This window comes from Rhizobium pisi (assembly GCF_003938655.1).
GTDB lineage: Bacteria > Pseudomonadota > Alphaproteobacteria > Rhizobiales > Rhizobiaceae > Rhizobium > Rhizobium pisi.
The window spans coordinates 1-55,039 of record NZ_RJJT01000015.1 but is presented as its reverse complement, the minus strand read 5'-3'; the positions used below and the strand labels follow the sequence as shown (position 1 = coordinate 55,039).

Genomic DNA, 55,039 nt, shown 5'->3' with positions numbered 1-55,039 from the left:
CGTTGGGGATATTTCAGCCTCGGGCCGCCGGAGCAGCCCGAGGGATCGCATGAGAACGGAGGCGCTCGGACGCCTCCCCAGGGGAGCGCTTAGGCGCTCTCCCTGAAGTCGTCGTCGCCGGCATCAGGGCCGCCCATCGACATGTCGAGAGCAAAGCCTTTGAGACGCTGCTGCTGAGCCGAAACCGTCTGGCCACGACCCTGTCCGGAGGCCGGCGGGGCGGATTTGCGGACAAGAGCCGGGGCCTTCACTTTGGACGAACCTTTCGGCTGCGTCTTCTGGGCGCCGGTCCGTGCGCTGCCTGCCGTATCCACCTTGAAGAAAGCGATCGACGTCTGCAGTTCTTCCGCCTGTGAGGCGAGCTCCTCGGAGGTGGCCGACATCTGCTCGGACGCGCCGGCATTCTGCTGCGTCACCTTGTCGAGCTGCTGGATCGCCTCGTTGATCTGCGAGGCGCCGATATCCTGCTCACGGCAGGCGGCGCTGATTTCAGAGACCAGTTCCGCCGTCTTGCGGATATCAGGTACCAGGCGCCCAAGCATCTCGCCGGCATCAGCGGCCGCCTTGACGGTATCGCTCGACATCGAGCTGATTTCGGCAGCTGCAGACTGGCTGCGCTCGGCAAGCTTGCGCACTTCCGATGCGACGACCGCAAAACCCTTGCCGTGCTCGCCGGCGCGTGCCGCTTCGACGGCAGCGTTAAGAGCCAGCAGATCGGTCTGGCGGGCGATTTCCTGGACGATGCTGATCTTCTGGGCGATCGTGCGCATGGCGTCGACGGCACGCGTCACCGCTTCGCCGCTGGCTTCCGCATCCTTGGCCGACTGGCGGGCGATCTTCTCCGTCTGGGCGGCATTGTCGGCGTTCTGCTTGATGTTCGCTGCCATCTCCTCCATCGAGGCGGAGGCCTCTTCGGCGGAAGCGGCCTGCTCCGTGGCGCCCTGCGACACCTGCTCGGAACTTGCCGAAAGCTGCTGGCTGCCGGAAGAGACGTTTTCGGCGGCCGACAGCGCGTCGGCGACGACGCCGCGCAGGCGCTCGATCATGATGTTGACGTTGCCCAGAAGTTCGCCGATTTCGTCATGGCCGGTGATCTCGGCCATCTTCGTCAGATCGCCTTCAGATACTTCGCGAACCACGGTGTTGGCCCGATTGAGACCCTTGCTGATCGTGCCGGCGATCCAGAAAGCCGTGAGGGCAGCGATCACCAGGGCGACGGCGGCGACGGCAACCATCATCGTGCGCGTCGTCTCATACTGTGTTTGGGCGCCATCATCGGCAGTCTTCATGCGCTGCTTTTCGAGCGCCAGGATTTCGGAGAGCGTCGCGTCGATATTATTGGCGGCCGCGCGCGCTGTCGTGATGGAGATATCGTTTGCGCCATCGGTATTGCCGGCCTTCACATAGGCGCGGATCTGATCGTCGGCGGCAACGAAGGTCTTGGAAAGTTCGGCGATACGCGCCCAGCGCGCCTTGCCCTCTTCGGTCGCAAGCGCCTGTACGTGATTGAAGGCGTCGTCGAATTCCTTGCGGGCCAGATTGCCCTTCTCGATCGCGCCGGCCATATCATCGGCGTTACGCGCCGTGAGCAGGTTCTTCTGCTGCCGGATCGCTTCCAGCTGGGCGATGTTGATCTGCTGAGCCAAATCGAGACGAGCTGCCGGGCCGGAAAGGAGCCTGTCGATCGTGTCGTTCAGCGATCCAAGGCTGAGGATGCCGTAAGCGGCGGTGCCCACGAGCATCAGAATAGTGAAGGTGAACGCGGTCACCAATTTCGTCTTGATTGTTAATCGCATCGGTCTAACCCCCTCGTGAATTCATCCGGCGTCAATTGGCGGCTCCCGCCGCATCATGTCGCGATGAAAAGATCGCCCGCAGATTCGGGAGAATGATGAACTCTCCGCCCCTCTTCACCAGGCAGTTGATGTAGTCGGCGCGCCAGCGCATGCCGACGCTGGGCGGCGCCTCGCTCGCGGTCTTTGCGAGCGTCGTCACCTCATTCACCTTGTCGGTGCGCAGACCGACGAGCGTCTGTTCGCCCTGCAGATCGATCTCGATGACGATGAAGCGGCTGTCGATCGTGGCCTCCGCCGCCTCCATCCCGAAGGCGAGGCGCAGGTCGGCGAGCGGAATGACCTTGCCGCGAAAATTGATGACGCTTGCGACGAAGGGCTGGCTGCCCGGCACCGCGGTCTCCGGAAGCAGGTCCAGGATTTCCTGGACGATGACCGCCTCCAGCGCGAAGGTTTCACCGTTGAGATCGAAGGTCAGCACTTCGACTTCCTCGGCATAGCTCCAGTGATTGTCGAACCGTTCGACGGCTGCTGCTCTTGCACTCATCCTGCTACCCGCAATTGCGCCTCCTGTTGCTGACCCGCGGCAACCAGGTGCCCGACGTCGAGAATGAGAGCGACGCTACCGTCGCCGAGAATGGTCGCACCCGAGAAGGTCGCCACATCGTTGTGGAGTTTCGACATCGACTTGATGACCGTCTGGTGGTCGCCGATGATCTGGTCGACGACGAGGCCGACCCGCTCCGTGCCGGTCGAGATCACCACGACCTTCTGGTGCACGTCGGGTTTCGTGCCGGTGCGGAAAAGATCGCGCAGGCGCAGGAACGGCACCAGGCTGTCGCGCAGCGAGATGAAGCTGCGGCCGCGCGAGCGGAGATCTTCCTCGAGCGATAGTTCGAGGCATTCCTCGACCGCCGAGAGCGGAATGACGTAGCGGCCGGAGCCGACGCGCACCAGCAGGCCGTCGATGATGGCAAGCGTCAGCGGGATGCGCAGCGATACTTCCGAACCCTGTCCGGGCGCGCTGACGATATCGATTGCGCCACGGAGCGCTTCGACCGTCTTCTTGACGACGTCCATGCCGACGCCGCGGCCGGACAGATTGGTGATCGCCGCGGCCGTCGAAAAGCCGGGAGCGAAGATCAGTTGCAAGAGCTCGGAGTCGGAAAGCGGCTGGCCGGGATGGATGAGACCGGAAGATTCCGCCTTGGCGCGAACCCTTTCACGATTGATGCCGCGGCCGTCGTCCTTGATCGAGATGATCACCTCGCCGCCGGCCTGGCGGGCCGAAAGCGTCACCGTGCCAGCTTCGGTCTTGCCGGCGGCAAGGCGGTCGGCAGGTGTTTCCAAGCCGTGGTCGATCGAGTTGCGCACCAGATGCACTAACGGATCGGCCAGGCGCTCGATGACTGTCTTGTCGACTTCGGTGCTCTCTCCCTCGGTCACCAGCTCGATCACCTTGCCGGTCTCGCGGGCGAGATCGTGGACAAGACGGCGGAAGCGGGAGAAGAGAGTTGCGACCGGCACCATGCGCAGTACCATCATCGTGTCGCGGAGTTCGCCGGAGAGGCGTTCGATTTCTTCCGAGACGGAGCGCAGCGCGATATCCGTGCTGGCGCTGGCGAGCTGGCTGAGGCGCGATTGCACAATGACGAGCTCACCGACGCGGTCCATCAGTTCGTCCAGGCGTTCGGCCGGAACGCGCACGCTCTCGGCAGCCTTCGCCTGGCTGACGGCGGCGGGTGCGTCGCGTTTTGCCGGAACCGCCTCGACAGGGCGGAACTCCGGCACAGCGGCCGGCGGAACGGGCAATGCCGCTGCAGCAGGGGCAGGTGCCGGCTTTGCCTCGACGAAAGCGGCGGTCGCCGCTGTCGCGGCATCGATCTCCTCGACGCTGAGTTCCATGTCGTCGAGCACGAAGATGAAAACGTCGTCGATCGCCGAGCGGTCCTGCTCGCTGGTCAACGTCACATCCCAGGAAATGTACAATTCCGTCGGAGCGAGCTCGTCGAGAGACGGAATGGCCGATGTGTTGGCGCGCACGGTGCATTCGCCGAGATCGCGCAACTCGTCCAGCAGGCCGAGTGGATTGGTGCCGTTCGCCATCGAATTGGCCGGCAGGCTGAAACGGATGCGCCAGCTGTTCTTCTTTTTCGCCGGAGCTTCGCGCGCGACGGCGGGTGCGGAAACAGCGACCGCCGCTGGGGCAGGCGACTTGCCGCCGACGGCAGCCTGCAACTGCGCCAGAAGCTTATGCCCGGTGTCGCCGTGATCGGCGTCCGGCTGGTCGACGAGGGCACGCATATGGTCCTGGGCCGCAAGGACGGCGGCCACGAGTTCGCTGGTCGCCGCGACCTCGCCCTTGCGAACGCGGTCGAAGGCGGTTTCGCAATGATGGGTGAAGGCAGCGAGCGCCTCGAAACCGAACATCGCGCCCGAGCCCTTGAGCGTGTGGAGCCCGCGGAACACGGCGTCGACGAGATCCTTGTTGTCGAGCTGGTGCGTCAGGTCGAGAAGACCGGCCTCGATCGCTTCGAGGCATTCGGCAGCTTCCATTCGGAATACGGCAACGGGATCGAGCGTGTTCATCTTCCTAAGACCTTCTTCACGATCTTCACGAGATTCTCAGGGTCGAACGGCTTGGTCAGCCATCCCGTCGCGCCGGCGGCCTTGGCGCGGGCCTTGAGATCGGCATCCGATTCCGTCGTCAGGAAGATGATCGGGACGCCTGCCTGCGCCGGCAGCTTGCGCAGTTCCTCGATCATCGTCAGCCCGTCCATGACAGGCATGTTGAGATCGGTCACGATCAGATCGAAGCTGCTGCCCTTGGCTGCCACGAGGCCCTCTGCCCCGTTGACCGCCTCGGTCACGCTGTAGCCGGCATTGGTCAGCGTGACCTTGGTGGTCAGGCGAATGCTGGCGGAATCGTCAACGGTCAGGATATTTGCAGTCATAACGTCACCTCTTTATGCAACCAGAACTTGGCGTCTTCTTGATCAAATAATTCAATGAAACCTGCGCGTTCAAGTACCTTCAGGACCGAGCCGTTGGCTGGCGAAGAAAGCTTGAACGTCTTTCCCTTGGCTTTTGCTTGACGGCGCGAGGATTCGATGAGTTGAACGAAACTCAGATCCGCTTCTGCGCCTTCGGGAATGCTGATGATGATTGTATCACGGCTCTGAAATTCATCAGTAAGCTTGGAATACAATTCGGATGCATCGCGAATACTCAGCGCATCAGGCAAATTTATAGATTCGCAATATTGTTTCGGAGTATCCAATGCAGCCTCCTGGGCCAGAGAAATACTTGATGACCCTTAAAGGACTCTCACGACAGCGTTAATGGCGGGTAAACAGCGGTTGTAGAAAGCTGCTGCACAGCCAATCCCGCGACTCCCAATTCTCATCCAGGAAAAGTTGTATTTTTCTCTCAGAATTCGGAGATAAATCGAGAGAAAACAATATGTTGTATAATAATCACCGGCTATGCAGCTTCTGCCGGCATCGCCTCCACATCTTTCATTAATCACAACGTAGACGAGTCTGGCGCGTTTACCGGTCGTTTCCATCCTGCCCGTAAAAATAGAGTCAAATTGCCTGCGTTTTAAGAAAAGGTATAAAATTGGCACACGCACAGGTATCACCACACGCTGCAGCCTACACGTCAGGGCGGGACATCAGCCAGACCCTGGAATCTGCCCGCAGCCAGGTCGAGGAACGTTTCCTCGAAGGCGGCACGGTGCTGCTCTCGGTGATGGATGTCCTCAACCGTCTGCTAAACTCGCTCGAAAGCGTGACCAAGGCGCTCGACAACAAGGAGTCGAGTGACACCAGCGCCGATCTCCACTCCACGGTCGAGAGCCTGACGGCGCTGCCGGTCACCGAGGAAAACCGTCAGCAGGCGCTGGTCTCGCTAGCGCATACCGGCAGGGAACTGCGCAAGCATGTCGCTGACATGCAGGAGACGATGCGCTACCTCAGAACCTTCGCCGTGACCGTGAAGATCACCGGCGCCGGGCTAGCCGAATTCGCCGGCTTCGCCCAGGAAATCCTGGAGCGCATCTATTCCGGCACGGATGAAGTCAACCGTTTCGCCGCCCATCTCGACAGCCTCGAAAAGGAGGTCAAACTTGCGGCTTCCCTCGGCGCCAGCGTCTCCAGGGGATATGCCGATACCGTTCCGGCCGTTGCGGCAGCGCTCCGCGATGATGCCGCAAAGATCGCCGGGCACCGCAAGGATCTGGGCGTCATCGCCCGCGAGGTCGGTGCGATTGCCCGCGGCGTCCAGGGCAAGGTCGCCTCGACATTGTCCGCCCTGCAGATCGGCGATATCACCCGCCAGCGCATCGAGCATGTGCAGGCCACCTTTTCGTTGCTCGAAGATTTCCTTGCGGGCGAGGATGGCGCCCGGCTCGACGCGGGCGCGCGCCAGCGCCTCCAGAACGTCATTCATCATCTGACCGCGGCGCAGATGAGCGAGATGTGCGCCGATTTCCAGCGGGATTCGGAGAGCGTCGTCAAGACGATCGCAAGTTTCGACCACGACACGAGAGAGATCCTCAAGCTGCGCGATCAGATGAGCGGCGAGAACGGCGAGGCCGGCGGCAACTTCATGCGCGCGCTGGAATCCAGCGTTTCGGCCGCCCACGAAATCGTCAAGCAAGTCGATACGGCAAGCCGACAGGCCGACCAGGTGAGCCAGTCGACGATCGGCACGGCCGCCAAGCTCTTCGAGGCGATCGGCAACATCCGCGCCGTCAAGACCGACATCCATTACATGGCCTTGAATACCAACCTGCGCTGCAGCCGTTTGGGCGAGGAAGGCAAGTCGATCAACGTCGTCACCGCCGAGTTGCGCATATTCGCCGGCAAGCTCGACGATTCCGCCGACGCGATCGTCAACGGCCTGCCTACGCTCGAAGCCGCAGCCGGCCGTGTCGCCCCGGCAACCGATGCCGGAGCTGGCGGCCTGGGAGAGAGCCTGACATCGGCCGTCGGCAACATTCGCTTAGCCGCCAACGTGATGGAAAACGAACTCAAGGTGCTTGCCGAAAATGGCCGCGAGGTCGCCACCAAGATCAACCTGTTGATCGGCAAGCTCGATTTCCAGCATGATCTCGGCGACGTGCTCGCCCGCTGCGCCGATGTGCTCGACGGCGTTGCCGGTGCCGAGATTGCCGATATCTCCGATCTCACGGAGACGATCGCACCGCTCGACCGCAAGATCTTCAAACTCTACACGATGGTCCAGGAGCGCAATACCCATCGCGAGATCATCCCCGCGAGCGAGGAAAGCGCCGCTGCTCCCGCCGAGACGCCGAAAGCTGAAAACGACGAGGACCTTTTCGCCGACGCACTTTTCTGATCCGCGTCGGCGCGAGCGTCCGGCACCCTCAGGCACGCAGACGAGCCGCGGCCTACCGCCGCCGGAACTTGTTGGCCGCGTCGATCGCAGCCTTCTGCTGATTGTCTTCGATGCCGAGATAGAAATCCTCGAGCGACGGATCGGCAAGTCCGGCACGGCGCGACAGCACGTACCATTTCGCCGCCTCGATCGGGTTCGGCGGCGTTCCGATGGCATTGATGTAGAGATGGGCGAGCTTGTTCTGCGCGACGACATTGCCGCCGTTGGCGGCAAGTTTCAGCCACTCGAAACCCTTGACGTAATCCTTCGGCCCGCCGACGCCGTTGACGAGCCAGATGCCGAGATCGAGCTGGGCGGTATCGAAGCCGGCGCGCGCGGCGCGCACCATCCACTCGCGGGCAAGCTGCTTCTTTTCCTCCGGCAGGTCCTTCAGCGACGCATAGATCTGCGCCACCGCATACTGCGAGTCGGCAACGCCCTGCTCGGCCGATTTCTCGTAGAAGGGCAGCGCAAGCTTCAGCCCCTTCTCACCGGGATTGTCGGCGACAAGAATCTGCGCCCAATTGAATTCTGCCGACGAATTGCCGGCTTCGGCCGCCTTGCGCATGTAGTCGTCGGCCTTGACCTTGTCACGCTGGACGCCCTCGCCCTCCATCAGCATCAGCGCATATTTGAACATTGCCGCCGCATCGCCACCATCGGCTGCCTTGCCGTACCAGAAGGCGGCGTTCTTCACGTCCTTCTTGACCCCCAGGCCCTGCGAGAGGATTTCGCCGATCAGCGTCTGCGCCGCCGGATCGCCGAGCTGGGCGCGCGGCAGCGCCTTGTCCATGGCGGTCAGATAATAGCCGCGCTGGTAGGCGCCATAAGCTTCGTCGATCGGCCCCTTGTAATCCTTCTCCGGCGGCAGATCCGGTAGCTTCGCTCCCATGCGGTCGAACACGCCGACACCGTCGGAGGGTTTAACACCCGGACCGGTCGGTCGGTCGGTCCGGAAGGTGGAAGCCGGCGCCGTACCCGGCTGGCTGATGACGCTGTCGGGCGCCTGTGCCAGGACGGTCTCCGGACCGGCCACAGTCAGGACCGCCATGCTGGCGAGGAAATATTTCAAAAGACGGGCGGGCGGGATCGGCATGAGCGCGATTTCAATCCTCAAACCGTGGCGCTTTTTCGTCAAGCATCGCGTTGATTTCGGCAACGACGGCGGGCGCCCGGCCGGGCTCGCCGAAGACTGCCAGCCGCAGCGCCACGAACTCCGCCCCGGTCTCCGCGACGGCAAGCGCCGACGACGGATCGGTGCCGCCCATGACGATGCAAGGGATCTCGATCATCGAGGCCCACCATTCGCCGAGCGCAAGGTTCTTTGGATGAGCCTCCGGCTTGATATCGCCGTCGAGCTTGCCGAAGAAAATATAGTCGGGCCGGGCTTCGCCGATCTCCAGCGCATGATGCCGATCAGCGGCGTTGCCGCCGCCGACGATCAGCTTCGGCGCGTGTTTCTCGATCGCTTCCGAAAGCGCCTCGGCATTGCCGGAGAGATGCAGGCCATCGGCCTTCGCCCGCCCCGCCACGCGGCTGTCGCCGGCAATCAGCGCCGCCGCTCCGGCATCCTGGATCAGCGGCACGAGCTTTTCGGCATGTTTCTGGAAGGCGCCGTCGTCGAGCCCGTATTGCGGCACGATCACCGAGGCGACGTCGCCGCCCTTCAGTGCGTCTGCGACGATCTTTGCGCGCTCATCGGCATCGGCGATATCGGGTACGATGAGCACAAGGCGGCAGCGGTTTTCCGGTTCGGTCATGGGGTCTTTCCGTTTCCTGCGAATTCCCCCGCGAAATGGCGGATCCGCACTCGTTTTGTGTGAGTAGTTCCGTTAGAGGAGGCTTGCAAGAGGAGGACGTCGAAAGCATGCCGCAGGACTTATCATTCTATTACGCTGCCGTGCCTGCCGTTCTGCTGGTGGGCCTTGCGAAAGGCGGCATGGGCGACGCTTTGTCGCTGATCGGCCTGCCCTTCCTCGCCCTTGTCGTCTCGCCGGTCGAGGCGGCGGCAATCCTGTTGCCGATCCTGGTTTTCATGGACATGATCTCGCTCGTCATCTGGCGCAAGCACGGCGACTGGGCGACGCTGAAGATCATGCTGCCGGGCGCGATCTTCGGCATCGGGCTCGGTTGGGCGACCTCGGCGCTCGTTCCGGGCAATATGCTGCGCATCGTCATCGGCGCGGTGACCATTCTCTTCTGCCTGCGCTATTTCTGGAATAATTTCGGCCCCGGCGCCGGAAAGGTAATCCCGCCGCGCGGCCAGCGGCCAGTGGCCGCCAGCCTCTGGGGGACATTTTCAGGCTACGGCAGCTTCGTCGCCCATGCCGGCGGCGCCCCGTTCCAGATCTATGCCCTGCCGCTTAAACTGCAGCCGCGTGAATATACCGGCACCAGCGCGCGCTTCTTCGCGATCCTCAACGCCATCAAGCTTATCCCTTATTTTGCGCTCGGCCAGCTCGACACGCAGAATCTTGCGACGTCGGCGACGCTCCTGCCCTTCGCCCCGCTCGCGACCATCGCCGGCGCCTGGTGCGTGCGCCGCATGAAGCCGGAAATATTCTATCCCTTCATGTATGCGATGGCCCTGATCGCCGCTTTCCTGATCGTGCGCGAAGGCCTTGGCTGGTAGAAGCCCTGCAGCGCCACGTCGTTTCAGGAGCGCAAAGGAGATTGCAGCAATACGCTGCAATGCACAATTTCCTTGCTGGAACGGCCGGTTTGACGTAGCGTTCCCGCCATGTCGACCACGGACCCCTTCTCTGCGATTTCCGACCCGAACCGGCGGTTTCTGCTGGAGGAATTGCGTCGCGCTCCAAGGACGGTCAACGAACTCGCCGAAGGCCTGCCGATTAGCCGTCCGGCTGTGTCGCAACACCTGAAGGCGCTGCTCGACAGCAACCTCGTCTCGGTGACCTCGGAAGGCACGAGGCGCATCTACACGGTCAACAACCGCGGCTTCGACAAGCTCAATCTATGGCTGGATCAATTCTGGGCCTGATGCATGTTCCCCAAGACCGTGGGAAGCGATGCGGATCATATGAATATTTTTGAAGAGTGATGCTGCAAAAACGCCAGCCGCGATGCCGCATGCATCGGACTGGCGCATATCTGGTGTAGATCACCGGTTCTTGCTAATTCTCGGCGGAATGGATGGATTTACCTCTTCTAACGCAAGATGATCGGCCGGCGACCCTTGGGAAGATCAGTGGACGGATGACTTGAGACGCTGGATCTCGTCCTTGATGCGCAACTTGCGGCGCTTGCATTCGGCAATTTCAGTATCGGAGATTGAGGGAGCTGTTCTGAGCGCGTGCAACTCCTCCTCGAGTGCTACATGCTTTTTCTGGAGTGATTCAAGATGAGCTTGAACTGTCATTTGACCCTTCCTTCCTCTTACCCTTCCCCGGCCATCGTCGTCGGGGAACAAGGTGTCAACCGGCGGACTGTGACACATTTTTGAAGGCTTGTCGAAGGCCAAAAGATGAAGACTAGATGGCAAATTCATGATCAAGACTAACTAGCCGTTACCTGTATTTGGTGATAGGAGCTTGCGGAAATCATCGGCAGATCGGACAAGATCCGAGGACGATAACGGGGAATGCATATGGCCGATCAGGAACAGGCGGATGTCAGGCTCATGGTGGCGCGTCTGCGCCAGGAGCACGAGGATTTCGACGCCGCGATCAATGCCATGATCCAGATGGGATGCGACGCTCTGCGGATCCAGCGCATGAAGAAGAAGAAGCTCGTCATCAAGGACAAGCTCTCCAAGCTGGAAGATCAGATCATCCCTGATATCATCGCCTGAGAGGGACCGCAGCAACGATGACAGACAGACCACCCGTCGCCATCATCATGGGCAGCCAGTCCGACTGGGAGACCATGAAAAACGCCGCCGACACGCTGGAGGCGCTGGAAATTCCCTATGACGCGCGCATCATTTCGGCGCACCGCACAGTCGACAGGCTGGTCAATTTCGCCAAGGGCGCACGCGCGGAGGGCTTCAAGGTCATCATCGCCGGCGCCGGCGGCGCTGCGCACCTGCCTGGAATGACCGCCGCGCTGACACCGCTGCCCGTGTTCGGCGTGCCGGTCCAGTCGAAAGCCCTGTCCGGCCAGGACAGCCTGCTTTCCATCGTGCAGATGCCGGCCGGCATTCCTGTGGGAACGCTCGCCATCGGCAAGGCGGGCGCGGTCAACGCCGCCCTTCTCGCCGCCGCCGTGCTTGCCCTCTCCGACGAGGAGATCGCCGACCGGCTCGACGAATGGCGCGAACGCCAGAGTGCGGCCGTCGCCGAATACCCCATGGACGACCTATGAGCGCAGGAACGATCGGCATTATCGGCGGCGGCCAGCTCGGCCGCATGCTGGCCATTGCCGCCGCCAGATTGAATTTCCGCACGATCATCCTCGAGCCGCAGGCCGACTGCCCCGCCGCCCAGCTCGCCAACCGGCAGATCGTCGCAGCCTATGACGATCCGGCAGCGCTGGCCGAACTCGCGGCCGCCTGCGATCTCGTCACCTACGAATTCGAGAATGTGCCCGTCGCAGCCGCCGAGACGCTCGCCGAGCGCGTTCCCGTCTACCCGCCTGCGAAGGCGCTGGAGGCTGCCCAGGACCGGCTCGTCGAAAAACGCTTCCTCAATGGCTGCGGCATATCAACAGCCCGTTTCCACGCCGTCGACAGCCAGGCCGATCTCGAAGCGGCACTTCAGGATTTCGGCGGCCAGGGCGTGCTGAAGACCCGCCGTCTCGGCTATGATGGCAAGGGACAGAAGGTTTTCCGATCGGCGGCCGACAGCCCTGACGGTGCCTATGCCGCACTCGGCGCCGTGCCGCTCATCCTCGAAAGCTTCGTCGCCTTCGAACGCGAGATCTCGATTATCGCCGCACGCGCCACCGACGGCGCGGTCGTCTGCTTCGATCCCGCCGAGAACGTCCATCGCGACGGCATCCTCCACACCTCAACGGTTCCAGCCGCGATCCCCGAAGCGACGGCAGACGCCGCGCGCCGATCGGCCGAAAAGATCCTCGCAGCGTTGAACTATGTCGGCGTCATCGGCATCGAATTCTTCGTGCTCGCTGACGGCAGCCTCATCGCCAACGAGATGGCTCCGCGCGTGCACAATTCCGGCCACTGGACGGAAGCTGCCTGCGTCGTCAGCCAGTTCGAACAACATATCCGGGCCGTCGCCGGCCTGCCGCTCGGCAATGCCGAGCGCCACTCCGACTGCGTCATGCAGAACCTGATCGGCGATGACATCCTTGCCGTTCCCGACTGGCTGCGACGCGCCGATACGCTGGTTCATCTCTACGGCAAGAGCGAATGGCGCCCCGGCCGCAAGATGGGCCATGTCACCACATTGACGTCGAAATCGCCGATTTCATCGTGAGAAAACGCGGCCAAGCCCCGGGAAAAACACCTTCATGCGGTTGACATGGTGGAGGTGACGGGGTATCTGCTCCCCCACCTAAAGAGCGCGCCCCGACGGCGCGCTTTTGATTGTTAAAGATACGGGCGAATGTGAATTCCCCCACAGAGATCGCGGATCAGAAAAATGAAGATCAAGAATTCGCTCAAGTCGCTCAAGGCTCGTCACCGTGACAACCGTCTGGTTCGCCGCAAGGGCCGCATCTACATCATCAACAAGCTGAACCCGCGCTACAAGGCTCGTCAGGGCTGATTTCGCGCGTCCGGATCGCCTTGCGGCGCAAGCTGCGCCTGCAACCATATCCGGTGGGTCGCTACGGTGATCACGTCAAATTCGTTTGATCTTCGGCATTGGCGGGCTAATATGTCCGCCATGCGCTTTTTTGCTTTGACGTCAGCGGCACTGCCGCTCTCTCTGATCCTGCTCACCTCCGCCTTTCCGGCTGCTGCCGCGGAAAAGGACGTCATCGTCGAGCAGACGAATGTCGACTCTTCGCCGAAACAGCGCCTCGACCAGCTCTTCAGCCAGCTGAAGCGCGAGCGCGATCCCGAAAAGGCCAGCGGCATCGCGAACGAAATCCGTCTGGAATGGAACGATTCCGGCAGCGCCACCATCAATCTGCTGATGCAGTGGGCCGACAAAGCGATCGAGGAAAAGCGCAATCCCGCCGCGCTCGACTTCCTCGACGAGGCGATCACGCTGAAGCCGGATTACGCCGAGAGCTGGAACCGCCGCGCCACGCTGAATTTCATCATGGGCAACTATCGCAAGTCGATGTCCGACATCGAACACGTGCTGGATCTCGAGCCGCGCCATTTCGGCGCGCTCTCCGGCATGGCGGCGATCCTCAGCAACGCCGGCAACGATCAGCTGGCCTTGAAGGCCTGGGAGCAGTTCCTCAGCATCTATCCGGCCGAACGTACGGCGCAGGAACAGGTCAACACACTGTCGGAAAAACTCGCGGGCAACCGCACCTGATTCCGGTTCGCCGATCTTGACGAGCGGCCTGTCCGCGCAATTTTAGAATGTTGGGGAAACGATGCAACGCTTCGTCTGCTCCGCAGGAACCGCCGCAATTATCGCCTGTTAAGATCATGTTTGCAGAAGTTTCCGCTCTTCTCGCCCCGCTCGCCGCCGCCATCGGCTATTCCGCCTATAAGGCACGGCAATTCGAACAGGCCTATCCGAATATCGGCGAACTGACGGATGTCGGCGGCTACCGCATGAACGCCGTCCACGTCCCCCGTCCCGAAAATGCCGATCTGCCGGCGCTCGTCTTCATTCACGGCGCCAGCGGCAATCTGCTCGATCAGCTCCTCGCTTTCCGGGCAGCACTCGAAGGCCGGGCCGAAATGCTGTTCGTCGATCGCCCCGGCCACGGTTATTCCGAACGCGGCGGCCCTGAAAATGCAGTTCCCTCCGGTCAGGCCGATGCGATCGCCCGATTGATGGAGAAGCGCGGTATCGAGAAGGCTGTTATCGTCGGCCATTCCTTCGGCGGCGCGATTGCCGCCGCCTTCGGTCTTCGCCATCCCGATAAGACCGCCGGCCTGCTCTTCCTCGCACCCGCCACCCATCCCTGGCCGGGCGGCATCGACTGGTATTATCATGTGGCGACGACGCCTGTTATCGGCTGGCTCTTCAACCATGCGGTCGTCGTGCCGCTCGGGCTGCACCGGCTGGAGCGCGGCACCCTGAACGTCTTCCGCCCCAATCCACGCCCGGCCGACTACATCGAAAAAACCGGTCCGTCATTGGTGCTGCGACCCAACGCTTTCCACAACAACGCAGCCGATTTCAAAAGGCTGCTCGCCTATGTGAAGGAACAGTCGCCGCTCTATTCGCAGATCGCAGCGCCCACCGTCATCATCACAGGCGACAGCGACGAGATCGTCTGGGAGCACCTGCATTCGCGCGGGCTTGCCCGCGATATAGCAGGCTCCGAACTCATCACCGTTCGCGGCGTCGGCCATAAGCCGGATTATCTCGCAACCGATGTCGCCATCGCCGCGATGGAGAAGATATCAGGCAAGCCACGCGACCTGCAGGCCATCGCCCGCAGGGCCGAGGAAAGGCTTGCCGCCGCTTCCCGCGCTCAGACGGTCGGAACCGTACCGCCATCGATCGTATATTCGGCGCCGTGAATGAAGGCCGCACGCGGCGACGCCAGAAAAGCGACGAGTTCGGCCACGTCGTCGGGACGTCCCGGCTGGCCGAGCGGAATGCCGCCGAGTGAAGCCATCAACATCTGCCGGCCGCCCTCCTCATCCGTGCCCGCCTCATCGGCGATGCGCCGGATCAACGCCGTGGCTGCCGTCGTTTCGATAAAGCCCGGCGCGATACTATTCACTCTGACGCCCTTCGGTCCGACCTCCTTCGACAGCCCCTTGCTGTAATTCGAGAGCCCGGCTTTCGCCGCTGCATAGGCAAGCGTCGCCTCATGGAGCGGCAGCCTCCTCTGGATCGAGGATATATGGATGATGACGCCATGGCCGCGCTCGATCATGCCGGGCAGGAAGGCCCGGTCGAGCCGCACCGGCGCCAGCAGATTGGCGGCGATATCCGCCTGCCAGTGTTCGTCAGCAAGGGCCGCAAAGCCGCCGCTCGGCGCCGACGATCCGCCGACATTGTTGATGAGGATATCAAGCCCTTCGAATGCCTCGAACACCTGTTGGACCACTGTCTCGACGCCGGCAGCGGTGCTGATGTCGGCCTGCACGAACAGGTCGGGCGCCTGGCCTTCCGGCAGCGGCGAGCGCGCCGTCGTCGCGACCCTGCCGCCGGCGGCCGAAAGGCGAGCGACGACCGCCTCGCCCATGCCCTTGGTGCCGCCAGTGACGAGAATGCGCTTGCCGGAAAATTCGTTCTGATCGAGGGGGAATGCAGAAGCGATCGTCATGCCCCGATCTCCAGACGGATGATGGACCGGTCGTCGAGCGTGAAGTGGTAATGGAGCGTCGCCGGGCTGCCCGGAAAATTACCGGAGACAAGGGCGGAGACGATCGGCTTGGCCTCCGTCCCGGCCAGACCGGTCACCTCGACCGTCACGCCGTATTTGCGTGTCGTCTTTTCCATCCAGTCGCGGATCGCCGCATGGCCGTGCAGATCTTCGCCTTCATCGCGCACTTGGGCATCCTCGCCAAAGGCCGAAAGCATGCCATCTATGTCCTTGCGGTTCTTCGCGGCAAAATAGGTCGCCAGCGGTTTTGGGAGCTCTATAGTCATGACAGATCCTCTTTTGTTGCCGTGGAACGAGGATGGCGACAGGCTCACGAAATGACAAGAACCTACGAAAAAGTATGGTACTTACCTAAAAGTAAGGTGGAGAGCTGATGACACCCTATTCCGCTGCGACCGGCGTCGAAAACGTGCTGAAAATTCTGGAAGGGCGCTGGAAGCTGATCATTCTCTTCCACCTCTTCGGCGGCAAGACCCTGCGTTTCTCCGATCTCGAACGCGCCATCCCGGCGATTTCGCAGAAGATGCTGATCCAGCAGCTCCGGCAGATGGAGGCGGACGGAATCGTCCGCCGCATCGTCCATCATCAGGTGCCGCCCAAGGTGGAATATTGTCTGACCGATTGGGGCCAGGCGCTCTGCCCGGCGCTCGATGCACTGCTGAAATGGGCGGCACTGAAGGACCGCGATCTCTCCGGCATGGAATTTCCCGCCGACGAAACCATCGGCGGGACCGTTTGAACCCTGCCTCAGGCACCGAGACGCACACCGCCATCGCAGGTGAGGACATGGCCACTCATGAAGCCGTTTCCGATCAAAAAAGCGATCGCCTCCGCGATATCCTCCGGCCTGCCGACGCGGCCGACCGGCGTGCGGCCGGCGAAATCCGCAAAGAAGCTGTCGCGCTGCTCCGGCGGCAGGAAGCTCCACCAGGGCGTATCGACGACACCGGGTGAAACGCCATTGACACGCAACGGTTTCAGCTCCGCCGCAAGCACCGGCACCATCGCCTCTATACCGGCATTGACGGCGGCAAGTCCCGCCGTGCCGGGCATTGCGGCCTGAGCGCTGACCGCCGAGACAAAGGTGATGCTGCCGCCCGGTTGAAGGAAAGGTAGTGCCGCCTGTGCCGCTGCCGCGTGCGGAATGAGCTTGGTCTGGAAGCCGGCAAGCAAATCGACCATGTCGAGCGTCGCGAAGGGTCCGGCGCCATGGCCGCTGCCCATCGCCAGCACGAGATGACCGAACGCGCCGATGCCGGCGAAAGCCTCCCCAAGACTGGAAAGCTGCGTCGCATCGAGCACGAGGCTGCGCGCATCACCGTCGAGCGAGGCCTTCGCCGCCGCAAGCTTTTCACCGTCGCGGCCCGTAATGGTGACCGTATATCCCTGTTTCAAAAGTAATTTCGCCGTGGCAAGGCCGATGCCGGAAGAACCACCGATGACGACCGCATGCTGCAAAGACATGATGCTGCTCCTTGAATTGAACGAGCCGCAGGCGATGGGACCACCTGCGACAGCTCCATCATGCGCGGCCTGAAAACGGCAAACAGTTCCAGTTTTATCCTGGTATCGATACTGATATGATCGGCTCCATGGACCAGAGAACCGACGCATTCGAAGCCCGACGCCGCGAATTCGCGGCCTTCCTGCGCTCCCGCCGCGAGCGGCTGGCGCCCTCCGAGGTCGGCCTGCCGGAGGGTTTTCGCCGGCGCACGCCGGGTCTGAGGCGCGAGGAGCTCGCCATGCTCGCCGGCGTCGGCACCACCTGGTACACCTGGCTCGAACAGGGCCGCGACGTCAGGCCTTCCGCACAGGTGCTCAACGCCCTTGCCGATGCGTTGCGCCTCGACGAGGCCGAACGCCAACATCTCTTCACCCTCAATAATCGTCAGGCGCCGCAGGCAGTCTCATCAGCACCCGAATGCGTCGACGAACCGCTGCAACGCATGCTCGCCAATCTGACCCACCAGCCGGCCTATGTGCTCGGCCGCCGATGGGATGTGCTCGCCTGGAACCGCGCTGCTGACGTGCTTTTCGGCGGTTACGACACGCTCGACCGTGACGAGCGCAACATCATGCATCGCCTCTTCGCCGACCCGGCGCATCGCCGGCTGCTCGTCGATTGGGAATCGGTTGCCCGCGTCTCGCTGGCGATGTTCCGCGCCGACAGCGCCCGTTACGCCGGCGATCCGGATTTCGAGCGGCTGATTACGCTGCTGAAACAGGCAAGCAACGAATTTCGCGACTGGTGGCAGCGCCACGAGGTCATCAGCCCGCTGTCCGGCATCAAGCGCATCGACCATCCCGCCAAGGGCCGCATGTCCTTCGAACATACCGGCCTGACACTGACGAACCGGCCTGAGATGAAGCTCATCGTCTATACGCCGCTCGATGACGACGATACCAACAGGAAGCTTGCCGAGTTGCTCGCATAAAGCGATTCCTTCGCATTGCCTCCGGCTGACGCAGCCCCATATGTTTTTCCATCATTCCATGAGAGGGGGAAAACATGGGCCGCCTGCATATCGGGACGATCTCCGTCATATCAGCCTTGTCGCTGAGCTTGACCTCGGCTTTCGCCGCCTCGCCTGTACCTGTCGAAGCCGAGCACGGCATGGTCGTCACCGCCCAGCATCTGGCGACCGATGTCGGCGTCGAGGTGCTGAAGAGCGGCGGCAATGCCGTCGATGCGGCGGTCGCCGTCGGTTATGCTCTAGCGGTCGTTTATCCCGCGGCCGGCAATCTCGGCGGCGGCGGCTTCATGACCATCCGCCTGAAGGACGGCACCAAGACCTTCCTTGATTTCCGCGAACGTGCGCCGCTCGCCGCGACGAAAACCATGTATCTGGATGCCAAGGGCGATGTCGTGCCGCGCGCCAGCCTCGACGGTTATCTCGCCGTCGGCGTGCCCGGCTCCGTCATGGGCTTCGAGACCGCGCGCGAGAAATACGGCACCCGACCTCGCGAGGACCTGATTGCACCGGCGCTCCGCTTCGCCAGGGAAGGCTTCACGCTGGAACAGGGCGACGCCGCAAGTTTCGCCGGCAGCGCCAAGCGCCTCGCCAAGGATGAGGCCGCGGCAAAGATCTTCCTGAAACCGGACGGCAAGCCCTATGCATCGGGCGAAAAACTCCAGCAGCCGGACCTTGCCGCCGTCCTGGCAGGCATCTCCGAAAAGGGCCCGGACGCCTTCTACAAATCAGCGCCCGCCGAGGCGATCGTCAAGGCGAGCCAGACCAAGGGCGGCATCCTCGCCAAGGAGGATTTCGAGCAATATGCCGTGCGCGAGTTGAAGCCGATCGAGTGCAATTACCGCGGCTACGACATCATCTCGTCGCCACCGCCCTCTTCGGGAGGCGTCATCATCTGCGAGATTCTCAATGTTCTGGAAGGATATCCGCTCTCCTATCTCGGCTACAACTCGGCCGAAACGGTCCACGTCATGGTTGAGGCGATGCGCTACGCCTATGTCGACCGCAACGCCGCGCTCGGCGATCCCGATTTCGTCGAGAACCCGGTCGAAAAACTGCTCGACAAGAAGTATGCCTCGGAGATTGCCGCCAAGATCGACCCTTACAAGGCCGGCACTTCGGCAAACCTGAAACCGCTCGGCGGCAAGGAAAGCACCGAGACGACGCATTATTCGATCATCGACGACCAGGGCAATGCGGTCGCCGTCACCTATACGCTGAACGGCTCCTTCGGCGCCGGCGTCGTGGCGCCGGGCACCGGCATCCTGCTCAACAACGAGATGGACGATTTCACCTCAAAGCCCGGCGTGCCGAACCTTTACGGCCTCGTGCAAGGCGAGGCCAATGCGATTGCCCCGAAGAAGACGCCGCTCTCCTCGATGAGCCCGACGATCGTCACCCACGACGGCAAACCCTTCATGGTGATCGGCAGCCCCGGAGGCTCGCGCATCATCACCATCACGCTGGAAGCGATCCTCAATGTCGTCGATTTCGGCATGGATATCAGCCAGGCGGTCAACGCCCCGCGTCTCCATCATCAATGGCAGCCCGACAAGATCTATCTCGAGCCCTACGCGCTTTCGCCGGACACGGAAAAGACGCTCGCCGCCATGGGCTACAGCTTCGACGGCGGCAACGACGCACCGCTCTGGGGTCAAGCGGCCGGCATCCTCGTCGGCGGCAAGAGCCTGGCTGCCATCGCAAAGGGCGGCGGTGCGCGGTATAACGGCGCCATGGACAGCCGTGCGGCAGAAGGTTCGGCCAACGGCTATTAACCCCTCGCGACGGGCGCAACACCATTCGTGGCACGGTGACAAAGTCGCCGTTCACAAACAGCTTGCCCCGCCCTATGCATGATTGAATTCCGCAAGCAGGACGATTCCCGAATGGCCAGCATTGAAATGATCGTTGCCGCCCGCGCCCGCCTGCGCGGTCACGCAAGGCGCACACCGCTTCTCTCCTCTCCCTTCCTGAACGAGATCGCCGGCCGGCGCTTGTTCGTGAAGGCGGAATGTCTGCAACATTCCGGCTCATTCAAGTTCCGCGGCGGCTGGTCCGCGGTCTCCGGCCTCGATCCTGCCGTGCGCGCGCGAGGCGTCATCGCCTTCTCCTCCGGCAACCATGCCCAGGGCGTTGCCCTTGCCGCCAAGCTGCATGGGGTGCCCGCCGTCATCATCATGCCGAGCGATGCGCCGAAGCTGAAGATCGCCAATACCCGCGCTTTCGGCGCCGAAGTGGTGCTCTATGATCGCGCCAACGAGGATCGCGACGAAATCGGCGCCAGGCTTTCGGCAGAACGCGGCCTGACGCTGATCAAGCCTTTCGACGAGCCGCTCGTCATCGCCGGCCAGGGCACGACCGGCCTTGAAATCTCCGAGCAGGCCGAAGAGGAAGGCGTTACCTCTGCGGAGGTCTTGGTTCCCTGCGGTGGCGGCGGACTGACCTCCGGCATCGCCCTTGCCCTTGAAGCCAGCGCCCCCGGCTTTCGCGTCCGTCCCTGCGAGCCCAGGGACTTCGACGATACCACCCGCTCGCTCGCCTCCGGCAGGATCGAGCGCAACGCCTCGATGTCGGGCTCGATCTGCGATGCGATCCTCACGCCGCAGCCTGGCAATATCACCTTTCCGATCCTGAAGCGCCTCGCCGGCGCCGGCATTGTCGTTACCGACGAGGAAGCGCTTCGCGCCATGGCGCTTGCTTTCGTCAGGCTGAAGATCGTCGTCGAGCCCGGTGCTGCGGTGGCGCTTGCCGCCGCCCTCTTCCATGGCAAGGATCTGGAAAGCGACACAATCGTCGCCGTCACCTCGGGCGGCAATGTCGATCCCGATATTTTCACCACCGCCCTGGAACGCTTCGGTTGAGAGAAGTGCGCCCGCCATCCGCAGCATATGCCGCGGATGGTTTTCGTCAGCCAACCGTCATGCCAGCTCGTAACGCTTGGCCGGCTTGCTGCGAGACAGGTTCGGCATCAATGCCTGGCGCGCCTGCTCGTAGGCCGAAAGCAAGCCGGCATCCTCAAGCGCCGGAATCGTTGCGAACTCACCCTGCTCAAGGCCGGCGAGCGATGCATCGACCATGTCTTCCGCCGACATCACGATCTCGTTCGGCAGATGCTCGATCGGCGTGCCGGCAATGCCCCAGAATTCCGTCGCCGTGGCGCCGGGCAACACGGCCTGTATCCGGATGTTCTTCTCCGTCAATTCATGCTTCAGCGACTGGCTGAAGGCGAGCACGAAGGCTTTCGTGGCGCCGTAGACGCCGTTCAGGCGCTCTGGCGCGATCGCGACGATCGACGCGATGTTGATGATCGTGCCGCCGCCGCGGGCAACGAAACCGGGAACGGCGGCATAGGTCAGCCGCATCAGCGCCGTGACGTTGAGTTCGATCATCTTCTGCATCTTGTCGACATCGGCGGCGAGCAGCGGCGCCGTTCCGCCAACGCCGGCATTGTTGACCAGAAGCGTGATGCTCCGGTCCTGCTTCAGCACGCCTTCGACACGGGCGAGGTCAGCCGCGTTGCCGAGGTCGGCCACGACGGTCTCGACCGTCCTGCCCGTCTCCTCGGTCAGCCCGGTTGCCAGGGCCTTCAGCCGCTCACCATTGCGGGCGACGATGATCAGGTCGTAACCCTGCTTTGCCAGCCTGTGGGTATAGACTGCGCCGATGCCCGAGGATGCGCCGGTGACAAGCGCAGTACCCTTGTATTCCTGTGTCATGATCCATCTCCTTCAATTGCGCCGGCCTCTGCCCTGCGCTTGAGGAGAACCATATCCCGGATTGTCAGCGTCCTGAATGTCATATATACCACCTTTTAGGACATTGGAGCTTAGCCATGCAAACCATCGCTTTCCTGCTCTACCCCAGCTTCCAGATCATGGGCCTGGCGGCCGTGTCGGCCTTCGAATTCACCAATCTGCATTTTCGCGAGAAGGTTTACGACATCCGCTACCTCTCGGAAGCAGGCGGTTCGCTGCGCACTTCGCTCGGCATGACGATTGAGACCGAGCCCTTCGGTGATCCTGGATTCGATACGCTGATCGTCACCGGCGCGCCCGGCATCGTGTTGCCAAGCCCCGGCGAAAGCAACTTCGTTCGCGCGGCTCTTGGCGCCTCTCGCCGCGTCGCTTCGATTTGCACCGGCACTTTCTTCCTCGCCGAAGCCGGTATTCTCGACGGCCGGCGCGCGACGACGCATTGGTGTCTCGCTCGTGAAATGAAGGCGCGCTATCCAAAGATCAAGGTGGAAGAGGACCGCATCTTCATCATCGACGGTTCGGTCTGGACATCGGCCGGCATGACGGCCGGAATCGATCTGGCACTCGCCATGGTCGAGAAGGACCACGGCATGGAGGTCGCCCGCGCCGTTGCCCGAATGCTTGTCGTCTATCACCGCCGGTCCGGCCGCCAGTCGCAATTTTCCGCGCTGCTGGAGCTGGAACCGAAATCCGATCGCATTCAGAAGGCGCTCGACTTTGCCCGCGGAAATCTGAAATCGCAGCTTTCGGTCGAAGAACTGGCGGAAGCCGCCCATCTCAGCCCACGCCAGTTCAGCCGGGCCTTCCGCGCCGAAACCGGGCAGTCGCCTGCCAAGGCCGTGGAAAATCTGAGACTCGAAGCCGCCCGGCTGATGATGGAGCAGAGCCGCCATCCGATCGACGTCGTCGCCGACGAGACCGGCTTTGCCGACCGCGAGCGCATGCGCCGCGCCTTCCTGCGCGCCTTCGGCCAGCCGCCGCAGGCCATCCGCCGCAACGCCCAGCAGATGTGAGCACCCGGCCTGCGACGGCCGGGTGTTTTCTGTCCTCGCTACCGCTGCTGAAGTGCCCGGCGGATCGCGATCTCGACCGGCGAATAGGCGCCGTCCTTCCGTTCGAGCCGAAGAGGTTCGGAAGGCGCAAGGCCGGGCTGCGCCATGAAGCGCGGCTCCTTGCCGCGGTGCATCTGCGCGGCGTGGATGAGGAACGGATGGCACAGATATACCGTGCCTGCCGGACCTGTCGCCAACGCCAGCGGCCGATCCTCCCCCACGTGCTCCAGCCAAAGGTGCGCCATTCCTGCCTCGCCCGCCGGTGCCAGCAGGCGTGCGATATCCTTGTGCGAACCGACGCGGATGCGGGTCGGCGCATCCTCCTGCCCGACATCCGAGAATAGAAAGAGCATCAGGAGCGCCCGTCCGCGCGAGGTAATGTTCACCCGCCAGGCGGAAAAGTCCCGTTGCTCGTTCGGATCGGAATGCTCGCCGGGAAAGCTCACATCCACATGCCAACCGGCATCGCCCGGATCATCGGGATGGGGAAAGCGGACCGGAAAACTGCCAAGCCCATTGCGCGGCTCCCAGCGCCCCGTGCCGACGAGCTGGTCGAAGGCGGAATGCAGGACCGGCGTATTCACAGCCTTCTCGAACGGCCCGCCACCGTAGCCGGCAAGCCGCACGACCGGCTGCGTCCACGTCTTTGGATCATTCGCATCAAAGGGAATGTCGCGCCACATGATGGCACGGGCTTCTTCGGCCAGTGTCCGGGAAAATGCATCATCGATCCTGACGAAACCATTCTCGATGAATTGCTCGATCTGCGCGGCGCTCAGCGCCGGCGGATAAACAGCTGATGTCATGAAAATATCTCTCTATTGCCAAACCTGCAGGGCTCTTCTTTGGCCGGATGCAGGTGGTTACCGTCCACGGCAACACGCCAGCCGCGAAGGCTGGATGCGGCCGCATCTTCCATACGCCCGAAGGCAGTGCCGTTAGTGGCTCAAGAAGAAGACCGAAGCGATATTGAGAGTGAGCATCGTCATAGTGCCTCGAGGCTATAGGCATGCGCCCGAAGGGTCAATGCCGGGATTCAACTTGCCTCTCGTACGGCACCATGCACCGACTGCAGCACGAGCGCGGCGAGCCGCGCCGCGGCCGGCTGCGGTTCGGCTTCCGCCCGATGCAGGACCAGGCCGAGCTTCGGCAGCTCAGGCAGGCCGATAGCCTCGGGTTCCAGCGGCCGGACCTTTGCCGGCAAGCCGATCGGCGTGCGGATGGTGAGGCCGAGGCCTGCGGCCGTCGCGGCCCAGAGACCGCCGAGACTGGGACTGACGAAAGCGAGCCGCCAGGAAATGCCCGCTTCATCAAGCGCCCGGGTCGCCGCGCTGCGCAGCAGGCACGGCGCCTCCAGCGAGGCAAGCGGCATCGGTTCGCCGCTTGCGGCATGCCAGCCAGGCCCCTCGGCAGGCCCGATCCAGCGCATCGGCACCTCGCCGATCGTTTCGCAATGCGCCGTCAGCGTGCCATCGCTCCAGGCGAGCGCCAGATCGAGCTTGCCTGAGGTCACGCGTTCGAGCAGTTCGGCATTGCGCACCACCCGCGCCTCGATGCGCACCTTCGGATGGGCGCGCGCAAAACGGCCGAGCACTTCGGGCAGCAGGTTCTCGCCAAAATCCTCCTGCAGGCCGAACCGCACCCAGCCCTCCAGTTCGACGCTGTGCACGGCCGCCGCCGCCTCATCGTTGAGTTCCAGCAGCCGTCTGGCATAGCCAAGCATCGTCTCGCCGGCATCGGTTAGCGTCAGCCCACGCCCCGCCTTGCGGAAGATCTGCGTACCGGCCTGCTCCTCCAGCTTCTTCAATTGCGCGCTGACCGCAGAGGTCGACCGCCCGAGCCTTTCTGCTGCCTTGGCGAAATTGCCGAGTTCCATACCCGTCGAAAAGGTCCGAAGCACATCGAGGTCGAAGATCGTCCGCCGCATCACATAGTCCCGATTTTTAGGATCATTGATTCAAAAAATTCTGATTTTCAGCATCATCGTGCTGTGCGATGGTTTCATTGTCAAGGCCGGTGAACGGCCAGAACCATGGAGATCCCAATGCCCTTCGTTCGCATTTCTCTTCGCAAAGGCAAGTCGCCGGACTATCTTGTGGCGCTCGCCGACAATATCCAGCGCGCCCTGGTCGAGACTTTCGACGTTCCCGAAAACGATCGCTTCCAGGCCATCCACCAGCATGACGAGAACGAGCTGATCTTCGACCGCAGCTATCTCGCCGGCCCGCGCTCCGACGATTTCGTCTACATCTCGATCACCATAGGCAGACCTCGCGCGGGCGAGATGAAGGCGGCGCTCTATCGGCGGCTCACCGATCTTCTGGCGGTGTCGCCGGGCCTCCGGCCGGAAGACGTCATGATCGTCATCAGCACCAGCGCGCCGGACGATTGGTCCTTCGGCAACGGCATCGCTCAGATGACCGATCCGGACTGGCGGCTGCGGGCGGTCGGAGGCCGGCAATGAGCGCTTCGAACCCGAAGACGATGACCGTAAGCCGCCCCGGCAAGGCGGTCCGCTCGCCGGAGGGCGTGGCAACGGCGCCCTTCTGGGTGGAGATGCTGCTCGAAGGCGCCGACGGCGAGAACACTGCGATGCGCGCCACGCTCGAACCCGGCACCATCACCCGCTGGCACACACACCCCAAAGGCCAGCTGCTCTATGTGCTTTCGGGACGGGGACTTGCGCAGAACGAGGGCGGCCCTGTCGAAAACTTGCGAGCCGGCGACGCGGTTTGGTTCGCACCCGGCGAGCGCCACTGGCATGGCGCGGCCGATGACAGCCCATTCAGCTATATCAGCATCCAGCCAAGTGAAAACGGCAGCGCCGTCGAATGGCTGGATCATGTGGAGAGACGGCCATGATCGCCATGCAATACGGCTTCACCCTGCCCGCCGATTACGACATGTCGATCATCGACCGCCGCATCCGCGACAAGGGTCCTCTGCTCGACGGCTTCCCCAATCTCGGCTTCAAGGCCTATCTCAGCGCCCGCAGGAACGAATTCGGCAGCCGCGACAATCTCTATGCGCCCTTCTATCTCTGGCAAAAGCCGGAAGGGGCAAGCGACTTTCTCTGCAGTCCCGGATTCCAAGCGCTCACCGGCGCCTTCGGCTGGCCGCAGGTCAGAACCTGGATCGTCTGGCGGGCTGATATCTCGCCCGAGATCGCTGCGGCCAGGTTCGCGACCTGCACTATTCTGCGAACGGAGGCTTACGCGCCGCTCGCCGAGATCCGTCATGCCGAGAGCGCTGAGGCCGAAGCCGATCTCGCGACAGGCAGAGCGCTCGCCTTCGTCTCCGGTTTCGAACCGACGACATGGACGCGAGTGCGCTTCAGGCTATGGAAAGATATGCCCGAAATCGACGAGCGCATGCAGGCCTATCGCGTCGGCCATCTGTCCCTGTCTTGATTCTGAGCTCAGGAGGTTGCGCGGCGATAGAAGGCGAGCGAGCCGGCAAGGGCCAGCAGCGCGCCGCCGCAGGCCCGTTCCAGCCACAAGGCGCCCGACGTCTTCAGGAAGCGCACCGCCTGCGAGCCGAAGAAGGCGTAGCCGAACATGATGATGAAATCGAGCGCGGCAAAGACGAGCGCGAGCAGCGCATATTGCCCTGCCTGCGGTTGGGTTGGATCGATGAACTGCGGCAGGAAGGCCGAGAAGAACAGATAACCTTTCGGGTTCGTCGCCGCGACCATGAAGCTCTTGAGCCCGATCGAAAAGGTCGATCTCGTGGCCGTTGCCTCACCCGATTTCAGCGCCGCATCGATCGTGCCCTTCGAGCGCAGCAGCATGATGCCGAGAAAGGCGAGATAGGCAGCACCCGCCCATTTCAGCATCGAGAACCAGAATTCCGATGCGGCAAGCAGCGCGCCGAGCCCGATCGCCACGGCGCCAATCAGCACGAAATCGGAAAGCACTGCGCCGATCATGCCGGCAACCGCCCGGCGCAGGCCATGCCGCGAACCGTTGGTCAGCGCCAGCAGCACTGTCGGCCCCGGTGTGGCGATGCCGACGAACGAAACGGCCGCAAAGGCAAGCAGCGTGACGATATCCATGATGACCCCTCCAAGCCGGAGCATGATACCGAAAAGTGCGAGCGGTTTTCGGGCGCCATCATGCTCTATTCCTTGATCTGAGACTCGAGATTTGCACGCTCCCCGGTTCCTGGCAATGGCGATCCCACGAACAAAAAAGCCCGCCGCCTCTTCAGGCAGCGGGCTTCCCAAGGGATGCGGTCGGATCAGATGCCGCTCTGGCCGTCGGAACCGATATAGGCAATGCGGATCATATTGGTGGCGCCGGGCGTGCCGAGCGGCACACCGGCCGAGATGATGATGCGGTCGCCCGGCTTGCCGAAGCCTTCGTCCGCGACGATGCGGCAGGCGCGGTTGACCATGTCGTCGAGATCGGTCGCATCATGGGTGACGACGCAATGCAGGCCCCAGACGATGGCAAGGCGGCGCGCCGTCTTGATGATCGGCGACAGCGCCAGGATCGGCACCTGCGGGCGCTCACGCGAGGCACGAAGGCCCGTCGTGCCCGACGAAGTGTAGCAGACGATCGCCGACAGCTTCAGCGTCTCGGCAATCTGGCGGGCGGCGAGCGAGATCGCATCGGCGCCGGTCGCTTCCGGCTGGGCGCGCTGGGCGTAGATGATACCGGGATAATGCGGCTCGCGCTCGATGGCGCTGGCAATCGACGCCATGGTCGAGACGGCCTCGACGGGATAGTCGCCCGAGGCCGATTCAGCCGAGAGCATGACAGCGTCAGCACCTTCGAAAACGGCGGTCGCAACGTCGGAGACTTCGGCGCGTGTCGGCACCGGCGCGGAGATCATCGATTCCAGCATCTGCGTGGCGACGACCACCGGCTTGCCCGAACGGCGGCAGGCGCGGATCAGTTGCTTCTGGATGCCGGGAACAGATTCGAGCGGCATTTCGACACCGAGATCGCCGCGGGCGACCATCAAGGCGTCGGAAAGCTCGATGATCTCTTCGATGCGCTCGAGAGCCTGCGGCTTTTCGATCTTCGACATCAGGCCGACGCGGCCGCGGGCGATCTTGCGGACTTCGGCAAGGTCGTCGGGACGCTGGACGAAGGAAAGCGCCACCCAGTCGACATCGTCGGTGGCGAGCACGGCGTCGAGGTCGGCACGGTCCTTATCCGTCAGCGCGCCGACGCCGAGCAGGGTGTCGGGAAGGCTGACGCCCTTGCGGTCGGAGATGCGCGTGCCCGAAATGACGGTGGTGACGATGCTCTTGCCGTCGCACTTTTCGGCACGCAGCGCGAGCTTGCCGTCGTCGATCAGCAGGCGATGGCCCGGCTGCACCGATTCCAGGATCTCGGGATGCGGCAGATAGACGCGCGTGGCGTCGCCGAGCGCTTCGTTGTTGTCGAGCGTAAAGGTCTGGCCGGGTTTCAGATCGACCTTGCTGTCGGCGAATTTGCCGACGCGCAGTTTAGGTCCCTGCAGGTCGGCCAGAATGCCGATCGGCCGGCCGGAGCGCGCTTCGACCGAGCGGATGCGCTGGATGAGCGTACGCATCAGGTCGTGGCTCGCATGGCTCATATTGATGCGAAAGACATCGGCACCGGCCTGGTGCAGCTTCTCGATCATCGATTCCTCGGAGGAGGCGGGCCCGAGGGTGGCGAGGATTTTAATTTTGCGATTACGCTTCATCAATTCTGGCTTTCTTGCGTCCCTGGGGTGTCGGAGAGTTGAACCATCCAGCTACCCTGGCGGCCCGTATCGTATTCCTTGAATCCCATCTTCTGGTAACCCCGGGCATAACAATCCTGCACGCCCGTGATCTTGAATTCGTTTTCCGCCACGCACATCTGCACGTCACCCGTCCATCGTCCTCCCCGGGCGGCGTCCTCTGCGTAGAGGTAATAATAGCGCGACTGCAACTCTCCCTCGATCAGCGTGGCGCAGGTGGTGGCCGGCACCTGCCACCAGCCTTCCGTTATCCAGCCGTCCTTGGCCCGGTATCCGATCGCGACGCCGACGAGATTCTGCGTTCCGTTGCAGACGCGGAAATCCGCGCGCGCAGCATCTGCGATGAAGAACGGCATGGCGGCTGCAAGAGCGAACAAAGCGAGACGGACCAGCGGCCCGGACCGCGTGAGGAAACTTGGCGCGGCTTGGATCAACACGGCTCCCAAATAGCTCCACGGTTATTCGTATCCGTGTCTTCTTGCGCCGCCATCAGGCGAAAGTCAACGCAATGCTAATCGATTATATTTCCTTTCATAACACTGTTCGCTGACGGTTCATATCCGCCTCACGCCGCCGCCGCGCTTGAACCTGCCGCAGGCACATGCGATCACTGAGGCCGACTGCGCAATGACGAACGGCAATTCCTTCATGGACGACTTCCAATCCTTCGAAATCCTATCCGGAAAACATGACAAAGGCATGGTGATCCTCGCCGATCACGCGATGAACCGTCTCCCCGCCCGATATGAAAGGCTCGGCCTGCCGGAACAGGCCTTCACCCGCCACATCGCCTATGACATCGGCATCGAGGGGCTGACGCGACAGCTTTCGGAAAGGCTCGGCGTGCCCGCCGTGCTCGGCGGCTTCTCGCGGCTGCTGATCGACCCGAACCGCGGCGAGGACGATCCGACGCTGATCATGAAAATATCAGACGGCGCCGTCATATCAGGCAACCATCCGATCACCCCGCAGGAATGGGATTACCGCATCGAAACCTTCCATCGCCCCTATCACGGCGCCGTGGCCGAAACGATCGACAAGGTGGCGAACGCCACCGGCCGGGCGCCGCTGGTGTTGTCGCTGCATTCCTTCACGCCGGCCTGGAAGAGCGTCCCCCGCCCCTGGCACGCTGCGGTCCTCTGGGATAGCGACCGGCGCGCCGTCGGCCCTTTGCTCGACATGTTGCGCGCCGATCCTGATCTCGTCGTCGGCGACAATGAACCCTATGACGGCGCGCTGAAGGGCGATACCATGTACCGTCACTGCATGATCACAGGCATTCCGCACGCACTGCTCGAGGTGCGCCAGGACCTGATCTCGGACGAGGCCGGCATATCGGCATGGGCTGAGCGCCTGGCGCCGATCTTTGCGGCGATGAATGCCGATCCCGCCTTGCACTTATATGACGTGCACCTGTCGCGCACCGGCCCCTATTGATCGAAAGGAAGCGAGATGACAGCGCTCAGCAAGGAACAGCAGACCGAATTCGAGGCCGCCGCCTTTCGCCGTCTCGTCGCACATCTTCGTGAACGCAGCGACGTCCAGAACATCGATCTGATGAATCTGGCCGGCTTCTGCCGCAACTGCCTGTCGAACTGGTACCGCGAAGCCGCCGAGGCCGAAGGCGTCGCGATCAGCAGGGACGAATCACGCGAGATGGTCTACGGCATGCCTTACGAGGACTGGAAAAAACTCCACCAGAACGAGGCCTCGCCTGTGCAAAAGGCTGCTTTTGAACTGAACAACCCACACAAATAGCTCAGGCGGCCGCGAACAGGCTTGACCGGGACGCCGCTTTCGCGGCAGTCACTGGCATCCAAAAATTGATCATCCAATCAGGAGAACACGATGTCTGATGCTCATGGCGTCGCCCGCGATCAGCTTCGCGCTTTCATCGAGCGCATTGAACGCCTGGAAGAAGAAAAGAAGACCATCGCCGACGACATCAAGGACGTCTACGGCGAAGCCAAGGGAATGGGCTTCGATACCAAGATCCTGAAGAAGGTCGTGGCACTGCGCAAGAAGGACCAGCAGGAGCGTATGGAAGAGGAGGCGATCCTCGACACCTACCTGCACGCGCTCGGCATGATCGAGGCGCCGCCGGAAGGCTGATCCGCCGACACTGCAGATGTCGACAAGCCGCTGGAGCGATCCAGCGGCTTTTCTTTCTCAGGCTGATCCACCGTTAAGCTGCTTGCTCAAGTCCAATTGCATCACCACGTCAGTCTGCGGGTCCTCGCCAACCATGAATGTGGTGCTGCCTATCGCAGCAAATCCGGCCCGCTTGTAGAACGCCAAGGCTCGGCTGTTCCGTTCGAATACCGTCAGTTCCAAATGCGTTGCGCCACGCTGCCCGGCCTCGCCGACAACGGCGTCGAGAAGACCGCTGGCCAATCCGCTCCCCCTCCACTCGGTGTCGACGTAAATTCGATTGAGACGAGCAGAGCGTCCATCGCCCGAGCGCGCGACGACATGCGCATATCCAATGATCAGATCATCGGCCATCGCGACAAAAACGGCGGCTGAGGGGTCGGCGATCTCGTCCTCCTGGCGTTCCGCGCTGAAATTCTTGCCGATATAGGATTCGAGATCGGACGCTTCCGTGCTGCTGTCGTAGGTGTCTCGGAATAGTCGCGCTGCGAAGCTGGACAAGGCTCTAGCGTCGGATCGGCGCGCGCGTCTGATCATCGATGCGGCTGGCAGGGCACGCTCTGTCACGACGTTCTCTCCTTTTGATCCCCAAGAGGCTTGAGCGCGCAGAATGCTTCAGGAAGGTATTTTCGGCAAGGATAATGGCTGCGGCGTGCCCGCTCGAACGGCCATGCACCATTGCGTCCATGGAACCGGCAATGAACTATCGGCTGCCGATCGCCTCGGCAACTTTCGATACTCGATGATCGGCAAGCTCAATTGGTGTTGAACTTGCGCACTTCCATGAAGTTGACGGCCGTGCCGCTGAAGCGGGCCGGATCGACCGAGGCGGTCTTGACGTTGAAGCCCTCGGCGTAAACAGCGGTCGGCTGGGCACGCATCGTCTGGCTGACGAAGCGCGGCGCCTTGACCTGCTTGGAAGCCATTTCGAGGCGGGCATTGGTCAGCGCCCACTGCGAAATCATCTTCTGCGTCAGTTTCGGCTCGGTGCGAACAGTCGCGCGGCTGGCATCCGCTGCGGCGGCTTCCTTCTGCGTCGGGCGACCACCCTTGGTCGGAAGGCCTTGCGCTGTCGCGGCCTCTGTGGCCGGCGCGTCAAAGCCGTCGCCGAAACTTGCCGATTTCGTCACTGGCGCCAACGCAGCGACCTGCAGCGTCGGCTTTGCGGCGGGCGCCTTTTGCGGCATCGCGGCGGCGATGGCCTGCTCCACGCTCATCTGCGGCTGATGCGAGGCAACTTCGCTTTCCTGAGCCTTGTCATTCTGCTGCGCGAGAGCATCGGCAACGGCAGGAGAGAGCTCACCCTGATCGGCCTCGTCGGCCTCTGCTTCCGGGTCCGCATTGGCGGCGGCAAGCAGGTTCTCGGCAACGGCGGGGCGTTCGACCGGCGTCGGAACGGGCAGTCCGTTCTGCATGTTCGGATCGATCGACGCGACCTCGGCGTCGCCAGGCGCGCGGCGCTGACCGAGCAGCGAAGGAACCGGAATGCTATAAGCGCTGAGATCGGCAAACTGCTGCGGCTGGGCCTGATCGGTGGGCAGCGCTGCGGCAAGGGCCTGCTGGGCGGCATTACCCGACGACGGCGCTACGAGCGCGCTCGCCACTTCGCTGCCGGCCGGCTGGTTGCTGAATGCCGGGCGAACCTGCGGCACCGGTGCGTTCAGATCGGCGACCTCGGTCTGCTGCGGTTCCGCAGGGGCGGGAGCGGGTTCGGCCTTCGGCGGCGTCGCCTTGGCGACGGCCACGGGAGCGGAATCATCCGAATCGTCTTCCTGTTCGTCCGCCCCGCCGCCAAAGAGCGCTTCAAACAGCGTCTTGTGCTTCGGCGCCGACTCGGAAGCGCTGGCGATCTCGATCTGCGTACCGCTGACGCGGCGCTTATAGTCGGCCATCGCCTGCTGGTAGCCCGGCAGCGGCTTGCCGTCGGCCGGAATATGAATCGTGTTGCCGTTCGGGAAAAGCTGGACGAGCTCGTCGCGGCTCATGCGCGGCCAGGCGCGAACGCCGCCTACATCCATGTGCACGAAAGGAGAGCCCGATTTCGGATAGAAGCCGACGCCACCGACCTGCATCTTCATGCCGATGCCGCGCAGCGTCGCGAGCTTGACGTCGGGAATGAAGAAGTCCATCGCCTTGCCGAGCATGTGCTGGCTCTTTTCGGCGACGCCCGAGTTGCGCGAGCGGCCGCGCAGCATCTCGTTGGTCGCCGGCGAGCGGAAGCCGCAGACGACGTTGATGTAGTCCCTCGAACCGCTCTGGCGATAGACTTCCCAGATCAGGTCGAACAGGCGCGGATCCATCTTCGTCGGCTGGTTCTTTCGCCAGTCACGCAGGAATCGGTTCAGCTGCTCCAGACCCTTGGGGTCGAACTTGCCGTTGCGCTTGTAGGTGATGACGGCCTTTTCGCCGGTATGGATGAAGTAGAGCTTGAGGCTGCGGGTTTCACCTGCTGCCTGCGAAGGCGTACCAACGAATACTGGTGAGGAAACTGCAAGCGCAAGAAGGGCGGCCGCTGCCGTCCTCATTGCCTTTCCGCAGATGTCGGCGCACAAAGAACGCCAGCTCAAGCGCGAAGGCTTGGAATTCCCATTCAGATTCGGCAACTCGATCCCCGTCAGACAGACAATGTCCCGTACTGTCCCAGATGACTGTCAAATGCGGTCACACGATGGCAAAAATGCCACACATGATCAACCTTTTCTTTACATAGTGAACGAGCCACTAACAAGTGGTTTATGATCAGTAACAAATCGTGGTTGCCTTAGTCTTAATAAAAAGCGCTTAAGCCGCATCTTTCTGGGGATTATCGGGGTCTATACCGTAATCCTTGAGCTTGCGATAAAGTGTGGACCGACCGATTCCAAGTTTGCGCGCCACTTGACTCATTTGGCCGCGATAGAATTTGAGTGCGAATCGGATGAGCTCCTCCTCGACATCGGCAAGCTTGCGCACGTCGCCTGCGGGATTGACGCTGGCAATCGCATTTCCGGAGGGCTCGGGCAGGCGGTGGTGCACCTCCCCGTGCATCGACGCCCTGAAGTCGTCGCCATAGGCCTCCTCTGGATCGAGGCCGGTATTGTCGGCAACCAGCGCTAGATGATCCACCACGTCATATTCCGGAAGCTGGGCGGCGATCTGCGGGAAGTCTTGCTCCGTCAGCTCCGGCCCCTCGGCCAGAACGACCGCGCGGAAGATTGCGTTTTCGAGCTGGCGGATATTGCCGGGCCAGTCATAGGCAGTCAGCAGCGCCAGCGCGCCGGCGTTGACCGTCATGCGGCGGCCGTTCTTCTGCTCGCTGGAGAAGCGATCGGCAAAGACGCGCACCAGATGCGGAATGTCTTCCTTGCGCTTGCGCAGCGCCGGAATGGTGATCGGGAAGACGTTGAGGCGATAATAGAGATCCTCGCGGAAATGGCCGTTCTTGACTTCCTCGATCAGGTCCTTGTTGGTCGCCGAAATCAACCGGACGTTAACCTTGTGCGCGGTGCGAGCGCCGACAGTCTCGATCTCGCCCTGCTGCACGGCGCGCAGAAGCTTCACCTGAACCTCGAGCGGCAGGTCGCCGATTTCGTCGAGGAAGATGGTGCCACCGTCGGCTTCCATGAATTTGCCGATGTGACGTTCGGTTGCGCCGGTAAACGCCCCCTTCTCATGGCCGAAGAGAATGCTCTCGACGAGATTATGCGGGATGGCGCCGCAATTGACGGTGACGAACGGCTTGTTCGAACGATCGCCGCCGGACTGGATGGCCCGCGCTACCAGCTCCTTGCCGACGCCGGATTCGCCTTCGAGCACGACCGGAATGTTGGATTGCGCCGCCCGCTGGGCGAGATCGATGACCCGGAGCATCGCCGGGCTTGCCGAAACGATATCGTCGAAACCGACGGAACCTGATCGCGACCGGCGTCCGGCCCGCGCCTTCACTTCGCGCTGGTCGAGCTTCATCGCGTTCGAGATCGAGGTGGCGATGCGTTCGGGCGAGACCGGCTTGACGACGAAATCGAAGGCGCCGGCGCGCATCGCCTGCACCACGGTCTCAATGCCGCCCTGCCCGGTCTGCACGATGACGGGAATCTGCGTGCCGAATTCATGGAGCGCGTCGAGGAATTCGAGGCCCGTCATTTCAGGCATCATCAGGTCGAGCACGATGACGTTGAACAGGCCGCTGTCTCGTTTGACCATTTCAAGGCCGATACGGCCGTTTTCCGCCTGGTGCACGACATGGCCGTGACGCTCGATTGCGTTCTTGAGCAGGCGGCGCTGCACGGGGTCGTCCTCGACCACGAGGATTTGTCCTGCTCCCTTGAGCTCATTGTAACCGGTCATTGTCGCCTCACTTCATGCGAAACCATGAAGCGCACTCTGACAGGAAGGCTTGAACATCCAGTTTTGAGAAATAATTGCATTTTAACGATCATAACGGGTCGTTTTCGTGCCGAAGCGAGGCCTTTCATGCTTCGAAAGCCCCTTGATGCCGGGCCTTTGCGCGCTTACAGCGCCGCGCGTCTTTTCAGACGCGCAAAGGACGCTGTAACACTTTGAACCTACGCATCGTGCTTTCCGAAAATCGATTCCGATTTTCGGGCCGATGCGCTAGACAATCAGACCTGTTATAAAAGTGGAGAGGAATTGCGCCCATGAAAATCAAGCTCCCGCACGCCGGCCTTCTCTTGTCGGCAGCAGTGCCAGCTGGGGCCGCCGATCCCGCGCTCGGCGATCTGCCGGTCTGGAAGCTGCAGGATCTCTATCCCTCGGCCACCTCCACCGCCTTCGTCGCCGACATGGAAAAAGCCGGCAAGGCGGCAACCGCCTTTGAGGAAAAGTGGAAGGGCAAACTCGCCGACGCCGCGACGAAAACCGGCGACGACGGCATCGGCGCGGCGCTGAAGGAATATGAGGCGCTTGATGATCTCATGGGCCGCCTCGGCTCCTTTGCCGGCCTCACCTATTTCTCCGACACCACCAACCCGGCAAACGGCAAGCTCTACGGCGACGTGCAGACCAAGATTACCGAATATTCCGGCCATCTGCTGTTCTTCGCGCTGGAACTGAACCGCGTCGACGACGCCGTGATGGACGCCTGCATGGCCAATGACCCGGCCGCCGGCCATTATCGCCCCTGGCTGGTCGACCTCAGGAAAGACAAGCCCTACCAGCTCGACGACAGGCTGGAACAGCTCTTCCTCGAGAAATCGATGACCTCGGCGGCCGCCTTCAACCGCCTCTTCGACGAGACCATGGCGGAACTCCGCTACGAGATCGATGGCGAAAAAGTGCCGCTCGAAGTAGCGCTGAACATGCTGCAGGAGAAGGATCCCGAGGTGCGCCACAAGGCCGCCATGGCGCTTGCCGAAACCTTCAAGGCCAATATCCGCGTCTTCACGCTGATCACCAATACGCTTGCCAAAGACAAGGATATTTCCGACCGCTGGCGCGGCTTCGAGGATATCGCCGACTCCAGGCATCTCGCAAATCGCGTCGAGCGCGAGGTCGTCGATGCGCTGGCTGCGGCCGTCCGCGAAGCCTATCCCCGCCTTTCGCACCGCTATTACAAGATGAAGGCGAAGTGGCTCGGCATGGAGCAGATGAATTTCTGGGACCGCAACGCGCCTCTTCCGGAAACCTCAACCGCCATCATCTCCTGGCCCGAGGCGAAAGACACCGTGCTTTCCGCCTACGGCAATTTCTCCCCCGAAATGGCGGATATCGCCAGGCGTTTCTTCGACGAGCAGTGGATCGATGCGCCGGTGCGCCCCGGCAAGGCGCCCGGCGCCTTTGCCCATCCGACGGTTCCCTCGGCCCATCCCTATGTGCTCGTCAACTACATGGGCAAGCCGCGCGACGTGATGACGCTCGCCCATGAACTCGGCCACGGCGTCCACCAGGTTTTGGCCGGCGCGCAGGGCGCATTGATGTGCCAGACGCCGCTGACGCTTGCCGAAACTGCTTCCGTCTTCGGCGAGATGCTGACCTTCCGCGCGCTTCTGGAAAAGACCACCGACAAGCGCGAGCGCAAGGCGATGCTCGCCCAGAAGGTCGAGGACATGATCAATACGGTGGTGCGCCAGATCGCTTTCTACGAATTCGAACGCAAACTGCACACCGCCCGCAAAGCAGGCGAACTGACTGCCGACGACATCGGCGAACTCTGGCTCTCCGTCCAGTCGGAAAGCCTCGGCCCGGCGATCAACATTTCGGAAGGATACGAGACCTACTGGGCCTATATCCCCCACTTCATCCACTCACCCTTCTATGTCTATGCCTATGCCTTCGGCGATTGCCTGGTGAATTCGCTCTATGCCGTCTACCAGAAGGCCGAGACGGGCTTTCAGGAAAAGTATTTCGAGCTGCTGAAGGCCGGTGGCACCAAGCATCACTCGGAACTCTTGAAGCCTTTCGGCCTCGACGCCACCGATCCGTCGTTCTGGAGCCAGGGCTTGTCGATGATCGAAGGGCTGATCGACGAACTGGAAGCTTTGGATAGAGCGTAAAGTCGGGCCAAAACCTGAAACTGGCGAGCGATCCCCCTGACAGGCGTTGGCAACGCTCAATCAAAGCCTATTCTGAAACGTCTATGAGGAACCATGACGGCGGCGTTCTCTCCCTCATTCCTGTGCTTGTCACAGGAATCCAGCGCGCCCAAGTCCTTGGGCGCTGGGAACTCTTTATCTACCGGAAATGAATCATTCACGGCGCAGACGCGCCGTGGCTGGATTCCTGTGACAAGCACAGGAATGAGGGAAGCGGATATCGCCGCCAGCTTCGCATCGCTCGGCATCGTAGAGAATAGAGCCGTCGCGAGCATCGGATAAATGAGCAAGATGCGGCGCGATCATGTCTGAACCCTATATTCTCTTCCGCGACGACGCGACCGGCCAGGTGATGCTCTTCGCCGAGCCGGCTGAGATCATCATTGCCAGGACGCGCGCGGAATTCTTTGCAGGCCTCGTCAGGATGGAAGAGGCCAAGGCCGAGGGCAAATGGCTTGCGGGCTACATGGCCTACGAGGCCGGATACTTCTTCGAAGAAAAACTCGCTTCCTTCGCCGGGGAAAATCGCGAAACGCCGTTGCTCTGCTTCGGCGTCTTCGAAAGCCCTCAGCCCGACATCCATCCGCTTGCCCAACCGAAACAGCGTCTCGAAAACGAGGAATTCCTCACCGCGCCGGAAGCCGCCTGGGATTTCCCCATATATAAAGAGCGCTTCGACCGCCTCCACGAACACCTGCGGCTCGGCGACGCCTATCAGGCGAACCTCACCATGCCGGTCGAAGCTCGGTGGAATGGCGATCCCCGCGCCGCCTTCTGGTCGCTGATCGAACGCCAGCCGGTCAAATACGGCGCGCTGGTCGATCTCGGCGGCCCGATCATCCTGTCGCGGTCGCCCGAACTCTTCTTCCGCATCGACGAAGAGGGATGGATCGAAACTCACCCGATGAAGGGAACGGCAAAACGCGGCGCCACCCCCGCCGAGGATGCCGAAATCATCGCGGCCATGCGTGCCGATATCAAGACGCAGGCCGAAAACCGCATGATCGTCGATCTCCTGCGCAACGATATCTCCCGCATCACCGAAGTCGGCACGCTCGACGTACCGAAGCTTTTCGACGTCGAGACTTATCCCACAGTCCACCAGATGGTGAGCCACGTGCAGGCAAGGCTGTGCCCCGAGCTTTCGATCCGCGATATCTTTGCCGCCCTCTTCCCCTGCGGTTCGATCACCGGCGCGCCGAAGATCCGGGCAATGGAAATTCTCCACGCCCTCGAAGATGCCCCGCGCGACGCCTATTGCGGCGCGATCGGCATGATCTCGCCGAGCGGCGCGATGCGTTTTTCGGTCGCCATCCGCACCGTCACGCTTTTTGCGGGCGGCAGGGCGGTCTTCAATGTCGGCGGCGGCATCGTCTTCGATTCGACGGCCGAGGCCGAATATGAGGAATGCCTGCTCAAGGCCCGATTCGCCGTCGGCGACCAATGGATCGCACGATGACCGATTTTTCGCTGATCGAAACGCTGCGCTGGCAACCTGACGAAGGCTTCATCCGCCTGCGCCTGCATCTCGCCCGGCTGTCCCGCTCCGCCCGCCGCCTGGGCTTCCCGCAGCCGATCGATGCGACAACAAAGCTTGATGAAACCGTCGCGGAGGCGACGGCCCCGCTGCGCGTCCGCCTGACCTTGGACCCCCAAGGCCGCATCGCGGTGACGAGCGCCTCCTTCGTTCCGCTGGCGCCGGAGACCGTTTGGGCCGTCCGCATCGCCAGGACCCGCCTCGATTCCTCTGATCCGCTGCTGCGCGTCAAGACCACGCGCCGCGCCGTCTATGAGAGCGCCCGCGCTGAATATGCTCAGGCCGAGGCCGATGAGGTTATCCTTTTGAACGAACGCGGCGAAGTCTGCGAGGGCACCATCACCTCCATCTTTCTTGACGACGGAAGCGGTATTCTACGCACCCCGCCGATCTCCTGTGGCCTGCTTGCCGGCGTGCTGCGCACCGAACTCATCTGTGGGCGCAAGGCCCGCGTCGGTCGACTGACACCTGCTGATCTCGATGCCGGCAGGCTTTATGTCGGAAACTCGCTGCGCGGCCTGATCCGTGCAAATCTCATCAGGAGCTGATCATGTTCATCCTCTCCCTCACCTATATCAAATCCAACGATGAAGCCGACAGACACATGGAGCCTCACATGGCATGGGTAAGGGAGGGATACGCCAGGGGCTGGTTTCTCGCCTCCGGCCGCAAGGTGCCCCGCACCGGCGGCGTGGTCCTCGCCATCGGCGAGCGCGTTGCGATCGAAGCCTATGTCGCCGCCGATCCCTTCACCATCCACGGCGTCGCCGAATACGAGATCACCGAGCTCGCCGTGACGACGGCGGTCGAAGGACTAGAGATCCTGAAGGGCTGAATTGACCGGAGCCGATCATGGACGACCTTACCGCCCATCTGAAGGAACTCGAAGAAAAACTCTTCGAGCCCTCCGTTCGCGCCTCACGCGAGATGTTGACGGCACTGCTCTCGCGCGACTTCCGTGAAATCGGCAGCTCGGGACGTCTCTATACCTTCGATGTCGTCGTATCAGCGCTTCTGGCCGAGAAACGAACGGGTACATCACGCGGCGAGCATTTCGAAACCCAAAGACTCGCAGAGCGCGTTGCGCTTCTTACCTATCGCGCCATCTACACCGATGCCGACGGAAGTGAACGGCGAACGCTGCGCAGTTCGATCTGGCGGCTGGAGGAGGACGGGCACTGGCGCATGCTTTTCCATCAGGGCACGGTGATAGCATAGCCTCTCATCCGCCCGATATTTGACCCTTTCCCCGTCAACGCCCTTTATTGTGACGCCGTTTTGTGGTTAGAGCCGGTCACCTCGCAATTTCTGCGGCAATTTCAAAAGAATTCTTCAGGCTGAACGCCTTCGTCCCCTTCCACAGGAGAAAAGAATGACGGAACAGAACTATCCGGTATATGCCGAAATTACCGGTCCGATCGTGATGATCGGCTTTGGCTCCATCGGCCGCGGCACCCTGCCCCTGATCGAGCGCCACTTCAAATTCGACAAGAGCCGGATGGTCGTCATCGACCCGCGCGAAGAACCCTCCGACATGGAGATCCTCAAGAAGCACGGCGTCCGCCACATCAAGGAATATGTCACCAAGGAAAATTACAAGGAGCTGCTGAAGCCGCTGCTGACGGAAGGCGAAGGCCAGGGTTTCTGCGTCAACCTCTCCGTCGACACCTCCTCGCTCGACCTCATCAAGCTCTGCCGCAAGCATGATGTGCTCTACGTCGACACCGTCGTCGAGCCCTGGCTCGGCTTCTATTTCGACAAGGGCATGAGCAATGCCGACCGCACCAACTATGCGCTGCGCGAAACCGTGCGCAAGGAAAAGGCGAAGAACCCGGGCGGAGCCACGGCTGTCTCCACATGCGGCGCCAATCCGGGTATGGTCTCCTGGTTCGTCAAGCAGGCGCTCGTCAACCTCGCCAACGACACCGGCCTGAAGTTCGACGAGCCGGACCAGCATGATCGCGAAGGCTGGGCCAAGCTCATGAAGAAGCTCGGCGTCAAGGGCGTCCATATCGCCGAACGCGACACCCAGCGCACCAAGCACCCGAAGCCGCTCAATGTCTTCTGGAACACCTGGTCCGTTGAAGGCTTCATCTCCGAAGGCATGCAGCCGGCCGAACTCGGCTGGGGCACGCATGAAGAGTGGATGCCGAAGAACGCCAAGAAGCACAAGAAGGGCAACAAGGCGGCAATCTATCTGGAGCAGCCCGGCGCCAACACGCGCGTGCGCACCTGGTGCCCGACCCCCGGCCCGCAATACGGCTTCCTCGTCACCCATAACGAGTCGATCTCGATCGCGGACTACTTCACGGTCCGCGACAAGGACGGCGAAGTGACCTTCCGCCCGACCTGCCACTATGCCTATCATCCGGCCAACGACGCCGTGCTCTCGCTGCACGAGATGTTCGGCAACGGCGGCACGCCGCAGCCGGTCCACCACGTTCTCGACGAGGACGAGCTGGAAGACGGCATCGACGAACTCGGCGTCCTGCTCTACGGCCATGAGAAGAATGCCTATTGGTATGGCTCGCGCCTGTCGCTGGAAGAAACCCGCCGCATCGCTCCTTACCAGAACGCCACCGGCCTGCAGGTGACCTCCGCCGTTCTCGCCGGCATGGTCTGGGCGCTTGAGAACCCGACCGCCGGCATCGTCGAAGCCGACGAGATCGACTACAAGCGCTGCCTCGAAGTGCAGATGCCCTATCTCGGTCCGGTCGAGGGCCACTACACGGACTGGACCCCGCTCGACGGCCGTCCGGGCCTCTTCCCCGAGGATATCGACACCAAGGATCCCTGGCAGTTCAAGAACATCCTCGTTCGCTGAGACTGTCAGTGCAACTTTGACGATGCCCGCCGCAAGGCGGGCATTTTTGTAACGCCGGCTGTATAAATGCCGGCCACCACCTTCCAAGACTTGCCATCCGGGCGGGCGCACGCCATGTTTTGCCCGAACTGAAGCGGGGTCCGCCGCGACGATTCGCCGGGAGAAGCCTTATGAAAATCAGAACTGGTCTCGTTCTTGTCGGTGCAACTGCAGCCCTTGCCGCCTGTGTTGCGTCAGGACCGCGCCCCCTGCCGGTTGCAACTGCGCCCGCCCCTAGCGGCGTCGAAGGCAGCTGGAGTGACCCGAACGGCATCGTCTCCACCTTCCAGGGTGGTAGCTTCACCACCCGCACCACCGACAGCAACCAGCTTCTCGCCTCCGGCACCTATATCAACACCTCGCCGACGCTAGTGGAGATCAACATGACCTCGCTGGTGCGCAAGACCCAATCCAAGGTGAACTGCGCCCTGGTCAATCCGAGCCAGCTTAACTGCACCTCGGATTCCGGCGCGCAGTTCACGCTTTCCCGTCGCGGCTGAGGAAGAGACGAGGCGATAGGCTTGCGGGGTAGCACCATCCAAGCCTTCGCCGGTTACCTCGTGCTTCTGATCGCAATGCCGCTTGCGGCCCTCGCGGTCGTTTTGCCGGCCAATGTCTATCGCGCCCAGGGTATCGCCGCTCCCGATTGCGATGGTCCGCTGCAAGTCTTGATCTTCGCCCTGCCGGCCGTCCTGATCTATGGCGCAGGCGCATTCCTCGCCTATCGAGCGGGCGGGCGCCTTCATCGCGCCGTTTCCCTGATCTGCCTCATCGTCGCACTCGCCACACTTCCCAATATCGCCGAGGCGGCACATGAACTCTACCGAAACGCCGCCGACGGCGAATGCCTGGGATAACCCGCCTGCTTTTTTGCCCCGCCCCTCTTGGAAAGCACCGCTTCTGGCCCAGCTTTTCCTTGCGGCCATACACCGTCTGGTGGAACATCCGCACGCTGGGTATCGCTCCGGCGGATTATGGAAGGGATCGGCGAGGATCAGGGGGATTTTCGCCTCAATAGGAGAACAGGGATGACGAAGTCTTTCAGCTTCGGTCTTTTGACCGCGTCTATGCTGACGCTGAGCGCGGGTGCCGCCTTTGCGGATTACGAACTCAATATTCTTCATATCAACGATTTCCATTCACGCATCGAATCGATCAACAAGTTCGACTCGACCTGCTCGGCCGAGGAGGAGGGCAAGAAGGAATGCTTCGGGGGTGCTGCCCGTCTGAAGACCGCGATCGACCAACGCCGTCAGGCGCTGTCGGGCAAGAACGTCCTTCTCCTGAATGCCGGCGATAATTTCCAGGGCTCGCTCTTTTACACGACCTACAAGGGCGCGGCCGAAGCCGAATTCCTCAACCTGATGAAGTTCGACGCCATGACCGTCGGCAACCATGAATTCGACGACAGCGAGGACGGGCTTGCGACCTTCCTCGACAAGGTGCAATTCCCGGTCGTGACGGCGAACGTCAAGGCCGCGGCGGCCTCCAAGCTCGGCGACCGGATCAAGCCTTCGCTGGTTCTCGATGTCGGCGGCCAGAAGATCGGCATCGTTGGCGCCGTCACCAACGATACACCCGAACTGTCCTCCCCCGGCCCGAACGTTACGATTGCCGACGACGTCCAGAGCATCACCGCCGCCGTTCAGGATCTGAAAGGCCAGGGCGTCAACAAGATCATCGCGCTGACCCATGTCGGTTATCCCCGCGATCTCGCTCAGATCGCCAAGATCCCGGATGTCGATGTCGTTGTCGGCGGCCATTCCCACAGCCTGCTCTCCAATACCGACCCGAAGGCCGAAGGTCCTTACCCGACGATGGTCGACAATCCCGGCGGCTATAAGGTGCCGGTTGTCCAGGCTGCCTCCTACAGCAAGTATCTCGGCGATCTCGTCGTCAATTTCGACGACAACGGCGTCGTCAAGGACGCCAAGGGCGATCCGATCCTGATCGATTCCACCTTCACGCCCGATCCGGCTGTCGTTGCCCGCGTTGCCGAACTGGCAAAGCCGATCGAGGAACTGCGCAAGAAGGTGATCGGCTCCTCCGAAGGCCCGATCGAGGGCGACCGCAAGGTCTGCCGCGTCAAGGAATGCTCGATGGGCAATCTGGTGGCCGATGCCATGCTCGACCGCACCAAGAACCAGGGCATCACCATCGCCTTCCAGAATGGCGGCGGCCTGCGCGCCTCGATTGACGGCGGCGACGTCACCCAGGGCGAGGTGATCACCGTTCTGCCTTTCCAGAATACGCTCGCGACCTTTGAGGCGACCGGCGCTGATATCGTCAAGGCGCTTGAAAATGGCGTCAGTCAGATCGATCAGGGCGCGGGACGTTTCCCGCAAGTCGCCGGCCTGAAATTCTCCTTCGACCAATCGAAGGCCGTCGGCAGCCGTGTCAGCGATGTCCAGGTGAAGGAAGGCGACAACTTCGCTCCGATCGATCCGGCCAAGACCTACAAGGTCGCCACCAACAACTTCATGCGCGGCGGCGGCGACGGCTATTCGATCTTCAAGGAAGGCAAGAATGCCTATGATTACGGTCCGGATCTTGCCGACGTGACCGCCGAATATCTGGCGGCCCACTCGCCCTATAAGCCCTATACCGACGGCCGCGTCACCGAAATCGCCGCAGCTGCGGCGCCCGCTGCCGAACCGGCCGCTCCCGCCCCCACGCCGGCAGCACCTGCACCAACCGCCGCGCCCGCTCCCGCACCAGCTGCACCCGCACCGGCCACCGAGCCTGCGGCACCAGCACCCGCGCCCACTGCGGCTCCGGCAGCCTCCGCGCCTGCCGCAACGACGCCGTCCACCCATGTCATTGCTGCCGGCGATACCTTCTGGGATCTCGCCGTCACCTTCTATGGAGACGGCACGCTGTGGCGGAAGCTTTCGGATGCCAACGACAAGCCGAACCCGCATCACCTGACGATCGGCAAGGAGATCGAGGTTCCCGCCAAGTAAGACGATTTGTCCCGATGACATCGGCCGGTCCGGGGTTTCCCGGGCCGGCTTTTCTTTCTATAGGGTGAACCATAATCCCGAGGCTGCGTATGAGCCGATGGGACAGAGAGCGTTGGGGCCAGAATGACAGCAGATATTTCACTCCGTCCTGCCGACCATCCGGCCGTCAAATCAGGCAAGGTCGGTGTCCTGCTGGTCAATCTCGGCACGCCCGACGGGACTGATTACGTGTCTATGCGCCGTTATCTCAGGGAATTCCTGACTGATCGCCGCGTCATCGAATGGTCGCCCTGGAAGTGGTATCCGATCCTGTTCGGCATCGTGCTCAACAGACGCCCGCAGAAGGTCGGAAAGGCCTATGAGCTGATCTGGAACAAGGACAAGAACGAAAGTTATCTGCGCACCTACACGCGCAACCAGTCGGAGCTGATGGCCGAGCGCCTGAAGGATCTTCCCAGCGTCAAGGTCGACTGGGCGATGCGCTACGGCACACCGTCGATCGCCTCGCGCATCGAGGTGCTGAAGGAAGCGGGCTGCGACCGCATCGTGCTTTTCCCCCTCTATCCGCAATATGCGGCGGCAACGACCGCGACCGTCAACGACAAGGCCTTCCAGAAGCTGCTGACCATGCGCTGGCAGCCGGCGCTGCGCACCGTGCCCGACTATCATGACGACGAGACCTATATCGAGGCGCTCGCCCGATCCGTCGAAAGCCACCTTTCAACGCTGGACTGGAAGCCGGAGATGCTGCTCGCCTCCTTCCACGGCATTCCGATGTCCTATTTCAAACAGGGCGACCCCTATTACTGTCAGTGCCAGAAGACCGGTCGGCTGTTGCGCGAACGGCTCGGGCTGACCAAGGAAAATTTCATGGTCACCTTCCAGTCCCGCTTTGGGCCGGAGGAGTGGCTGCAGCCCTATACCGACAAGACGGTGGAGAAACTGGCAAAGGACGGCGTCAAGCGTATCGCCGTCATCAACCCCGGCTTCGTCTCGGACTGTCTGGAAACGCTGGAAGAGATCGCCGAACAGGCGGCCCACTCCTTCCATGAAAACGGCGGCGAAAAGTTCGCGCATATTCCCTGCCTCAACGACGGCGAGGATGGCATGAAAGTGCTGGAAAAGGTCGTCCGCCGCGAGTTGCAGGGCTGGGCCTGAGAGCCTTCCTTCAAAAAACTGCGTCGGGCGAGCAGCCGGCGACAGCCCAATGATCTTGCCGAAACGGGGCCTCCTTTTCGCTAGGAGCCCGGACGGTTGCGCCCGCATTTCTTCCTCGCAAATAACGTGCTAACTCACCACATGAATTGGGCGGGCGCGTATGCGCCGATAGGAGGAATTCTTCATGCTGTTCGGCGGCTTCGACATCGTCGTGATCGTGCTTGTTATCTTCGTCATCATGGTGCTCTTCGCGGGGATCAAGACCGTGCCGCAGGGCTATCGTTATACGATCGAGCGCTTCGGCCGTTATACCCGCACGCTGGAACCCGGCCTGAACCTGATCACCCCCTTCATCGAGCGTGTCGGTGCCAAGATGAATGTGATGGAGCAGGTGCTGAACGTGCCGACCCAGGAGGTGATCACTAAGGACAACGCCTCGGTCTCGGCCGATGCAGTCTCCTTCTATCAGGTGCTGAACGCCGCCCAGGCCGCCTATCAGGTTTCCAACCTCGAAAACGCCATCCTCAATCTTACCATGACCAATATCCGCTCTGTCATGGGCTCGATGGATCTCGACGAACTGCTCTCCAACCGCGATGCCATCAACGACCGGCTGCTGCGCGTCGTCGACGAGGCCGTGCATCCCTGGGGCATCAAGGTCACCCGCGTCGAGATCAAGGACATCCAGCCGCCGCGTGACCTCGTCGACGCGATGGCCCGGCAGATGAAGGCCGAGCGCGAGAAGCGCGCCCAGGTGCTGGAAGCCGAAGGCTCGCGCAACGCGCAGATCTTGAGAGCCGAAGGCGCCAAGCAGTCCGCCATCCTGCAGGCCGAAGGCCAACGCGAAGCCGCCTTCCGCAACGCCGAAGCCCGCGAACGTCTTGCCGAGGCCGAAGCCAAGGCGACGAAGATGGTCTCCGAAGCGATCGCCGCCGGCGACATCCAGGCGATCAACTATTTCGTCGCCCAGAAATACACCGAGGCACTCGCCTCCATCGGTTCGGCGCCCAATTCCAAGATCGTGATGATGCCGATGGAAGCCTCTTCCATCCTGAGCTCGCTCGGCGGCATCGGCGCCATTGCCCGCGAGGTCTTCGGCGATGCCGGCAATCCGCCGCCACCACCTCCGCCGCGTCCACGTCCCGCCCCGGTCCGCTCGACGCCGCCGATCAATCCGCCGAGCCCCAATCCTTTCAACCCAGATCCGGAGCGATAAGCCATGCTGGCGAAGATCATCGCGGAACTCGGTCCGTGGAGCTGGTGGGTCGCCGGCCTCGTGCTGCTCGCCGCGGAAATGATCGTTCCCGGCTTCTTCCTGGTCTGGATCGGCCTTGCCGCCCTGATCGTCGGCGCGCTGTCGCTGCTCTTCTGGGACAGCGCTTTCTGGGTCTGGGAGCTGCAGGCGATCCTCTTTGCGCTGCTCGCCGTCGCCACGACTTTCGCCGGCCGCCGCTTGACGCTGCGCAATGCCGTAACCGATGAGCCTTTCCTCAATCAGCGTGGCGAGAGCCTCGTCGGCCGCACGGCAACGCTGCACGAGCCGATCCGCGAGGGCCGCGGCCGCATCCGCCTCGACGATACGCTGTGGCAGGTGATGGGGCCTGATCTTCCCGTGGGAACGCAGGTGAAGGTGGTTTCGTGTCACGGCCGCGACTTGAGGGTCGAGCCGATCTGATCAAACAGGCCTGATCAGGCGACGCCGATCCGCAGCAGATCATGGAAATGCACCAGCCCGAGCGGCCGGTTGTCGTCGTCGACGACGATCAGCGCGCCGATGTGGTGCTGGTTAAGCAACGCCAGCGCGGCCGTTGCCAGCACCGTCGGCTTCACCGTCTTCGGTGTCCTGGTCATGATGTCGTCGACGGCGAGCTCGGCAAGATTGCGCGTCAGATTGCGCGCCATGTCGCCTTCGGTGACGATGCCGCAGAGCCGTCCATCCTCGTCAAGCACGCCGACACAGCCGAAATGCTTGCGCGACAGCACCGTGATCGCCTCAGGCATCGGCGTGCCCTTGGCAACGAGCGGCAGCCGCTCGCCGATATGCATAATATCAGCGACATGCATCAGGCTCGCACCCAGCTTGCCGCCGGGATGGAAGACGTGGAAGTCCGTCGCGGTAAAGCCACGAGCCTCCAGGAGCGCCACCGCCAGCGCGTCGCCGAGGGCAAGCTGCATCAGCGTCGAAGTCGTCGGCGCCAGCCCATTGGGGCAGGCCTCCTGCTCGTTCGGCACCAGAAGGACGATATCGGCGGCGGTCGCAAGCGAAGACCGTTCGCTGCAGGTAATCGCGATCAGCGGAATTGAGAAGCGCCGCGTGAAGGAAATGATGCTTTTGAGCTCCGCGCTCTCGCCGCCTTTGGAAATCGCCAGAACGACGTCGTCGCGCGCGATCATGCCGAGATCGCCGTGATTGGCCTCGGCCGCATGCACGAAAAAGGCAGGTGTGCCTGTTGAGGCGAAGGTGGCCGCCAGCTTGGCGCCAATATGGCCGCTCTTGCCGACACCGGTGACGATGACGCGTCCGGAGATGTCGCCGATGACTTCGACGGCCCGTGCGAAGGGACCGGCCAATCCATCGTCAAAAGCCCGTTCGAGCGCTTCAAGACCGCGTTTCTCGGTTTCTATCGTGCGTTTTGCCGATTCGAGAACGCTGTTTTCGATGAGTTTTATCGCTCTTCTGTTCATGGAAATGCGTTAGACCTTTTCACTTTCCGAGTCCACCCTGCACAATTTCCGAATTATGAACAGCACCTGCCTGCGGCAACGAATGATTAACCACAAGGCTTTACCTTTGGGTAAGAACCGAAGAGCATGTCAGGCACGAATTGTATATGGGCCAGCGAAAACAGACGAGCAGTGTGACGCCGCTCCGCGCCATGAGCCGTGCCATGTCTGTCGTCGCGCTCGGCGGCCTGCTTTTCGGCCAGGCGGCGCTCGCGCAGTCCGCCTCCTCACAGTCTTCAAGCAGCAGCTCCTCGGCCTCGCAGGGCAATCGCACGACGAATAATGCTGCATCCTCCAGTTTCGACGACGAGACCGACGATTCCACTATCCCCTCTGCAACAGGCACAAGCACTGGGAATACGGAGGATGCCCAGCAGAAGGCCATACCGGATGCGCAATCCGACGGTGACGTTACCGGCTCCATTCTCGACGACGACATACGCCGGCTGAACACCCGCGAAGCGTCGCTCGACGAGGCGCTGCCGCGTCGCAAGGCCGCCGAAAGCGCCTCGACGGCGCAAACGCCGGGCATTCCGATCGGCACTTTCGTGCTCCGCCCGAGCGTTACCCAGAGCATCAACACCGAGACGACCAAGGACGGCAATACCAGGCAACAGCGCGCCTTTCTTGAAACCGATGCCGCCGCCACCTTGACTTCCGACTGGGGCCGGCACCAGCTGAGCGTCACCTCGGAAGGCGCATGGCAGAGGAATATCAGCGGCGAGGGCGAAGAGCAGCCGTCCTTCAAGATCAACGGCGACCTCAGGCTGGATCTTTCCAGCGAGACGGTCGCGCACCTCACCGGCGGTTACAATTTCTACCGCGAGGATACGGACGATCCTAACGCCATCGCCGGCGCGACGCAGCAGTCCGACGTTCAGGAATTTTCGGCCGGCGCCTCCATCCAGCGCGATTTCGGCATCCTGCGCAGCACGACGGCGCTGGCCTTGACCCGCTCGGTCTATTCGGATGCCACGCTCGCAAACGGCACGACGGTCACCCTCAGCGATCGCAACCAGACGACGGGCACGCTACGTGGCCGCGTCGGCTACGAGCTGTCTCCCGCGCTCATCCCCTTCATCGAAGCCACAATTGGCCGCACGCTCTATGATGAGACGCGTGATTCCGCGGGCTACGAGCGTTCGGGCCATAGCTACGGAGCCAAGGCGGGTGTCGAGGTCGATCTCGGCGAGAAGCTCAAGGGTGAAGTCGGCGTCGGCTATGAGATGGCGGACTTCGAGGACAGCCGGCTCTCCTCGATCGATACGGCCACGCTCGATGCGAGCCTGCTCTGGTCGCCGATCCGCGGCACCGATGTCAATCTCGACCTGCAGACGAGCATCCAGCCTTCGACGACGGCCGGCGAGAGCGGCTACGTCTCGCATGCGCTGACGACGACGGTCACCCAGCAGCTGCGCGACAATCTGGTCGGGACGATGATCGGCGGGGTGACGTGGCGCGACTATCCCTCGGATAGCACCATCAATGATGAGCTCGTCTATACCGCTGCAACCGGCCTGACCTGGAACATGAACCGCTATCTCGATTTGACCAGCACGCTCGGCTACGAGCTGACGGCGCGCAAGGAAGGGCCTGACTCGCAGCAATGGCGTGCCGGCGTCGGTCTCAAGCTGAAACGCTGACGCTTGCCGCCCGAAAGGGTGCAGAAGTTTTAGGACAACGACATCCATAAAATAAATGCGCCGCGCCTCCGATGGGAGGCGCGGCGCATTATCACTGATCGCTAAGCGAAAGCCTTACCTGAGGCCGGCAAGCAGTTCCTTGAAGCCGTCTTCGACGGTGGGGCGGATATCGGCGCGTTCGAGGGCGAAGGCGACGTTTGCCAGGATGAAGCCGTCCTTGGCGCCGCAGTCATAGGTCGTGCCGCGGAAGTGGTAACCGGCGAAATCCTGTTCCTTCAAGAGCTTCAGCATGCCGTCGGTGAGCTGGATCTCGTTGCCGGCGCCGCGCTCCTGGGTTTCGAGGATCTTGAAGATCTCCGGCTGCAGAATGTAGCGGCCGTTGATGAAGAAGTTGGAAGGCGCCGTACCCTTGGCAGGTTTTTCCACCATGCCGGTGATGCGGAAGCCTTCGCCGATCGCCTCGCCGACACCGACGATGCCGTACTTATGCGCCTGATCGGGCGCACATTCCTCGACGGCGATGATATTGCCGCCACTCTGGCCGTAAAGGTCGATCATGCCCTTCATGCAGCCCTTGTCGCCCTTCATGATCATGTCGGGCAGCAGCAGTGCGAAGGGCTCGTCGCCGACAATCTCGCGGGCACACCAGACGGCGTGGCCGAGGCCGAGCGGCTCCTGCTGGCGAGTGAAGCTCACCGTACCGGCCTTCGGCAATTGCTGGGCGAGAAGGGTGATTTCCGCCTTCTTGGCGCGCTCGCGCAGCGTCTGCTCCAGCTCGAAATGAATGTCGAAATAATCTTCGATGACGTGCTTGTTGCGCCCCGTGACGAAGACCAGATGTTCGATCCCGGCCTCGATCGCCTCATCGACGACATATTGAATGATTGGTTTGTCGACGACGGTCAACATTTCCTTCGGAACAGCCTTTGTCGCCGGCAGGAATCGCGTCCCCAAACCGGCAACCGGAAATACTGCTTTACGAACTTTGCTGTGTTGAGCCACACCGGCCTCCTGCTTCGATCATATCGCTTTGGAAATAGAGCTTTTTAGCTTCAACTAGTATAGAATTGCTACTGTTTTGCAAATGGTGACCGCAGCGGATCGCCATGGTAAAGAATTTGTTGACTCCGTTCCTGTAGTCTCGGGTTTGGGCGGACATGATGCCCCGCTGCACCGGAAACTGAAGACGTGGGATACGACTGTCGATGACCCAGAATCACAAAAACTCCCTTCGTGGTCTTGCTCTCGCCCTCGTTGTCGCAGCCCAGGTGGGGCTGGTCCCCGACAACGCGAAAGCTGATTCCCGCTTCCAGAAATGGATCGCGGATTTCTATCAGACTGCCGCTCAGAGTGGCATCAGTAAGGCAACCTATCAAAAGGCTTTTTCCGGGGTGAGCGAGCCCGATCCGACCGTGCTCGAAAAGGCGGCTTACCAACCGGAATTCACCTCGAAGATCTGGGACTATGTCGATTCCCGCGTCAACCCCTATACGGTCAAGATTGGCCGCGAGATGGCCGTCAAACATGCAAAGACGCTCGATGCGATCGAGCGTCGTTTCGGCGTCGACAAGACGATCCTGCTCGCCATCTGGTCGATGGAATCGAATTACGGCGCGATCCTCAATAAGGACGACAGGCTGCACTACGTGCCGCGCGCGCTGGCAACGCTTGCCTATGCCGATCCGAGCCGCGCCAAATTCGCCAAGAAGCAGCTGGTCGCCGCGCTGAAGATCCTGCAGAACGGCGATGTGCCGGCACGCGAAATGACCGGCTCTTGGGCCGGCGCGATGGGCCACACCCAGTTCATTCCGACGAGCTACCTGCTCTATGCGGTCGATGCCGACGGCAACGGCCATCGCGACATCTGGAATTCGGTGCCGGATGCGCTGGCGACCTCGGCCAATCTCTTGATGAAGAACGGCTGGGACGCCGGCAAGACCTGGGGTTATGAGGTCGTCGTTCCCGCAGCCGTCGCCAAGCAGGTGGGCAAGACCCACACTTTGGCCCAATGGGCAGCACTCGGCCTGACACGCCCGAACGGCAAGGCCTTCCGCGACGGCGGGACAAAAGCCATGCTGAAGATGCCGGCTGGAGCCGGCGGCCCGGGCTTCCTGATGACTGGCAACTTCTTCACCATCAAGAACTACAATGCTGCGGACAGCTACGCGCTTGCCGTCGGCCTGCTGGCCGATCAGATCGCCGGCTACGGCGGCTTGCAGCAGCGCTGGCCACGCCCGGACGGCGCGCTCGACATCACCGAGAAATTCGAGCTGCAGACCCGCCTCAAGACGCTCGGCTATTACAATGGCGAGGTCGACGGCAATTTCGGCTCGGGTTCGAAAGCAGCGATTTCGGCCGTGCAGGAGCGCATCGGCATGCAGCCGGACGGCGAACCCTCGCTGCCGCTTCTAAACGCACTTCGCCGCTAGCATTCCGCCCCGGCTTTGAATCATGCGAGACGCTTCGGGTCTGTGTTTCATGCTGCTCGCCCAGAATCGCCGCGCGGTTTTAGGCGACTTGCAATGGAAGCGGCCGAACCGTGACCTAGATATGAGTGGGAGTGGACGTTGGGCTACCCCGAGTGCAAGATGCCGGCAGATGCGGAACTGCCCATGACGAAGAAAATTGATCGGACACGTAAACTCCGTTGGCTCATGCTCGCCTTGACGGCGGCTTCGCTGTGCCTCGGCGTAGCTGGCCCGGTACATGTCGCCGAAGCCCAGGAGCAGCGTTACCAGCGCCGCTCGATCCTCGATTTCTTCCTCGGCCGGCGCTATCTTGATGATTCCCCGCAACCACCTGACGTCCAGCAGCCGCGGCGCCAGCAGCACAAGCGCCCGCCGGCGCAGAAAGCTATCGTCAATACCCGCACCGCCCCTCCGGCCCGCGCCCCCATGCAGGATGAGGAGCCGGCCGTGCAGAAGCTTGCCGATGCGCGCAAGATCCTGATTGTCGGCGATTTCCTTGCCAGCGGCCTCGGTGACGGCCTCACCGCCGCCTTCGAGACTTCGCCGGGCGTCGTCGTCGAAACCCGCGGCAACGTCTCCTCGGGTCTCGTCCGCGACGACTATTACGACTGGCCGGAACAACTGCCGAAGATGATCGACGAGATGAAGCCGGCCATGGTCGTCGTCATGATCGGCGCCAACGACCGTCAGCAGATGGTGACCGACACCGCCAAGGAGAAGTTCCACACCGATGGCTGGTTCGCCGAATACCGCCGCCGCGTCCTTGCCTTTGGCAAGGAAGTCACCGACCGCAAGATTCCGCTGCTCTGGGTCGGCCTTCCCGCCTTCGAATCCGATTCGATGACGGCCGATGCCGTCCAGATGAACCAGCTCTACCGCAACCAGGTCGAAAGCATCGGCGGCGAATTCGTCGATATCTGGGATGCTTTCGTCGACGAAAACGGCAATTTCATCGTCACCGGTTCGGATGTAAACGGCCAGCAGGTGCGCCTGCGCACCTCCGACGGCATCAACCTGACCCAGGCCGGCCGGCGCAAAATTGCCTTCTATGTCGAAAAACCGGCCCGGCGCATTCTCGGCACCCAGGCAAGCCCGGATCTGGTTCGCCTCGACTCCAGCAATCTGCCTGGTCTCGGCCTCCCCGCCAATCCGGTCGAGCATACCGTGCCGATCAGTCTCTCCGACCCCAATCTCGACGGCGGCGCCGAGCTTCTCGGCGCGAGGCCGCCGCCTGTGACGCTGGCAAAATCGCCGCGCGACCTTCTGGTCGAGCAGGGTGAAATGACGCCCGCCCCATCCGGTCGCGTCGACGACTACCGCCTGCCGGCGACAAAGGCGCCGGCAGAAGTCTCGGTCAAATGACGAAGGCCGCCCGAGGCGCGCCCCTTTTGCGTCATGCAGTTTATGCAGCCGCCGCCTGCGGCCAGCTCAGATAATAGTAGTTCGAGCCGATCAGACCGAAATAGGCGTTGCTGTCGTTCGTCTGGTCGACATAGCTGCCATTCTTCTTGACGAAGGTGCCGTCGGCGCCGCGCTCCAGATGTGCGTCGAGGAAGTCGCTCCAGCCACTGACGTCGATCGCCTTGCCGGTCTTGCTGTCCGTATGGGCTTCATCGGGATTGTCGACGTCCCAGGCGGCGATCGATACGCCCTGCGTCGGATCGGAAATGGTGAGCGTGCCGGCCTCCAACGCTGCCAGCATGTCGTGAGCCTTGCCACTCTCGCCTTCGGCTGCAGCGGCATCCTGCAACTGCTTCTTCAGCATCGACATGAAGGAGGCGCTGGTCACGTCGGCGCTGTCGCCGGTCGCATTGGCCTCACCAGACGTATCGCCCTTGGCCGACAGCGTGTCGAGCAGCCCCGACAGGGCCTGGTTGGAAAGAAGCGAGGCCGAGCTCGAATCGAGCCCGTAGCTGCTCAGGATGCTGGCCGCCGACGAACTTTGCGCATCCTGCGAGCCGTCGTCGGAGCTGCGAAGGTTCTTCAGGGCATATTGGGCCGAAACCATCCTGGTATTATCAAGTGCGGAAACCATTTGAAAAATCCTTGTCGATCATTCACGGCGGCCAGCCGCGGCCGATGGTGAAATGCTTGCGCAACAGAAACGGCGGGGCACGTCCGCTCCGGTCGCCGCCGGCTCTTCCTGAGCCTGCGTCCGATGGAAAGTCTTCTCTCCCGGCATTGCTTGAGGCTTGCGGCGCAGCCTGGCGCGTCAAGCGGTCGCACCAGCAATAAGGCGCCCTGTTGGACGCGCGACGCTCGATAAAAAAACTCCGCCGGAGAGGCGGAGTCAGACTGCTGACAAACCCGTCGATTTTTTCGGCGGGTTTTGCTTTTTTGGCGATAGGATTCTTTGCCGGTCGTGTTGGCAGAGGGCGAAGAAGGAGGTTTCGGCTTACGCCGTGGCCGGTTTTGG

The 55,039-nt window shown here is 62.0% G+C and carries 59 protein-coding genes; 35 read left to right on the top strand and 24 right to left on the bottom strand.

Going from position 1 to position 55,039, the window contains the following annotated elements:
- Positions 1 to 89: 89 nt before the first annotated feature.
- Genes EFD55_RS21180 through EFD55_RS21160 form a run of 5 tightly spaced genes read right to left on the bottom strand, consistent with a single transcriptional unit; the run spans position 90 to position 5,073 of the window.
- A complete protein-coding gene (locus tag EFD55_RS21180; protein WP_125847034.1) occupies positions 90 to 1,796 on the bottom strand; it encodes a methyl-accepting chemotaxis protein in 1,707 nt (568 codons plus the stop codon).
- A gap of 31 nt (positions 1,797 to 1,827) precedes the next feature.
- Entirely contained in the window at positions 1,828 to 2,340 is a 513-nt protein-coding gene (locus EFD55_RS21175) for a chemotaxis protein CheW (RefSeq protein WP_125847032.1), read from the bottom strand.
- Entirely contained in the window at positions 2,337 to 4,382 is a 2,046-nt protein-coding gene (locus EFD55_RS21170; protein WP_125847030.1) for a chemotaxis protein CheA, read from the bottom strand. The genes EFD55_RS21175 and EFD55_RS21170 overlap by 4 nt, the downstream gene beginning before the upstream one ends.
- A complete protein-coding gene (locus tag EFD55_RS21165) occupies positions 4,379 to 4,747 on the bottom strand; it encodes a response regulator (RefSeq protein WP_125847028.1) in 369 nt (122 codons plus the stop codon). The genes EFD55_RS21170 and EFD55_RS21165 overlap by 4 nt, the downstream gene beginning before the upstream one ends.
- Positions 4,744 to 5,073, bottom strand: coding sequence for an STAS domain-containing protein (locus tag EFD55_RS21160; RefSeq protein ID WP_125847026.1), 330 nt, complete (start codon positions 5,071 to 5,073; stop codon positions 4,744 to 4,746). Before EFD55_RS21160 ends, EFD55_RS21165 begins: the two co-directional genes overlap by 4 nt.
- A gap of 341 nt (positions 5,074 to 5,414) precedes the next feature.
- Between EFD55_RS21160 and EFD55_RS21155 the strand changes: the two genes are divergently transcribed.
- Entirely contained in the window at positions 5,415 to 7,157 is a 1,743-nt protein-coding gene (locus EFD55_RS21155; protein ID WP_125847024.1) for a methyl-accepting chemotaxis protein, read from the top strand.
- A 52-nt stretch (positions 7,158 to 7,209) separates the two neighbouring features.
- On the opposite strand, the gene EFD55_RS21150 is transcribed toward EFD55_RS21155, so the two are convergent.
- Positions 7,210 to 8,292 carry a tetratricopeptide repeat protein gene (locus EFD55_RS21150; protein WP_125847023.1) on the bottom strand — a complete coding sequence of 361 codons (1,083 nt, stop codon included), beginning with the start codon at positions 8,290 to 8,292 and terminating at the stop codon, positions 7,210 to 7,212.
- Between the two features lie 10 nt (positions 8,293 to 8,302).
- Positions 8,303 to 8,956 carry a thiamine phosphate synthase gene (locus EFD55_RS21145; RefSeq protein ID WP_125847021.1) on the bottom strand — a complete coding sequence of 218 codons (654 nt, stop codon included), beginning with the start codon at positions 8,954 to 8,956 and terminating at the stop codon, positions 8,303 to 8,305.
- Between the two features lie 107 nt (positions 8,957 to 9,063).
- Between EFD55_RS21145 and EFD55_RS21140 the strand changes: the two genes are divergently transcribed.
- A complete protein-coding gene (locus EFD55_RS21140) occupies positions 9,064 to 9,828 on the top strand; it encodes a sulfite exporter TauE/SafE family protein (protein ID WP_125847019.1) in 765 nt (254 codons plus the stop codon).
- Positions 9,829 to 9,936: 108 nt separating this feature from the next.
- A complete protein-coding gene (locus tag EFD55_RS21135) occupies positions 9,937 to 10,197 on the top strand; it encodes an ArsR/SmtB family transcription factor (protein WP_125847017.1) in 261 nt (86 codons plus the stop codon).
- 204 nt (positions 10,198 to 10,401) lie between these two features.
- On the opposite strand, the gene EFD55_RS21130 is transcribed toward EFD55_RS21135, so the two are convergent.
- Positions 10,402 to 10,575: a YdcH family protein gene (locus EFD55_RS21130; protein ID WP_009996782.1), complete on the bottom strand. Its 174-nt coding sequence runs from the start codon at positions 10,573 to 10,575 to the stop codon at positions 10,402 to 10,404.
- 228 nt (positions 10,576 to 10,803) lie between these two features.
- Here EFD55_RS21130 and EFD55_RS21125 point away from each other — a divergent pair, with 228 nt between their 5' ends.
- The 6 genes from EFD55_RS21125 (at position 10,804) to EFD55_RS21100 (ending at position 14,775) form a co-directional block, all read left to right on the top strand.
- Positions 10,804 to 11,007, top strand: a complete 204-nt coding sequence (locus tag EFD55_RS21125; RefSeq protein ID WP_125847015.1) for a YdcH family protein — start codon at positions 10,804 to 10,806, stop codon at positions 11,005 to 11,007.
- Positions 11,008 to 11,024: 17 nt separating this feature from the next.
- The gene (gene purE / locus EFD55_RS21120) at positions 11,025 to 11,519 is read left to right on the top strand and encodes a 5-(carboxyamino)imidazole ribonucleotide mutase (protein ID WP_125847013.1); all 495 of its coding nucleotides are present in this window, start codon (positions 11,025 to 11,027) and stop codon (positions 11,517 to 11,519) included.
- A complete protein-coding gene (locus EFD55_RS21115) occupies positions 11,516 to 12,592 on the top strand; it encodes a 5-(carboxyamino)imidazole ribonucleotide synthase (RefSeq protein WP_125847011.1) in 1,077 nt (358 codons plus the stop codon). Before purE ends, EFD55_RS21115 begins: the two co-directional genes overlap by 4 nt.
- Positions 12,593 to 12,757: 165 nt before the next feature.
- A complete protein-coding gene (gene ykgO / locus EFD55_RS21110; RefSeq protein ID WP_003582204.1) occupies positions 12,758 to 12,883 on the top strand; it encodes a type B 50S ribosomal protein L36 in 126 nt (41 codons plus the stop codon).
- A 111-nt stretch (positions 12,884 to 12,994) separates the two neighbouring features.
- Positions 12,995 to 13,609 (top strand): tetratricopeptide repeat protein, encoded by a 615-nt coding sequence (locus EFD55_RS21105; RefSeq protein ID WP_125847009.1) that lies wholly within the window; start codon positions 12,995 to 12,997, stop codon positions 13,607 to 13,609.
- 116 nt (positions 13,610 to 13,725) lie between these two features.
- Positions 13,726 to 14,775, top strand: coding sequence for an alpha/beta fold hydrolase (locus EFD55_RS21100; RefSeq protein WP_125847008.1), 1,050 nt, complete (start codon positions 13,726 to 13,728; stop codon positions 14,773 to 14,775).
- On the opposite strand, the gene EFD55_RS21095 is transcribed toward EFD55_RS21100, so the two are convergent.
- Positions 14,727 to 15,530 (bottom strand): SDR family oxidoreductase, encoded by an 804-nt coding sequence (locus EFD55_RS21095; RefSeq protein WP_125847006.1) that lies wholly within the window; start codon positions 15,528 to 15,530, stop codon positions 14,727 to 14,729. The two genes, EFD55_RS21100 and EFD55_RS21095, sit on opposite strands and share 49 nt — an antisense overlap.
- A complete protein-coding gene (locus EFD55_RS21090) occupies positions 15,527 to 15,856 on the bottom strand; it encodes a nuclear transport factor 2 family protein (protein ID WP_125847004.1) in 330 nt (109 codons plus the stop codon). Before EFD55_RS21090 ends, EFD55_RS21095 begins: the two co-directional genes overlap by 4 nt.
- 107 nt (positions 15,857 to 15,963) lie before the next feature.
- Between EFD55_RS21090 and EFD55_RS21085 the strand changes: the two genes are divergently transcribed.
- A complete protein-coding gene (locus tag EFD55_RS21085; protein ID WP_125847002.1) occupies positions 15,964 to 16,329 on the top strand; it encodes a winged helix-turn-helix transcriptional regulator in 366 nt (121 codons plus the stop codon).
- A gap of 8 nt (positions 16,330 to 16,337) precedes the next feature.
- Here the strand turns inward: EFD55_RS21085 and EFD55_RS21080 are convergent, their stop codons facing one another.
- Entirely contained in the window at positions 16,338 to 17,054 is a 717-nt protein-coding gene (locus tag EFD55_RS21080; protein WP_125847000.1) for an SDR family oxidoreductase, read from the bottom strand.
- Positions 17,055 to 17,170: 116 nt separating this feature from the next.
- On the opposite strand from EFD55_RS21080, the gene EFD55_RS21075 reads away from it, so the two are divergent.
- The 3 genes from EFD55_RS21075 to EFD55_RS21065 all read left to right on the top strand — a co-directional run bounded on the left by EFD55_RS21075 (position 17,171) and on the right by EFD55_RS21065 (position 20,922).
- Positions 17,171 to 18,025: a helix-turn-helix transcriptional regulator gene (locus EFD55_RS21075; RefSeq protein WP_125846998.1), complete on the top strand. Its 855-nt coding sequence runs from the start codon at positions 17,171 to 17,173 to the stop codon at positions 18,023 to 18,025.
- A 74-nt stretch (positions 18,026 to 18,099) separates the two neighbouring features.
- Positions 18,100 to 19,836: a gamma-glutamyltransferase gene (ggt, locus tag EFD55_RS21070; RefSeq protein ID WP_125846996.1), complete on the top strand. Its 1,737-nt coding sequence runs from the start codon at positions 18,100 to 18,102 to the stop codon at positions 19,834 to 19,836.
- Between the two features lie 111 nt (positions 19,837 to 19,947).
- Positions 19,948 to 20,922 (top strand): threonine ammonia-lyase, encoded by a 975-nt coding sequence (locus tag EFD55_RS21065; RefSeq protein ID WP_125846994.1) that lies wholly within the window; start codon positions 19,948 to 19,950, stop codon positions 20,920 to 20,922.
- Positions 20,923 to 20,979: 57 nt separating this feature from the next.
- Here the strand turns inward: EFD55_RS21065 and EFD55_RS21060 are convergent, their stop codons facing one another.
- Entirely contained in the window at positions 20,980 to 21,777 is a 798-nt protein-coding gene (locus tag EFD55_RS21060) for an SDR family NAD(P)-dependent oxidoreductase (RefSeq protein WP_125846992.1), read from the bottom strand.
- Between the two features lie 116 nt (positions 21,778 to 21,893).
- Between EFD55_RS21060 and EFD55_RS21055 the strand changes: the two genes are divergently transcribed.
- Complete coding sequence (locus EFD55_RS21055) at positions 21,894 to 22,829, top strand: GlxA family transcriptional regulator (RefSeq protein ID WP_125846990.1); 936 nt, start codon at positions 21,894 to 21,896, stop codon at positions 22,827 to 22,829.
- A gap of 38 nt (positions 22,830 to 22,867) precedes the next feature.
- Here the strand turns inward: EFD55_RS21055 and EFD55_RS21050 are convergent, their stop codons facing one another.
- Together EFD55_RS21050 and EFD55_RS21045 are read right to left on the bottom strand one after the other, a co-directional pair.
- Positions 22,868 to 23,674, bottom strand: a complete 807-nt coding sequence (locus EFD55_RS21050; RefSeq protein ID WP_125846988.1) for a phytanoyl-CoA dioxygenase family protein — start codon at positions 23,672 to 23,674, stop codon at positions 22,868 to 22,870.
- 230 nt (positions 23,675 to 23,904) lie between these two features.
- Complete coding sequence (locus tag EFD55_RS21045) at positions 23,905 to 24,795, bottom strand: LysR substrate-binding domain-containing protein (RefSeq protein ID WP_125846986.1); 891 nt, start codon at positions 24,793 to 24,795, stop codon at positions 23,905 to 23,907.
- Between the two features lie 117 nt (positions 24,796 to 24,912).
- On the opposite strand from EFD55_RS21045, the gene EFD55_RS21040 reads away from it, so the two are divergent.
- From EFD55_RS21040 to EFD55_RS21030, 3 genes are read left to right on the top strand one after another with little or no spacing between them, the layout of a single operon-like run.
- On the top strand, positions 24,913 to 25,332 hold the full coding sequence (locus EFD55_RS21040) for a tautomerase family protein (protein ID WP_125846984.1): 420 nt from the start codon (positions 24,913 to 24,915) through the stop codon (positions 25,330 to 25,332).
- On the top strand, positions 25,329 to 25,730 hold the full coding sequence (locus tag EFD55_RS21035; RefSeq protein ID WP_125846982.1) for a cupin domain-containing protein: 402 nt from the start codon (positions 25,329 to 25,331) through the stop codon (positions 25,728 to 25,730). Before EFD55_RS21040 ends, EFD55_RS21035 begins: the two co-directional genes overlap by 4 nt.
- Positions 25,727 to 26,278 carry a DUF4865 family protein gene (locus tag EFD55_RS21030; protein WP_125846980.1) on the top strand — a complete coding sequence of 184 codons (552 nt, stop codon included), beginning with the start codon at positions 25,727 to 25,729 and terminating at the stop codon, positions 26,276 to 26,278. The genes EFD55_RS21035 and EFD55_RS21030 overlap by 4 nt, the downstream gene beginning before the upstream one ends.
- Positions 26,279 to 26,286: 8 nt before the next feature.
- Here EFD55_RS21030 and EFD55_RS21025 read toward each other — a convergent pair whose 3' ends face one another.
- From EFD55_RS21025 to EFD55_RS21015, 3 genes are all read right to left on the bottom strand, one after another.
- A complete protein-coding gene (locus tag EFD55_RS21025) occupies positions 26,287 to 26,922 on the bottom strand; it encodes a LysE family translocator (RefSeq protein WP_125846978.1) in 636 nt (211 codons plus the stop codon).
- A 185-nt stretch (positions 26,923 to 27,107) separates the two neighbouring features.
- Entirely contained in the window at positions 27,108 to 28,547 is a 1,440-nt protein-coding gene (gene pyk, locus EFD55_RS21020) for a pyruvate kinase (protein WP_125846976.1), read from the bottom strand.
- The gene (locus EFD55_RS21015) at positions 28,547 to 29,032 is read right to left on the bottom strand and encodes a DUF1036 domain-containing protein (RefSeq protein ID WP_088683157.1); all 486 of its coding nucleotides are present in this window, start codon (positions 29,030 to 29,032) and stop codon (positions 28,547 to 28,549) included. Before EFD55_RS21015 ends, pyk begins: the two co-directional genes overlap by 1 nt.
- A gap of 202 nt (positions 29,033 to 29,234) precedes the next feature.
- Between EFD55_RS21015 and EFD55_RS21010 the strand changes: the two genes are divergently transcribed.
- The 3 genes from EFD55_RS21010 (at position 29,235) to EFD55_RS21000 (ending at position 30,698) form a co-directional block, all read left to right on the top strand.
- Positions 29,235 to 30,023: an N-formylglutamate amidohydrolase gene (locus EFD55_RS21010; protein WP_125847243.1), complete on the top strand. Its 789-nt coding sequence runs from the start codon at positions 29,235 to 29,237 to the stop codon at positions 30,021 to 30,023.
- Between the two features lie 15 nt (positions 30,024 to 30,038).
- Positions 30,039 to 30,344, top strand: a complete 306-nt coding sequence (locus EFD55_RS21005) for a DUF1244 domain-containing protein (RefSeq protein WP_125846974.1) — start codon at positions 30,039 to 30,041, stop codon at positions 30,342 to 30,344.
- A 90-nt stretch (positions 30,345 to 30,434) separates the two neighbouring features.
- Complete coding sequence (locus EFD55_RS21000) at positions 30,435 to 30,698, top strand: DUF2312 domain-containing protein (RefSeq protein ID WP_125846972.1); 264 nt, start codon at positions 30,435 to 30,437, stop codon at positions 30,696 to 30,698.
- Between the two features lie 57 nt (positions 30,699 to 30,755).
- Here the strand turns inward: EFD55_RS21000 and EFD55_RS20995 are convergent, their stop codons facing one another.
- From EFD55_RS20995 to EFD55_RS20985, 3 genes are all read right to left on the bottom strand, one after another.
- A complete protein-coding gene (locus tag EFD55_RS20995; RefSeq protein WP_245438515.1) occupies positions 30,756 to 31,304 on the bottom strand; it encodes a GNAT family N-acetyltransferase in 549 nt (182 codons plus the stop codon).
- A gap of 188 nt (positions 31,305 to 31,492) precedes the next feature.
- On the bottom strand, positions 31,493 to 33,340 hold the full coding sequence (locus EFD55_RS20990; protein WP_125846970.1) for a peptidoglycan L,D-endopeptidase MepK: 1,848 nt from the start codon (positions 33,338 to 33,340) through the stop codon (positions 31,493 to 31,495).
- A gap of 178 nt (positions 33,341 to 33,518) precedes the next feature.
- The gene (locus tag EFD55_RS20985) at positions 33,519 to 35,063 is read right to left on the bottom strand and encodes a sigma-54-dependent transcriptional regulator (protein ID WP_125846968.1); all 1,545 of its coding nucleotides are present in this window, start codon (positions 35,061 to 35,063) and stop codon (positions 33,519 to 33,521) included.
- A 311-nt stretch (positions 35,064 to 35,374) separates the two neighbouring features.
- On the opposite strand from EFD55_RS20985, the gene EFD55_RS20980 reads away from it, so the two are divergent.
- From EFD55_RS20980 to EFD55_RS20925, 12 genes are all read left to right on the top strand, one after another.
- A complete protein-coding gene (locus EFD55_RS20980) occupies positions 35,375 to 37,228 on the top strand; it encodes a M3 family oligoendopeptidase (RefSeq protein WP_125846966.1) in 1,854 nt (617 codons plus the stop codon).
- 343 nt (positions 37,229 to 37,571) lie between these two features.
- A complete protein-coding gene (locus EFD55_RS20975; protein ID WP_125846964.1) occupies positions 37,572 to 38,726 on the top strand; it encodes an aminodeoxychorismate synthase component I in 1,155 nt (384 codons plus the stop codon).
- Positions 38,723 to 39,352 (top strand): aminotransferase class IV family protein, encoded by a 630-nt coding sequence (locus EFD55_RS20970; protein ID WP_125846962.1) that lies wholly within the window; start codon positions 38,723 to 38,725, stop codon positions 39,350 to 39,352. Before EFD55_RS20975 ends, EFD55_RS20970 begins: the two co-directional genes overlap by 4 nt.
- 2 nt (positions 39,353 to 39,354) lie before the next feature.
- Positions 39,355 to 39,639 (top strand): YciI family protein, encoded by a 285-nt coding sequence (locus EFD55_RS20965; protein WP_125846960.1) that lies wholly within the window; start codon positions 39,355 to 39,357, stop codon positions 39,637 to 39,639.
- A 17-nt stretch (positions 39,640 to 39,656) separates the two neighbouring features.
- The gene (locus EFD55_RS20960) at positions 39,657 to 40,022 is read left to right on the top strand and encodes a nuclear transport factor 2 family protein (RefSeq protein WP_125846958.1); all 366 of its coding nucleotides are present in this window, start codon (positions 39,657 to 39,659) and stop codon (positions 40,020 to 40,022) included.
- 154 nt (positions 40,023 to 40,176) lie between these two features.
- Positions 40,177 to 41,628 (top strand): homospermidine synthase, encoded by a 1,452-nt coding sequence (locus tag EFD55_RS20955; RefSeq protein WP_125846956.1) that lies wholly within the window; start codon positions 40,177 to 40,179, stop codon positions 41,626 to 41,628.
- 170 nt (positions 41,629 to 41,798) lie between these two features.
- Positions 41,799 to 42,167 (top strand): outer membrane lipoprotein Omp10, encoded by a 369-nt coding sequence (gene omp10, locus EFD55_RS20950; protein ID WP_125846954.1) that lies wholly within the window; start codon positions 41,799 to 41,801, stop codon positions 42,165 to 42,167.
- 36 nt (positions 42,168 to 42,203) lie between these two features.
- A complete protein-coding gene (locus tag EFD55_RS20945; RefSeq protein WP_125847239.1) occupies positions 42,204 to 42,524 on the top strand; it encodes a hypothetical protein in 321 nt (106 codons plus the stop codon).
- Positions 42,525 to 42,695: 171 nt separating this feature from the next.
- Positions 42,696 to 44,630 (top strand): bifunctional metallophosphatase/5'-nucleotidase, encoded by a 1,935-nt coding sequence (locus EFD55_RS20940; RefSeq protein ID WP_125846952.1) that lies wholly within the window; start codon positions 42,696 to 42,698, stop codon positions 44,628 to 44,630.
- A gap of 123 nt (positions 44,631 to 44,753) precedes the next feature.
- Positions 44,754 to 45,788 (top strand): ferrochelatase, encoded by a 1,035-nt coding sequence (hemH, locus tag EFD55_RS20935; RefSeq protein ID WP_125846951.1) that lies wholly within the window; start codon positions 44,754 to 44,756, stop codon positions 45,786 to 45,788.
- Positions 45,789 to 45,972: 184 nt separating this feature from the next.
- The gene (locus tag EFD55_RS20930; protein WP_125846950.1) at positions 45,973 to 47,004 is read left to right on the top strand and encodes an SPFH domain-containing protein; all 1,032 of its coding nucleotides are present in this window, start codon (positions 45,973 to 45,975) and stop codon (positions 47,002 to 47,004) included.
- A 3-nt stretch (positions 47,005 to 47,007) separates the two neighbouring features.
- Complete coding sequence (locus tag EFD55_RS20925; RefSeq protein WP_125846949.1) at positions 47,008 to 47,463, top strand: NfeD family protein; 456 nt, start codon at positions 47,008 to 47,010, stop codon at positions 47,461 to 47,463.
- A 14-nt stretch (positions 47,464 to 47,477) separates the two neighbouring features.
- Here EFD55_RS20925 and EFD55_RS20920 read toward each other — a convergent pair whose 3' ends face one another.
- Positions 47,478 to 48,473, bottom strand: coding sequence for a KpsF/GutQ family sugar-phosphate isomerase (locus EFD55_RS20920; protein ID WP_125846948.1), 996 nt, complete (start codon positions 48,471 to 48,473; stop codon positions 47,478 to 47,480).
- Positions 48,474 to 48,619: 146 nt separating this feature from the next.
- Between EFD55_RS20920 and EFD55_RS20915 the strand changes: the two genes are divergently transcribed.
- Complete coding sequence (locus tag EFD55_RS20915; protein ID WP_125846947.1) at positions 48,620 to 50,155, top strand: outer membrane beta-barrel protein; 1,536 nt, start codon at positions 48,620 to 48,622, stop codon at positions 50,153 to 50,155.
- A 114-nt stretch (positions 50,156 to 50,269) separates the two neighbouring features.
- On the opposite strand, the gene galU is transcribed toward EFD55_RS20915, so the two are convergent.
- Entirely contained in the window at positions 50,270 to 51,157 is an 888-nt protein-coding gene (galU, locus tag EFD55_RS20910; RefSeq protein ID WP_125846946.1) for a UTP--glucose-1-phosphate uridylyltransferase GalU, read from the bottom strand.
- A 203-nt stretch (positions 51,158 to 51,360) separates the two neighbouring features.
- Here galU and EFD55_RS20905 point away from each other — a divergent pair, with 203 nt between their 5' ends.
- Positions 51,361 to 52,584: a lytic murein transglycosylase gene (locus EFD55_RS20905; protein WP_125846945.1), complete on the top strand. Its 1,224-nt coding sequence runs from the start codon at positions 51,361 to 51,363 to the stop codon at positions 52,582 to 52,584.
- A 159-nt stretch (positions 52,585 to 52,743) separates the two neighbouring features.
- Complete coding sequence (locus EFD55_RS20900; protein ID WP_183736776.1) at positions 52,744 to 53,985, top strand: SGNH/GDSL hydrolase family protein; 1,242 nt, start codon at positions 52,744 to 52,746, stop codon at positions 53,983 to 53,985.
- Positions 53,986 to 54,025: 40 nt separating this feature from the next.
- On the opposite strand, the gene EFD55_RS20895 is transcribed toward EFD55_RS20900, so the two are convergent.
- Both EFD55_RS20895 and EFD55_RS33490 read right to left on the bottom strand, forming a co-directional pair.
- Positions 54,026 to 54,658, bottom strand: a complete 633-nt coding sequence (locus tag EFD55_RS20895; protein WP_125846943.1) for a hypothetical protein — start codon at positions 54,656 to 54,658, stop codon at positions 54,026 to 54,028.
- A gap of 22 nt (positions 54,659 to 54,680) precedes the next feature.
- On the bottom strand, positions 54,681 to 55,039 hold a 359-nt coding region (locus EFD55_RS33490; RefSeq protein WP_208653550.1), incomplete at its 5' end, for a hypothetical protein.

Excerpts from the sequence above, each read along its gene's own strand:
- EFD55_RS21180 (WP_125847034.1), bottom strand. The coding sequence starts at position 1,796 with ATGCGATTAACAATCAAGACGAAATTGGTGACCGCGTTCACCTTCACT.
- EFD55_RS21175 (WP_125847032.1), bottom strand. The coding sequence starts at position 2,340 with ATGAGTGCAAGAGCAGCAGCCGTCGAACGGTTCGACAATCACTGGAGC.
- EFD55_RS21170 (WP_125847030.1), bottom strand. The coding sequence starts at position 4,382 with ATGAACACGCTCGATCCCGTTGCCGTATTCCGAATGGAAGCTGCCGAA.
- EFD55_RS21165 (WP_125847028.1), bottom strand. The coding sequence starts at position 4,747 with ATGACTGCAAATATCCTGACCGTTGACGATTCCGCCAGCATTCGCCTG.
- EFD55_RS21150 (WP_125847023.1), bottom strand. The coding sequence starts at position 8,292 with ATGCCGATCCCGCCCGCCCGTCTTTTGAAATATTTCCTCGCCAGCATG.
- EFD55_RS21145 (WP_125847021.1), bottom strand. The coding sequence starts at position 8,956 with ATGACCGAACCGGAAAACCGCTGCCGCCTTGTGCTCATCGTACCCGAT.
- EFD55_RS21140 (WP_125847019.1), top strand. The coding sequence starts at position 9,064 with ATGCCGCAGGACTTATCATTCTATTACGCTGCCGTGCCTGCCGTTCTG.
- EFD55_RS21135 (WP_125847017.1), top strand. The coding sequence starts at position 9,937 with ATGTCGACCACGGACCCCTTCTCTGCGATTTCCGACCCGAACCGGCGG.
- EFD55_RS21130 (WP_009996782.1), bottom strand. The coding sequence starts at position 10,575 with ATGACAGTTCAAGCTCATCTTGAATCACTCCAGAAAAAGCATGTAGCA.
- EFD55_RS21125 (WP_125847015.1), top strand. The coding sequence starts at position 10,804 with ATGGCCGATCAGGAACAGGCGGATGTCAGGCTCATGGTGGCGCGTCTG.
- purE (WP_125847013.1), top strand. The coding sequence starts at position 11,025 with ATGACAGACAGACCACCCGTCGCCATCATCATGGGCAGCCAGTCCGAC.
- EFD55_RS21115 (WP_125847011.1), top strand. The coding sequence starts at position 11,516 with ATGAGCGCAGGAACGATCGGCATTATCGGCGGCGGCCAGCTCGGCCGC.
- ykgO (WP_003582204.1), top strand. The coding sequence starts at position 12,758 with ATGAAGATCAAGAATTCGCTCAAGTCGCTCAAGGCTCGTCACCGTGAC.
- EFD55_RS21105 (WP_125847009.1), top strand. The coding sequence starts at position 12,995 with ATGTCCGCCATGCGCTTTTTTGCTTTGACGTCAGCGGCACTGCCGCTC.
- EFD55_RS21100 (WP_125847008.1), top strand. The coding sequence starts at position 13,726 with ATGTTTGCAGAAGTTTCCGCTCTTCTCGCCCCGCTCGCCGCCGCCATC.
- EFD55_RS21095 (WP_125847006.1), bottom strand. The coding sequence starts at position 15,530 with ATGACGATCGCTTCTGCATTCCCCCTCGATCAGAACGAATTTTCCGGC.
- EFD55_RS21090 (WP_125847004.1), bottom strand. The coding sequence starts at position 15,856 with ATGACTATAGAGCTCCCAAAACCGCTGGCGACCTATTTTGCCGCGAAG.
- EFD55_RS21085 (WP_125847002.1), top strand. The coding sequence starts at position 15,964 with ATGACACCCTATTCCGCTGCGACCGGCGTCGAAAACGTGCTGAAAATT.
- EFD55_RS21080 (WP_125847000.1), bottom strand. The coding sequence starts at position 17,054 with ATGTCTTTGCAGCATGCGGTCGTCATCGGTGGTTCTTCCGGCATCGGC.
- EFD55_RS21075 (WP_125846998.1), top strand. The coding sequence starts at position 17,171 with ATGATCGGCTCCATGGACCAGAGAACCGACGCATTCGAAGCCCGACGC.
- ggt (WP_125846996.1), top strand. The coding sequence starts at position 18,100 with ATGGGCCGCCTGCATATCGGGACGATCTCCGTCATATCAGCCTTGTCG.
- EFD55_RS21065 (WP_125846994.1), top strand. The coding sequence starts at position 19,948 with ATGGCCAGCATTGAAATGATCGTTGCCGCCCGCGCCCGCCTGCGCGGT.
- EFD55_RS21060 (WP_125846992.1), bottom strand. The coding sequence starts at position 21,777 with ATGACACAGGAATACAAGGGTACTGCGCTTGTCACCGGCGCATCCTCG.
- EFD55_RS21055 (WP_125846990.1), top strand. The coding sequence starts at position 21,894 with ATGCAAACCATCGCTTTCCTGCTCTACCCCAGCTTCCAGATCATGGGC.
- EFD55_RS21050 (WP_125846988.1), bottom strand. The coding sequence starts at position 23,674 with ATGACATCAGCTGTTTATCCGCCGGCGCTGAGCGCCGCGCAGATCGAG.
- EFD55_RS21045 (WP_125846986.1), bottom strand. The coding sequence starts at position 24,795 with ATGCGGCGGACGATCTTCGACCTCGATGTGCTTCGGACCTTTTCGACG.
- EFD55_RS21040 (WP_125846984.1), top strand. The coding sequence starts at position 24,913 with ATGCCCTTCGTTCGCATTTCTCTTCGCAAAGGCAAGTCGCCGGACTAT.
- EFD55_RS21035 (WP_125846982.1), top strand. The coding sequence starts at position 25,329 with ATGAGCGCTTCGAACCCGAAGACGATGACCGTAAGCCGCCCCGGCAAG.
- EFD55_RS21030 (WP_125846980.1), top strand. The coding sequence starts at position 25,727 with ATGATCGCCATGCAATACGGCTTCACCCTGCCCGCCGATTACGACATG.
- EFD55_RS21025 (WP_125846978.1), bottom strand. The coding sequence starts at position 26,922 with ATGGATATCGTCACGCTGCTTGCCTTTGCGGCCGTTTCGTTCGTCGGC.
- pyk (WP_125846976.1), bottom strand. The coding sequence starts at position 28,547 with ATGAAGCGTAATCGCAAAATTAAAATCCTCGCCACCCTCGGGCCCGCC.
- EFD55_RS21010 (WP_125847243.1), top strand. The coding sequence starts at position 29,235 with ATGGACGACTTCCAATCCTTCGAAATCCTATCCGGAAAACATGACAAA.
- EFD55_RS21005 (WP_125846974.1), top strand. The coding sequence starts at position 30,039 with ATGACAGCGCTCAGCAAGGAACAGCAGACCGAATTCGAGGCCGCCGCC.
- EFD55_RS21000 (WP_125846972.1), top strand. The coding sequence starts at position 30,435 with ATGTCTGATGCTCATGGCGTCGCCCGCGATCAGCTTCGCGCTTTCATC.
- EFD55_RS20985 (WP_125846968.1), bottom strand. The coding sequence starts at position 35,063 with ATGACCGGTTACAATGAGCTCAAGGGAGCAGGACAAATCCTCGTGGTC.
- EFD55_RS20980 (WP_125846966.1), top strand. The coding sequence starts at position 35,375 with ATGAAAATCAAGCTCCCGCACGCCGGCCTTCTCTTGTCGGCAGCAGTG.
- EFD55_RS20975 (WP_125846964.1), top strand. The coding sequence starts at position 37,572 with ATGTCTGAACCCTATATTCTCTTCCGCGACGACGCGACCGGCCAGGTG.
- EFD55_RS20970 (WP_125846962.1), top strand. The coding sequence starts at position 38,723 with ATGACCGATTTTTCGCTGATCGAAACGCTGCGCTGGCAACCTGACGAA.
- EFD55_RS20965 (WP_125846960.1), top strand. The coding sequence starts at position 39,355 with ATGTTCATCCTCTCCCTCACCTATATCAAATCCAACGATGAAGCCGAC.
- EFD55_RS20960 (WP_125846958.1), top strand. The coding sequence starts at position 39,657 with ATGGACGACCTTACCGCCCATCTGAAGGAACTCGAAGAAAAACTCTTC.
- EFD55_RS20955 (WP_125846956.1), top strand. The coding sequence starts at position 40,177 with ATGACGGAACAGAACTATCCGGTATATGCCGAAATTACCGGTCCGATC.
- omp10 (WP_125846954.1), top strand. The coding sequence starts at position 41,799 with ATGAAAATCAGAACTGGTCTCGTTCTTGTCGGTGCAACTGCAGCCCTT.
- EFD55_RS20940 (WP_125846952.1), top strand. The coding sequence starts at position 42,696 with ATGACGAAGTCTTTCAGCTTCGGTCTTTTGACCGCGTCTATGCTGACG.
- hemH (WP_125846951.1), top strand. The coding sequence starts at position 44,754 with ATGACAGCAGATATTTCACTCCGTCCTGCCGACCATCCGGCCGTCAAA.
- EFD55_RS20930 (WP_125846950.1), top strand. The coding sequence starts at position 45,973 with ATGCTGTTCGGCGGCTTCGACATCGTCGTGATCGTGCTTGTTATCTTC.
- EFD55_RS20925 (WP_125846949.1), top strand. The coding sequence starts at position 47,008 with ATGCTGGCGAAGATCATCGCGGAACTCGGTCCGTGGAGCTGGTGGGTC.
- EFD55_RS20920 (WP_125846948.1), bottom strand. The coding sequence starts at position 48,473 with ATGAACAGAAGAGCGATAAAACTCATCGAAAACAGCGTTCTCGAATCG.
- EFD55_RS20915 (WP_125846947.1), top strand. The coding sequence starts at position 48,620 with ATGGGCCAGCGAAAACAGACGAGCAGTGTGACGCCGCTCCGCGCCATG.
- EFD55_RS20905 (WP_125846945.1), top strand. The coding sequence starts at position 51,361 with ATGACCCAGAATCACAAAAACTCCCTTCGTGGTCTTGCTCTCGCCCTC.
- EFD55_RS20900 (WP_183736776.1), top strand. The coding sequence starts at position 52,744 with ATGCCGGCAGATGCGGAACTGCCCATGACGAAGAAAATTGATCGGACA.
- EFD55_RS20895 (WP_125846943.1), bottom strand. The coding sequence starts at position 54,658 with ATGGTTTCCGCACTTGATAATACCAGGATGGTTTCGGCCCAATATGCC.